General features: G+C 36.2%; 37 protein-coding genes (1 of these 37 running past the window's edge). 31 read left to right on the forward strand and 6 right to left on the reverse strand.

The window, feature by feature from the left end; genetic code table 11:
• The first annotated feature begins 506 nt into the window (after positions 1-506).
• The 4 genes from ACIQXJ_RS22760 to ACIQXJ_RS22775 all read left to right on the forward strand — a co-directional run bounded on the left by ACIQXJ_RS22760 (position 507) and on the right by ACIQXJ_RS22775 (position 10,557).
• Entirely contained in the window at positions 507-5,264 is a 4,758-nt protein-coding gene (locus ACIQXJ_RS22760) for an endonuclease (RefSeq protein WP_403058044.1), read from the forward strand.
• 280 nt (positions 5,265-5,544) lie between these two features.
• Positions 5,545-8,313 carry an AAA family ATPase gene (locus ACIQXJ_RS22765; protein ID WP_403058047.1) on the forward strand — a complete coding sequence of 923 codons (2,769 nt, stop codon included), beginning with the start codon at positions 5,545-5,547 and terminating at the stop codon, positions 8,311-8,313.
• A complete protein-coding gene (locus tag ACIQXJ_RS22770) occupies positions 8,313-9,428 on the forward strand; it encodes an HNH endonuclease (protein WP_403058050.1) in 1,116 nt (371 codons plus the stop codon). Before ACIQXJ_RS22765 ends, ACIQXJ_RS22770 begins: the two co-directional genes overlap by 1 nt.
• A gap of 130 nt (positions 9,429-9,558) precedes the next feature.
• Entirely contained in the window at positions 9,559-10,557 is a 999-nt protein-coding gene (locus tag ACIQXJ_RS22775; RefSeq protein WP_403058053.1) for an acyltransferase family protein, read from the forward strand.
• Positions 10,558-10,882: 325 nt separating this feature from the next.
• Here ACIQXJ_RS22775 and ACIQXJ_RS22780 read toward each other — a convergent pair whose 3' ends face one another.
• Together ACIQXJ_RS22780 and ACIQXJ_RS22785 are read right to left on the reverse strand one after the other, a co-directional pair.
• Positions 10,883-12,064 carry an alginate O-acetyltransferase AlgX-related protein gene (locus ACIQXJ_RS22780; RefSeq protein ID WP_403058056.1) on the reverse strand — a complete coding sequence of 394 codons (1,182 nt, stop codon included), beginning with the start codon at positions 12,062-12,064 and terminating at the stop codon, positions 10,883-10,885.
• Between the two features lie 10 nt (positions 12,065-12,074).
• A complete protein-coding gene (locus tag ACIQXJ_RS22785) occupies positions 12,075-13,499 on the reverse strand; it encodes an MBOAT family O-acyltransferase (protein ID WP_403058256.1) in 1,425 nt (474 codons plus the stop codon).
• Between the two features lie 578 nt (positions 13,500-14,077).
• Between ACIQXJ_RS22785 and ACIQXJ_RS22790 the strand changes: the two genes are divergently transcribed.
• The 3 genes from ACIQXJ_RS22790 to ACIQXJ_RS22800 all read left to right on the forward strand — a co-directional run bounded on the left by ACIQXJ_RS22790 (position 14,078) and on the right by ACIQXJ_RS22800 (position 20,998).
• On the forward strand, positions 14,078-17,134 hold the full coding sequence (locus ACIQXJ_RS22790) for an S-layer homology domain-containing protein (RefSeq protein ID WP_403058059.1): 3,057 nt from the start codon (positions 14,078-14,080) through the stop codon (positions 17,132-17,134).
• Between the two features lie 258 nt (positions 17,135-17,392).
• Positions 17,393-18,886 carry an S-layer homology domain-containing protein gene (locus ACIQXJ_RS22795; protein WP_403058062.1) on the forward strand — a complete coding sequence of 498 codons (1,494 nt, stop codon included), beginning with the start codon at positions 17,393-17,395 and terminating at the stop codon, positions 18,884-18,886.
• 264 nt (positions 18,887-19,150) lie between these two features.
• Entirely contained in the window at positions 19,151-20,998 is a 1,848-nt protein-coding gene (locus ACIQXJ_RS22800; RefSeq protein WP_403058065.1) for a glycosyltransferase, read from the forward strand.
• 272 nt (positions 20,999-21,270) lie between these two features.
• Here the strand turns inward: ACIQXJ_RS22800 and ACIQXJ_RS22805 are convergent, their stop codons facing one another.
• A complete protein-coding gene (locus tag ACIQXJ_RS22805; protein WP_403058068.1) occupies positions 21,271-22,527 on the reverse strand; it encodes an efflux RND transporter periplasmic adaptor subunit in 1,257 nt (418 codons plus the stop codon).
• Positions 22,524-23,048, reverse strand: a complete 525-nt coding sequence (locus tag ACIQXJ_RS22810; RefSeq protein WP_403058071.1) for a hypothetical protein — start codon at positions 23,046-23,048, stop codon at positions 22,524-22,526. Before ACIQXJ_RS22810 ends, ACIQXJ_RS22805 begins: the two co-directional genes overlap by 4 nt.
• Before the next feature lie 527 nt (positions 23,049-23,575).
• On the opposite strand from ACIQXJ_RS22810, the gene ACIQXJ_RS22815 reads away from it, so the two are divergent.
• The 19 genes from ACIQXJ_RS22815 to ACIQXJ_RS22905 all read left to right on the forward strand — a co-directional run bounded on the left by ACIQXJ_RS22815 (position 23,576) and on the right by ACIQXJ_RS22905 (position 45,823).
• A complete protein-coding gene (locus ACIQXJ_RS22815; RefSeq protein WP_403058074.1) occupies positions 23,576-27,049 on the forward strand; it encodes a hypothetical protein in 3,474 nt (1,157 codons plus the stop codon).
• A gap of 77 nt (positions 27,050-27,126) precedes the next feature.
• On the forward strand, positions 27,127-27,783 hold the full coding sequence (locus ACIQXJ_RS22820) for an S-layer homology domain-containing protein (RefSeq protein ID WP_403058077.1): 657 nt from the start codon (positions 27,127-27,129) through the stop codon (positions 27,781-27,783).
• Between the two features lie 190 nt (positions 27,784-27,973).
• Positions 27,974-29,056 (forward strand): CAP and S-layer homology domain-containing protein, encoded by a 1,083-nt coding sequence (locus ACIQXJ_RS22825; RefSeq protein WP_403058080.1) that lies wholly within the window; start codon positions 27,974-27,976, stop codon positions 29,054-29,056.
• Between the two features lie 124 nt (positions 29,057-29,180).
• Positions 29,181-29,591: a hypothetical protein gene (locus ACIQXJ_RS22830; protein WP_403058083.1), complete on the forward strand. Its 411-nt coding sequence runs from the start codon at positions 29,181-29,183 to the stop codon at positions 29,589-29,591.
• 383 nt (positions 29,592-29,974) lie between these two features.
• The gene (locus tag ACIQXJ_RS22835; RefSeq protein ID WP_403058086.1) at positions 29,975-31,360 is read left to right on the forward strand and encodes a sigma-54 interaction domain-containing protein; all 1,386 of its coding nucleotides are present in this window, start codon (positions 29,975-29,977) and stop codon (positions 31,358-31,360) included.
• 151 nt (positions 31,361-31,511) lie between these two features.
• Positions 31,512-31,850: a type II toxin-antitoxin system PemK/MazF family toxin gene (locus ACIQXJ_RS22840; RefSeq protein ID WP_403058089.1), complete on the forward strand. Its 339-nt coding sequence runs from the start codon at positions 31,512-31,514 to the stop codon at positions 31,848-31,850.
• 443 nt (positions 31,851-32,293) lie between these two features.
• Positions 32,294-33,067: an SDR family NAD(P)-dependent oxidoreductase gene (locus tag ACIQXJ_RS22845; protein ID WP_403058092.1), complete on the forward strand. Its 774-nt coding sequence runs from the start codon at positions 32,294-32,296 to the stop codon at positions 33,065-33,067.
• A gap of 22 nt (positions 33,068-33,089) precedes the next feature.
• Positions 33,090-34,478 carry an aminomethyl-transferring glycine dehydrogenase subunit GcvPA gene (gene gcvPA / locus ACIQXJ_RS22850; protein WP_403058095.1) on the forward strand — a complete coding sequence of 463 codons (1,389 nt, stop codon included), beginning with the start codon at positions 33,090-33,092 and terminating at the stop codon, positions 34,476-34,478.
• Positions 34,479-34,500: 22 nt separating this feature from the next.
• Positions 34,501-36,087, forward strand: a complete 1,587-nt coding sequence (gcvPB, locus tag ACIQXJ_RS22855; RefSeq protein ID WP_403058098.1) for an aminomethyl-transferring glycine dehydrogenase subunit GcvPB — start codon at positions 34,501-34,503, stop codon at positions 36,085-36,087.
• Positions 36,088-36,098: 11 nt separating this feature from the next.
• A complete protein-coding gene (locus tag ACIQXJ_RS22860) occupies positions 36,099-36,845 on the forward strand; it encodes an SDR family NAD(P)-dependent oxidoreductase (protein WP_403058101.1) in 747 nt (248 codons plus the stop codon).
• A 26-nt stretch (positions 36,846-36,871) separates the two neighbouring features.
• Complete coding sequence (locus ACIQXJ_RS22865) at positions 36,872-37,708, forward strand: transporter substrate-binding domain-containing protein (protein ID WP_403058104.1); 837 nt, start codon at positions 36,872-36,874, stop codon at positions 37,706-37,708.
• Positions 37,709-37,822: 114 nt separating this feature from the next.
• Complete coding sequence (locus tag ACIQXJ_RS22870; RefSeq protein WP_340820922.1) at positions 37,823-38,518, forward strand: amino acid ABC transporter permease; 696 nt, start codon at positions 37,823-37,825, stop codon at positions 38,516-38,518.
• Entirely contained in the window at positions 38,493-39,215 is a 723-nt protein-coding gene (locus tag ACIQXJ_RS22875; protein WP_403058106.1) for an amino acid ABC transporter ATP-binding protein, read from the forward strand. The genes ACIQXJ_RS22870 and ACIQXJ_RS22875 overlap by 26 nt, the downstream gene beginning before the upstream one ends.
• A gap of 29 nt (positions 39,216-39,244) precedes the next feature.
• On the forward strand, positions 39,245-40,894 hold the full coding sequence (locus ACIQXJ_RS22880; RefSeq protein WP_403058108.1) for a M20/M25/M40 family metallo-hydrolase: 1,650 nt from the start codon (positions 39,245-39,247) through the stop codon (positions 40,892-40,894).
• 396 nt (positions 40,895-41,290) lie between these two features.
• Positions 41,291-41,938: a sigma-70 family RNA polymerase sigma factor gene (locus ACIQXJ_RS22885; protein ID WP_403058111.1), complete on the forward strand. Its 648-nt coding sequence runs from the start codon at positions 41,291-41,293 to the stop codon at positions 41,936-41,938.
• Positions 41,919-42,080 carry a YvrJ family protein gene (locus ACIQXJ_RS22890; RefSeq protein WP_403058113.1) on the forward strand — a complete coding sequence of 54 codons (162 nt, stop codon included), beginning with the start codon at positions 41,919-41,921 and terminating at the stop codon, positions 42,078-42,080. Before ACIQXJ_RS22885 ends, ACIQXJ_RS22890 begins: the two co-directional genes overlap by 20 nt.
• 6 nt (positions 42,081-42,086) lie before the next feature.
• Complete coding sequence (locus ACIQXJ_RS22895; protein ID WP_401014211.1) at positions 42,087-42,323, forward strand: helix-turn-helix domain-containing protein; 237 nt, start codon at positions 42,087-42,089, stop codon at positions 42,321-42,323.
• A 416-nt stretch (positions 42,324-42,739) separates the two neighbouring features.
• The gene (locus ACIQXJ_RS22900) at positions 42,740-43,684 is read left to right on the forward strand and encodes a C40 family peptidase (RefSeq protein WP_403058115.1); all 945 of its coding nucleotides are present in this window, start codon (positions 42,740-42,742) and stop codon (positions 43,682-43,684) included.
• Between the two features lie 243 nt (positions 43,685-43,927).
• Entirely contained in the window at positions 43,928-45,823 is a 1,896-nt protein-coding gene (locus tag ACIQXJ_RS22905) for an N-acetylmuramoyl-L-alanine amidase (protein WP_403058117.1), read from the forward strand.
• Between the two features lie 96 nt (positions 45,824-45,919).
• On the opposite strand, the gene ACIQXJ_RS22910 is transcribed toward ACIQXJ_RS22905, so the two are convergent.
• Positions 45,920-47,845, reverse strand: coding sequence for an S-layer homology domain-containing protein (locus ACIQXJ_RS22910; protein ID WP_403058119.1), 1,926 nt, complete (start codon positions 47,843-47,845; stop codon positions 45,920-45,922).
• A 274-nt stretch (positions 47,846-48,119) separates the two neighbouring features.
• Here ACIQXJ_RS22910 and ACIQXJ_RS22915 point away from each other — a divergent pair, with 274 nt between their 5' ends.
• Positions 48,120-49,400, forward strand: coding sequence for an oligosaccharide repeat unit polymerase (locus ACIQXJ_RS22915; protein WP_403058122.1), 1,281 nt, complete (start codon positions 48,120-48,122; stop codon positions 49,398-49,400).
• A gap of 160 nt (positions 49,401-49,560) precedes the next feature.
• Here the strand turns inward: ACIQXJ_RS22915 and ACIQXJ_RS22920 are convergent, their stop codons facing one another.
• On the reverse strand, positions 49,561-51,456 hold the full coding sequence (locus ACIQXJ_RS22920; protein ID WP_403058125.1) for an S-layer homology domain-containing protein: 1,896 nt from the start codon (positions 51,454-51,456) through the stop codon (positions 49,561-49,563).
• A gap of 234 nt (positions 51,457-51,690) precedes the next feature.
• Between ACIQXJ_RS22920 and ACIQXJ_RS22925 the strand changes: the two genes are divergently transcribed.
• The 4 genes from ACIQXJ_RS22925 to murJ form a co-directional block, all read left to right on the forward strand.
• On the forward strand, positions 51,691-53,955 hold the full coding sequence (locus ACIQXJ_RS22925; RefSeq protein ID WP_403058128.1) for an S-layer homology domain-containing protein: 2,265 nt from the start codon (positions 51,691-51,693) through the stop codon (positions 53,953-53,955).
• A gap of 326 nt (positions 53,956-54,281) precedes the next feature.
• Positions 54,282-55,427 carry a polysaccharide pyruvyl transferase family protein gene (locus ACIQXJ_RS22930; RefSeq protein ID WP_401014190.1) on the forward strand — a complete coding sequence of 382 codons (1,146 nt, stop codon included), beginning with the start codon at positions 54,282-54,284 and terminating at the stop codon, positions 55,425-55,427.
• Positions 55,424-56,524 (forward strand): glycosyltransferase, encoded by a 1,101-nt coding sequence (locus tag ACIQXJ_RS22935; RefSeq protein ID WP_403058131.1) that lies wholly within the window; start codon positions 55,424-55,426, stop codon positions 56,522-56,524. Before ACIQXJ_RS22930 ends, ACIQXJ_RS22935 begins: the two co-directional genes overlap by 4 nt.
• Positions 56,521-57,671: the 5' portion of a murein biosynthesis integral membrane protein MurJ gene (gene murJ / locus ACIQXJ_RS22940; RefSeq protein WP_401014184.1), read on the forward strand. Its footprint extends 382 nt past the window's final position; the window shows 1,151 of its 1,533 coding nt (coding positions 1-1,151); it begins with the start codon at positions 56,521-56,523; the stop codon falls past the right edge of the window. The genes ACIQXJ_RS22935 and murJ overlap by 4 nt, the downstream gene beginning before the upstream one ends.

Here is a 57,671-nt window from a genome sequence, read left to right on the forward strand (position 1 = left end):
GGTCGTTACCTGCTACATCTGTGAATCCTGCTGCAGAAGCCACTGGTACGATCGCAGATGCTACTAATGTAGCCGTTGCTGCCGTCGCTACGAATGAGGATGGGGTGACTCCTGCTCCCAATGCAAAAATTGTAAGCCACGAGCCTCGCGACAGCGAGGCTTGTGGCTTACTGTGCTGAGCAGAAAGCCCTGCCGCAGCGGAGAATGTTTTCGTTCTTTTCGCTCAAATTGCTTTCCATAGCCTTGCAACAACTATATTAATTTGGTAGTAGATTTCTATAAATAGTATAATTTACATTACGTAAATAGTGTATTAACACTATTATGGTTTCATATACATGTACTGTGGAAAAATAGTTTTACTATTATTTATGGAACGCAGTATGTGATGAAAGCCGCTTGCGGTGTAGGTTCAAACCGAAAGACGAGATAGGAAGATAGTAGACTTTCTTCGATAAGAGGTTGGTCTTGATTTAAGCAAATACTTAAAGAGGAGCTAAATGACAATGTCAAAAAAGAAATGGAACAAGTCTTTTAATGCTTTACTAGCATCAACTTTAGTTGCTAGTGTATCGATTCCAGTAATGCCTGCTCAAGCTGTCGCTGCCGGACCAGCAGCTGATTTGATTATCTCTGAATATATTGAAGGGTCGAGTAATAATAAGGCGATTGAACTTTATAATGGAACGGGTTCAACGATTGATTTAAGCCAATATAAACTTGAACTTTATACAAACGGTGGGACTACTCCTACGAACAAACAGACGTTAAGCGGAACTTTAGCACATAATGAGACGATCATTATCTATAATTCTAGTGCCGTGGCAGCAATAAAAGATAAAGGTGGACTGCCATCAGCGGTTACTTCGTTCAACGGCAATGATGCAATTGTGTTAAAAAAGGGTGAAGAGGTGATTGATTCCTTTGGTCAAGTAGGCTTTGATCCAGGGAAAGCATGGGATGTAAACGGTGTGTCCACTGTTGATAAAACATTGGTTAGAAAAGGTGCAGTTACGTTAGGTGACAAAAATCCAAGTGATGCATTTGATCCTTCATTAGAATGGCAGCAATATCCAATCGATACATTTGATCATTTAGGTAGTCATTCAATGGATGGCGGAGAAGTTGGGCCGATTACAAAGGCAGAAGCAGTAACAGCTTCTACACCTTCTGGCACCGTAGCGGCAGGTACTGCGGTTGCATTATCTTCTGCAACGGAAGGCGCAACGATTTATTACACAACTGATGGTACAGAGCCGACTACTGGAAGTAATATTTATTCGCAACCAATTGTTATTGATAAAACAACGACGCTAAAAGCGATGGCAGTAGCGGATGGACTAGAAAATAGTGATGTCCAAACATATAGTTACACAGTTAGTGGACAAGCAGATGTGCTGTCTATCGCTAATGCAAGAGCAGAAGCGAATGGTACGACTGTTACAATTAAAGGGATTGTAGCAGGGAAGCTGAAAAATACGATTTCGGTGCAGGATGGAACAGGTGGTATTGCGGTACGTCCATCTAGCCTCAATGTGGAAATTGGTGACGAAGTAACGCTTAAAGGTAAATTAGCGGATTATCGAGGATTATTGCAATTAGACGCAGCCCAAATTATCGATAAAGTGGCAGGTGTGGGTACACCAACTGCGAAAGTCGTAACAGGTGCAGAGGTCGGAGAAGCTAATGAATCGCAACTCGTTACTGTAAAAAATGTGACGCTGACGAACGCTCAAACAGGAAGCGGCTGGGCAAACTTCACAGCTAGTGATGGTAGCAATTTCTTAGTACGAGATGAAACAGCTACGCTTGGCTTAACTGTAGGCACAACATATGAGTCGATTACGGGTATTGTGCAACAGTTCGATAATGATTACCAAGTGATTCCTCGTTCTGCATCGGATATTGTAGTGGATAGCACAGCGTTAAAGCCTGCCATCGCATCTCCTGGAAGTGGGACATTTGTGGATAAAACAACCGTTACCTTATCTACATCGACAGCAAATGCAGAAATCTACTACACAGTAGATGGCTCAAATCCTACTGTAGGCGGTACGAAATATACAACGCCAATCGAGATTACTCAAAATACAACATTAAAAACAGTGGTAAAAGCTAGTGATGGTAAATTTAGTGAAATGATGACCTATGACTATACTATTACAGATGCCTTGCAGATTCATAATATTCAAGGGGAGGGGCATACTTCTCCATTTGCGGGTAAAACAGTTGAAGGTATTCAAGGGATTGTGACGTATTCATTTGCTTTAAACGGTAGTACGTATTATACGATTCAAACACCTGATGAATTGGCGGATAATAATCCAAATACATCTGAAGCTATCTTACTTTATAGTGGGAAAAATGCTTGGCCGATCCAAGTAGGTGATTTAGTTTCTGTAACAGGTAAAGTAGATGAATTTGCGTACGATGGCTATAGTGATGCCAACCAAACAGATTTAAAAACAACGCAAATCAATGTTCGTAATGATCAAGGTGGCAAAGTAGAAAAAATAAAAAGTAGCGTAGCATTACCAAAAGCAATTCAAATTGATGAATTAAAAATGTCATTTAGCAAAATTGATAGTGACAACCTGCAAGTATTCAATCCGACAATTGATGCCATTGATTTTTGGGAAAGTATTGAAGGTATGCGTGTAGAAGTAGGCAATGTCAAAGCGGTCTCTCCACAGGAACATGGGGATTTAGTGACGGTTTTAGAAAGTGAACCAACGAATACACTTCATGGTGGCGTCTTGTATGAGGAAGGAGAGACAAATCCAAATCGTATTCAATTCAGATTAGAACCAAACGGAGCAGCTCGTGATTTCGAAGTCGCAACAGGTGATAAGTTTAAGGGACCTATTACGGGTATCGTTGGCTACTCTTATCAAAACTTTAAAATCTATGTGCCATTAGATGAGATGAAACAAGCGCATGTAAAAGGTGCGGCAACACCTGAGACAACAAAAATTGTTAAAGCTGACGATAAGCTAACAATTGCATCCTATAACTTAGAAAACTTCTCGAATAATAAAACGTCGACATCGGATGAGAAGGCGCGTAAATTAGCGCGAGCGATTGCTATTGATATGCAAACACCAGACATCGTTGGGGTAACAGAAGTACAAGATAATAATGGCGAATCGACTGGTGATTCAAAGGCAGATCAAAGTTACCAACGATTAATTGATGCGATTAAAGCAGCAAGCGGCGTTGAGTATAAGTATGTCAATATTGACCCAGTGAATAATGCAGACGGTGGTGCACCAAACGCAAATATTCGTGTTGGTTTCCTTTACAATCCAGCAAGAGTGAATTTGAAGGAAGGTATACCAGCAGGCGATGCTATAACTGCTGTTGGTTATCAAGACGGTCATTTAACGCTAAACCCAGGTCGAATTGACCCGACAAATGAAGCATTTAATAATAGTAGAAAGCCGTTAGCTGCACAATTTGAATTCCAAGGTGAAGATGTGGTCGTTATCGCTAACCACTGGAATTCTAAATCTGGTGACACGCCATTATTTGGTTCAAAACAGCCACCGGTTTATGGAAGTGAAGTGCAACGTAAAAAAATTGCAACGATTGTGAATAACTTTGTTAAAGACATTAAATCCAAAAATGCAGATGCAAACATTGTATCTTTAGGAGATTTTAATGACTACCAATTTGCTGAAGCACTTAAGATTCATGAAGGTGCTGAGATGACAAATATGATTAATAAAGCGGAAGACGCTGATCGTTACACATATTTATATCAAGGGAATTCGCAAGTATTAGATCATATTTTAGTGTCCAATAATCTAAAAGACAAAACAGTGATTGATATTCTTCATATTAATGCTGACTTTACGGATATGGCAGGACGTGCAAGTGACCACGACCCTGTAATGGTTCAAATTGACTTGAATAAAGGCTCTACTGTGGAACCGATTGTGCCTGAAATCACATATTACTATGAGAACTTTAAGAAAAATATATTAAACATTACTAAGCCTAGTGTGGCATTGCATTTAGATGCTGCGTCGTATATTACGAAGGGCGTACACCTGAAAGGGAAGTATGTAGAGCTTCACGGAGAAGGCTTTAAAAACACAGATGTTATCATCACGCCAAATCACCCAGGATCTATTGTGGACTTAAAAGGTAATTTCTTTAAAAAGATCACAATTGAAGGCAAAAATGTGAGTGAAATTAGAGGCGCAGAAAATATCGACTTAAAATTGATTGAACTGAAGAAAGGCGCAACATTAGAGAAAATTAAATTTACGAATTCAAAAGGAGAAGTCATTTTACCTTTTGAAAACAAACAACCAATCATTAAAAATCCTTTTACAAACAAGACAGTAGCTGTAGGAACGGCAATTACAATCGATTTAACGGAACATTTCGCTGATCCTGATAATGACACACTGACATTTACAGCTACAAAAGGTACGATAAATGGCAACATATTAACGCTAAATTTAGAAGCGGGTAGCCATATTGTTGGCGTTACGGCATTCGATGGCAAGAAAAGTGTCACTACCAACTTTAGTGTTACCGTAACAGCTAATAACGACTACTATGCAACTGCATATGACAAAGAGGGGCAAGCACTAAAAAATGCGCTTCACGATATCATTTCCAATCAAAAGGTACTGTCGTATGATGATGCTTGGGATGCATTAAGATATACGGATGAAGATCCGAATAATTTAAATAATGTAATCTTATTTTACTCTGGCAAATCAAGCCCTAAGTCAAATAACGGCGGTAATGTAGGCAACTGGAACCGTGAGCATACGTGGGCAAAATCACATGGGAATTTTGGAACGAGCAAAGGGCCAGGAACAGATATTCATCATTTACGCCCTACAGATGTCTCAGTGAATAGCTCAAGAGGGAATTTAGATTTTGACAATGGTGGTAGTCCAGTGTCTGGCTGTAATGGTTGTTTGAAAGATTCGGATTCATTCGAGCCGCCTAATAATGTAAAAGGTGATGTAGCACGCATCTTATTTTATATGGCAACTCGTTATGAGCCAGGCGATAAAGTTGACCTTGAATTAAATGAAAAAGTTAATAATGGGACAGCTCCTAATCATGGTAAACTTTCTGTCCTTTTACAATGGCATCAACAAGATCCAGTAGATGAATTTGAAAAACGAAGAAACGACAGAATCTACGAAGTTCAAGGTAATCGCAATCCATTTATCGATCACCCGGAATGGGTAGAAACGATTTATGGGAAAAAAACAGCGTTGGATATGGCGAATTAGCCAGAATACTATATTGGTAAGCCCACTTCAATTAGATATGGAGTGGGCTTTTAATATATTGCTCAAATACAAATTGCTCCATTTTTAAAGTATATATGAACTGTCTATATTCAAAAAAATCGGATGTGGTGTATCTATTTATCTATTTTATTTATAATATTCGAAACAAATTTCCTAATATTTAATTTATAATACAATTAACACATTTTTCTAAATAGAATGTTACAAAATAATATTTTGAAAAACTGAAGATTTTATTTAATTGGGGGAAGAGAACTAAGTGAGTCAAAATGAAGATTTACAAAAAGAAATTAGCGATTTAATAAAAATGCTTAAGACATATCAAGTTGATGAGGGTACACCTAATCTAGAGGATGAAATTATTGGAAGATACAAATTAATAATGGATGGATTAGATGTACCAGGGGTTGTGAATTTTAAATATGATTACATCGCTTTAACAGATAAATTTATAGAAACATTAAGTAAAAAGAAAAAGCTATTATACCGTTATCGTAATTATATGGATGGTTATATTGAGAAAATAACAAAGAATAAAAGTGAAAATATTAACTATTTTCTAAACTTTAAAACCTATGACTTAACACCTTTCTATTGGATGATTGATGAAAATAAGTTTGCAGGCAATGAAATGTTAAATCATCAGTTAGATATTTTTAAAAGATGCTTTTCTTCTGAAACTAAAAAACTATTATTTAAAATGTTCCAAAATTATTATAAATATCAGGAATTTAAAAACTTCAGTGACTATTCGGACTGTATTAAAGACACTGTCATTATAGGCTATATAACAGAACAACAATATAGTGAATCGGAAATAAATAAGTTAACATTGTCAATTGGATATGCTGGAGAACCTGGGAGTATAGGCTATGATTTTATTGGCATTAGAACAATTAAAAATGTGTTTGGATTAGTGAATAAGCCAGAGGTTGTAGAAGCAATTGTAACCCGCCTATCAGATAATATTGTTTATCGAAAAGAAATAACTGCTAAACAAATCAATGCAGTAATTCATACTTCAAATATTAAACCTATGTTAAAGAAGCGCTTTAAATTTACTTACACGACAGTTCGTATAATAGATAACGTTTTAAAAAGGGCAGTCTTTAAATCGATACCCAAAGAAATAGATATTGATGGTGACGATTTTGAGGTGATGGAAAATGTCAGTCTTCCAACATTGCTTACTCTTAATAAAGGTGAGTATTCTTTTACAATAAAAGATATAGAGTCAGAAAAGAAAAGTGTATATCTAATTCGCAAAGGCTTTCCAAAAGATAAATTATTGTTTTCAATAAAGGATATTGATGACAAGCAATTTGAGATTAGCTCTGAAGAAGAAGAGAAGATATTTAGCTATGATAAGGCACATGAATTAAGCAATTTTTTTGTAGAAATATTAAAAAAAGAATTTGGTCATGTTGGGACAGGGGAAGTAGGTGACATTAAGCTTATTTACTTCTGGATTAAAGAGCACAAAATATTAAAAGATAAGTCTATGACATTTAGTGATAAATACAAAGTTGAATACAAAAACAATGAATGGGTTGTAGAGGATAACACGAATGAACTAGACTCGGTTCTTTATAACAATCATGATAAGGTGAAAATGATTAATGCGATAGTTGGGAAAAATGGTGCTGGGAAAACAACATTGCTTGATATGTTCAAATACTACTTTAACAATCAAAATGATGAAAATGCTTTTAAAAAATTTTTAATCATATATGAGGATGGAGACAATTTAATTCTTAGACATAATTTTGAACAAGGCGATGGATATAAAATTGATGTTAGGTCTGCTAAAAGGTATCAGAAAATGCGATTCGATATGAATTCGGGAATTTTATCTAACACAAGTTTATTAAGTTATACAAGTTTTTCAGAGCTATCAAATTATGCTGGAAGTGAGCACGATAGAGAAGTAGAAGGCAATCATAAAGACTTGTCAATAAATAACGAATTACGAATGCTAGAAAGAATCAAAGATGCTAGAGAGAGGGAAGGGGTCAAAAGGCAACTAGTTAATGAAGATAACTATAAAAAGTTGATCCTTCTTAGTGAAAGTGAAAAGTTAAACGAGGAATTTGCTGAAGGTATTCCGCTACCTCATGAAATTTTGTTAAAGATTAAATTTTATCAGAATATTAACAAAGATATTGAAGGAGCTTTGACTAAACTTTTTGAGGAAAAAATAGAAAGCTCGAAAGTTTTAGAAGAATACTATGATATAAGCTTTAAATTAAAGAACGTGGATTATAAAGATTTATCGTCGTTGTATCGATTTGTGGCAAGTAATTTACAATGGATTTGTACACTGGACTTTCTAGGATTATCTTCAGGACAATATGCAAAGCTTACGTTGTTTGCAAAGTTGTTCTTTGAGAGCAATCATAAAAAAGTAACGGAAATGTTAGGGGCCCTAGCAAGAGCTAATTCATATGTCAAAAACTATAATACCAAAGATATTTCTTCTGATTATTTAAAAAACGACCAAAATGAGAATCTGATGATTCTACTAGATGAGGGAGATATGTTCTTCCATCCAGCATGGCAAAAGAGCTTTATTAGTGATATCAAAAGTTTACTGAATTATGCCTTTAAGGATCATGAAATAGTCAATACCGTTCACTTACTATTAACTTCAAACTCACCATTTATCATGTCAGATATTCCTTTAGAGCATACGATCGTGTTAGGTGGAAAATATAAAATGGAGCAGACCTATGCTCAAAATATCCATGATATTTTGAAATCATCGTTCTTTATGGACAATGGGACGTTAGGAGAAGTCGCTCATAAGCATATAAAGGATCTAATTAATCTATTCCAAAAGGAAGATGTTACTGAAGCAGAAAGACAATATATTAAGAAATCTATTGATATGATTGGGGAGCCTTTAATTCGTTATAAGCTGGAGTCAATGTATAAAAAGAAGTTTTCCGAAAGTATAAAAACGGAACAAAGAATAAAGCAGCTTGAGGAAGAACTGGAATTACTCAAAAAAGGAAGAGGATTACAATAGTGATAGAAATAAAAAATCTTCACATTATAGATGCTAAGGCAATTCATATTGATGAATTGCAAATAGAATTAACGGAAAAACTAAAAAAATACAAAGTAATATTTACTTTTCTAAAAGATTATCAAGCTAATAATGCACTTACATTTGATGCGGTCAGGAAGAGCTTAGTCAACCCAGTAATAAGTATTAGTGGTTCGTCAACAAAATTCGGGAAAGATATTGATAAGCAACTTCACTGTGTTAAATTAGACTATCGGAATAACGCTAATAAATATTTAGATATTATAAAGATGCTTGAAAGTGATGTTGTAAGGATATTAGAAGCTGATCGAGATACCTTTCTTACTCTTATCAAAAAATATGATTATTCAACATTAGGTGTTAGAGAAAATGATTTAAAAATACTATTTGAAAAAATATTCAATTACCAGGCCTTTTCTGATAAAAAAAGAAAAAAGTACAATGCTTATGCACTTACTGAAAAGTTAGGAATTAATTCATGCCCGTATTGTAACAGGTTGTATACGCTAACTATTATTTGCAAAAAAGTTAAAGGAATAGTTAATTATGTGACAAGGCCAGAACTTGATCACTATTTACCAAAGTCGAAATATCCTCTTTTTGGACTTTCCTTTAATAATCTTATACCTAGCTGTAGTATTTGCAATAAAATAAAAAATGATGATACGGATCATACAAGAATGCATCACCATCCATATTTTGATGAAACAAAGCTCGATTTTAATCTTGATGGCATTATATATGATAGTGGTAATAATAGTTTTAATAGTAAAGGCGCATGGGATATTGTACTAGAAGAAAACGGTTGTGACTATACAAAGGAGTCCATTAAGACCTTTAGACTTAGTGAAATTTACAAAGAGCACAATTTCATCATAGAAGATATGATAACTAAGGCACAGGAATACAATCAAACCTTTATTAATGATATAGAAGACCTTTTTTCAGGCGAACAGTTAGAAACAGATACGCTTTTGGAAAGGATTTTTGGAGTGCTACCTTCTGATCAAGATTACTGCAATCCAATAAATAAGTTTAAAAGAGAAATCTATCAATCTATAAGAAAAGCTCAGCACATAAATGTTACTTTATAAAGGCCAGATACAAAAGGATAAGTGTTAAAGAAGTTAACCATAAAGTAGGTTTTGCCAAGTAGCGCCATTGCATTAATCGACAATCTATGACATCCTTTATAGAGAGAGTAAGTACTAGGAGATTGTTGTAGTGATTAAAGAATGGGATTTACTACGTGTGGTGGCATGCCTATCCATTTTACTATTGCATACATCATCGTGGGTAATTATGGAGGTTGGGGCAGAGCCAGAGCAACAGTTATATTTGTTTTTACGAATTGCGCTTTGCTATGCAACGCCGACGTTTATTGTGTTATCCATTTTAATATTGTCAAATCGTTATCGTGAAAAGCTACCGGCTAATTTTTGGTCGAGTCGTATTCAATATATTTTTGTGCCTTTTTTAGTGTGGGCTTTTTTAGATGCGTTAGTAGTAGAGTCGATTTATCGAAAAGGTTTGCTATGGGACAAGTACTATCATAACGTAGTGTCTGGTGAGTTTGTCGGCTGGTTTGTCGTTGTCATTATGCAACTATATGTGATAATAGCGCTGATGAAGCGGTTTAAATGGTCGATCGCTTGGTTTTTACCGCTTAGTGTGTTAATTACACTTGTGCATCATGCGGTCATTCAATTGCCATATCCTATTTTTGAGGATAATGTGATGGTAATTCGTTTGCTATTTACAGGTTGGCTCGGGTATTTTGCTGTGGCCTATGCGATTGGTGTTTATTATGAACAGATTGCGGGGGTGGCGAAGAAGTATCGAAGTGCTACTGTAGTTTTGGTGGTATTGTCTATGGTGTTCTTATATATCCGTGTACAACTGGACTACACAGAAGTGCATTCGAGACGACTCGATTTAGTGCCTCTTGTCATTAGTGTTGTACTTTGTGTAATCGCCTGGGGACAGTCACTACCATCGACGAAGGTCGTTCGTCTAATTAGTCAATATGCGTTTATGATTTACCTTATCCATTGGGAAGTGCTGCGCCTATCAACAAGCTGGTTCGTGGCGCATTTTGACAGCACAATAACTCGTGTTCCAATGCTTCTGCTGTGGACGCTTGTTGTGTGTATCGGACTGACAAAGCTCTTGTCATACCTACCATTTAGCCAATGGATTGTTGGCAAGCTGAAGAAACGTTAAAAGCAGTGATTTCTATAGTAGAAATCACTGCTTTTTTGTTTGTGTGTGGGCGAATCGAGGATAGAAACTCTAGAATCGCCGATAGACTCGTGTGAACCGCTGATAGAACCGCTGGAATCGCCACGAACCCAGTGCGAAACGCCACTAACTCAGTGTGAATCGCCACAAAAATTGGGAGAATCGCCATCAAACCCGAGCGAAATGCCACCAACCTCGGCCGAGAACGCCGATAGAACCAGGGGGAATCGCTGGTGAAACCCTGGAATCGCGGGTAGACCAGTGCGAATCGCTGATACCCCTGTGCAAACTAAAATTGAACTAATTTTTATTCCGGCATTAGTTTTAGATTGCGATCGTTATAGGCAAGAACGACATAATCTGGTTGCATGCTTTGTAAGTAAGGAATGATGTCCTTATCCAAATAACGTAAGTCTAAAATTGTTACGGTTTTAAAGTGACTTGCTACGTGAAATTGGATGGTGTTAAAGTATGAATCTTTAATGACGACGAGATGTTTGTCGCTGTCATAGTTTTGGTTGACGAGAGTGAGCTCTGCAAAGTCGCGACTGTAAGCTTCAGCGTAGTTCACGACTGCATCGGGACTCATTTGTTTTGCGCGACCGTACACTGCTTCATATGGTGCAGTGACCCCACCTTCAATCGTACCGTCGTAAATAGTAAACTGTGTTGCGAAAGAGTCTGGCTCGTTATAGCAAATTTGTTCGTCATTATCGACGGTCATATACAGTATTTTATTCCATGAGCCAGCAAATTTATTTGGTAAACAAAATGTCTTGGCTTCATCGTATGGAATTGGAGCAATCGTTTCGCCAAGTCGTTCGCTTAGTGTATTGATTAGTGCCTCGTAGCCAGAGTATGCACCACGTATTGTCCAGTGATGGTCTGTTTTATAGAAGTTCCGCTCTGCAGAAAAGTCGTCCTGCATGGCATCATATAGACGGATATTGTCTACACCAGCAGCTGTGACAAGTTCGTGCAGTTTGGTGTTGTTGGCAATACCAGCATCTTCAGGCATATAGCTTGGACTTGGCTCACGTGAGTAGGTTGCCTTTGCTGGTAGAGAGTAAAATGTAAACGGAATATTTTTTTCGGCTAGCCCTTCGCTTAAACGTTTTAAATCGGAGGCAAAGGAAGCTAGCTCTTCTTCAGTTTTTGCTGCGGCTGGTTTGGAAATGATCCAGCCGCTTTTATCATCTACTGCGTACTTATCGTTTAAATAAGTTTTGCCCACGACACGTTGAAAGTTAACATAATTGCGCATCCATGTATCTCGAGCAGGAAATTGATCGGAAATATAAGATTCTACCTGTTTGGACCATTGCCCTGAGAAGATTTCCTGTGGACTTGGTGTGATGTTGGCAGATTCTAATGGTCGGTTTTCCATCTCTGATTGTGGACGATCCACTGTTAATACATGCACGACGAAGCCACCGAAAATGATGCAAAAAAATGTAATTGGTAAAAGAAACGTTTGTATTTTTCGCATGATGTCCCACCTAAAATCTAAAGTAAATGAATGGATTATGTGTTGCGTTCACTAAAAACATCGTGATAAATAACAAAAGAGCGCCATAGTAAATTGTTTGCGTAATGCGTAGCCCCCAGTCAAATGATAAGGAAGCGGTAGCTTTTTGTTCGCTCCAATTTTGATAAAGTTTATAGATTGGCATCGCAAATATAATAGCGATAACAAAGTAAATAGCATAATCCTTAGTCAGTAAAATCGTTTCATAGTTGTACAGTGCAGCGTCTGATAACCCAAATAACGTTTTGATAAATGCAAATGCATATGTAAAGTCATTCGCTCTAAAGAAAACCCAACCAATCATGACAATAATAAGAATATACATATGTCGGACGACACGTGGAATACGCTCCAGCCATTTCAACAGTACCCATTTTTCCAAGCAAATTAATATCCCATAGTAAAAGCCCCATGCCATAAAGGTCCAGCTTGCCCCATGCCAAAAACCGGTTAGTGTCCAGACAACAAGTAAATTACGATATAACTTCCATTCGTGGCTTACGCGACTTCCACCAAGTGGGAAGTAGACATAATCTCTAAACCAGCTGCTGAGTGAGATGTGCCAGCGACGCCAGAAGTCTGTAACAGATTGAGCTATATACGGATAGTTAAAGTTCTCTTCAAATTTAAAGCCAAAAATACGTGCTAACCCAATCGCCATATCACTATAACCTGAGAAGTCGAAGTAGATTTGTAGGGAGTACGCTAAAATTCCAATCCAAGCAGTACCAGTTGTTAAGTCCCCACCAGATAAGCTAAATACGTGATCGGCTACTTCGCCCATTGGATTTGCAATAAGTACCTTTTTCGCTAAGCCTTGTACAAAGCGACGCGTCCCAATCATCCAATCGTCTGCTGTAGAGATACGTTTTTTTATTTGCTCAGCTACCGTTTGATAGCGAACGATAGGACCTGCAACGAGCTGCGGAAATAATGTAATGAAAAGTGATAAATCCAAAAAGTTGCGCTGTGCCTTTACGTCCCTGCGATAAACATCAATAACATAGCTAAGTGCTTGGAACGTGTAAAACGAAATGCCGATTGGCAGTGGAACAGCCTGCCATTCAATTGGCTGTGCCAAATAATTGTTAATAATGTCCACGAAAAAGCCAGCGTATTTGTAATAGCCTAAGATGGCTAAATTACTAACAATGACTAACCAAAGGAGTGTTTTTCTCTTAGACTGTGAAACTGTATTTTCAATGACAATGCCTAGCACATAATTGAGCACAATCGACAGCATCATTAAAAGCACATATTTCGGTTCACCCCAAGCGTAAAAGAACAAACTAGCCAACAGTAAAATTGTATTGCGTAGCATCTTCGGAGAGATGAAGTACACAACAATCACTAATGGCAAAAAGACATATAAAAAAATAAGACTACTAAATACCATTTCTGTCAAATCCCCATCTCTGTAAATGATAGAACTTAGCGAATTGCCGTGGTCGCGATAGCGCAACGTGAATCGCCACTAATCCAAACATATCGCCCCAAAACCTTTTTAAATTGCCAATAACTCAGAGTAAATCGCCACAAAACCCAGTCATACCGCTGATTGAAGCCCATTAATTCCTAATAGACTCGCTAGATTTTGGTTTCCATAAAATCTTAATCCAGTTTTCCAAGGGAATTAATGAATAAATTACCTATATTATTGTAACGTAAATTCATCATTTGTTCACTATTCCTTTAAGTGAGAAATTTGTCTTAGCTAAAAATATATGGAAGGGAAAAAGTCTCAATAACCATGGGTAAAATGGTATATTTTCCGTATAAAAGCAACGCTTGTCTACTAATTATTGGATGGTAAAACTATATACAAAAAACTAAAAAATGTATGTATAACCAATGAAGTATTACTGTTACCACATCTTTCATTCCAGATATTTCACATAGATATGTATGTTCTACTTCTCTTATAATAGAATCGTAGTCATAAAAGTGGCTAATTTATCTAGGAGGTTTTTAGACATGAAACAAAAATATAGCAAATGGGTTGTCGGCGCAGCATCAGCAGCTCTAGTAGCATCAGCAATCGTACCAGTAGCAAGCGCAGCAAGCTTTTCTGATATTGAAACAAGTGATCACAAGGACGCTATCTTAGCATTAGCGGACGCTAAAATCGTAGGAGGTTACACTGACGGTACATTCAAACCAAACGCAGTGGTAACACGCGGTAACGTAGCAAAATTCTTAGGTAAATGGTTAATTTCTGAAGGATATGAAATTCCAGCTGATTACAAAACAGAAGCTCGTTTCACTGACCTTCCAACTTCAGCTCCAGACCAAGAATTACTACAATATGCAGCACTTGTTAAAGATGCTGGCGTATTCAAAGGTTCTAACAACAAATTAATGTACACAAACAACATGAACCGTGAACAAATGGCAGTAGTATTAGTACGTGCTATCAACACTGTTTATGGTGTAGATTTAGTAGCAGATTACAAAGAATCTGACTTCAAATCTGCTATCACAGATTTAGACAAAACTACAGCTACAGAAAACCGTGAAGCAATTATCGCTTTAGAATATGCTGGACTTACAAACGTTAAAGCGTTCAACCCTAAAAACTCTTTAACTCGTGGTCAATTCGCATCATTCTTACACCGTACAATCACAAACGTTGGTGAAGCTGCTTTAACTGTTAAAGAAGCTAAAGTTGTTGACGCAACTACATTAGAAGTAACTCTTTCTGATGACACTAAACACACTGTAAAATTAGAAACTCCACTTGTAGAAAACAAAGAAACTAAAGTAGAGTTCGAAATTGAAGGTAAAACTTATTCAGCTGTAGTTACATATGAAGTAACTGAAGTTAAATTAGAATCAGTAAAAGCAGTTAATGCTAAAACAATCGAAGTTCAATTCAACAAAGCAGTAGAAGATACTACTAAAGCTAAAGTTGAATTACTACGTGGTACTTTCAAACAAAACGTAACTCTAGTTTGGTCTGAAGACAAAAAATCAGTTCAACTAGTAGGTGCTACAAACTTCCAAGCAGCTGATTACACTGTAAACATTGCTGGTTTAACTGAAAATGTATTAACTAGCACAGTTAAAATCGAAGCTCAAAAAGTAACTTCAATTGAAGTTTTAGACGAAGTAGCTGTAGTTGACAAAGCAGTTAAAGCTGACGGTACTTTCGATGCTGGTACAACTGCAACTGTTGGTTATGTAGTTAAAGACCAATATGGTACAGATATTACAAAAACTACTTCTTTAAAAACAAATGATAATGCTAATACAACTGTTGTTGCTGATTCAGCTAAAGGTGTAATTAAATTATCAGGTGCTGTTGTAGAAGGTAAAAAAATCGGTGATATCGTACCAGTAGTATTATTTGATGCTGCTACAGGTACATCAGTTTCTAAAACTGTAAAATTATCTGCTGAATCTACAGTTTCTTCTATTGAAGTAGCTGGTGTTTATAACGCTAAAGGTGAAGAACTAGCTTTAAATGATTCTTCTAAAGCTTCTGATGCTTATATCGTATTAAACCTTAAAGATCAATATGGTAAAGAAATTACTGATGCTGCTAAAGCAACAGGTTTAGTTATCACAAACACAAACACTACAAACTTAACAATTGCTAACACTGTTACTAAAGTGAAAATTGGCGATAAAGATAAATTAGTAGTTGCATTATCTTCAATCTTAAAAGCTGGCGACACTGATGTGTTATTAATTTCAACAACTAACGGTCAAACAGCTAAATACACTGTTAAAGTTGCAGAAACTTCTACAACTAATGCAATCTCTGTTTCTCAACCAGAAATCGCTGTTGCTGAAGAATCTACATTAATCCCATTAACAGTTACTGATAAAGAAGGCAATGTAATCACTAACAAAAAAGTATTAGCTGATGCTAACAAAGGTATTAAAGTTGGCGGTACTACAGTTGCTGAATCAGCTCTTGAAGTGAAAGATGGTCAAGTTTACTACAAAACTACATTCAACACTGCTGGAACACAAGCATTAGTATTCCAAACTTCAACTTACAAAGTTGCTACTATTACTGTAGATGTTAAAGCTAAAGCAGTTCCAACTGTAGTTCGTGGACTTAAAACTCCTTTAGTACTTTCAACTGCTCAAGCTCCAGTAACAATTACAGCTAAAGATCACTTAATCATCGAAGACCAATATGGTCGTGAAATGAAAAACTCTGCTGAACCTGTAACAGTTACATTAGTTGGAACTTCTGACGTAGTTTCTGTAAGTGGTAATCAAGTAACAGCTCTTAAAAACGGAACAGCAACATTAAATGTGGCACTTACAACTCCAAATGGCACAATTGATTCTGCTGTTGAAGTAAAAGTACAAGTTACTGATGGTACTGAATACAACGGTTATGAAATTGCTGAAATCGGTAAAACTAAAGTAGCAACAGACAAAAACATCACTATTAATGGTTTACTAAACGGTGGTAAAGTTGCTCTTGAAGCGAACGAATATACTGCAACAGTAACTGGCGGTAAATTAGCTGCACCTCAAGATGTAACTACTGGTAAAGTAAACATTGCTGATACAGCTTTAAACACTGATTCAGCAACACCAGCTAACAAAATTGACACAGAATTCACATTAAAAGTAACAATTAATGCAACTGGTCAAGTGTTAGAACAAAAATTCGTTGTTTCTGCTGACGCTGAAAAAACACAAGATTTCTTCTTCACAGCATCTGCTGCATCAGTTAATTTAGCTGATTACAACGCTGCTAAAGCTATTACAGAAGCTACATTAGTATCTGGTTCAACTGTAGCAAACTTAAAATCTACTGGTGATGCACCAGCAGTAGTAAACGTTGCAACTGTTGACCAATATGGTAACAAAGCAATTTCTGCACTTGTAGCAGAAACAGTTACAATCGTACCTGAAAAAGTAACAGATGTTAAAATTTCTGGTAACGGTACTGCAGCTGCAACAGCTACATTAAATGCAGATGTTAAAGAAGCTAAAGTAACTTTAAAAATTAAAGTTGGTAACGCAACAAAAGAATTAAAAGTAACAATCGTTGCTGCACCTTAATAAATAGCGTAAAGCTCTAAACTAGTTTACTAGTAACTAGCCTTGTGATTAGATGAAACTTTTTGTTTCATCATGGTCACAAGGCTTTTTTAATGGGAGAATTCCCCGTAAATTTAAGCAATACCTCTATCATAGAGGTATTGCTATTTGTATTAAGAACAGCGTCAAAATACATAACTATAGAAGAATATGAAACTTTTACTATTACCTCCACGTATTATCAAGTATGATAGATAAAATGTGTAGGGGGATGAGCGGATGAAGCGTAACAATTTATTTCAAGGAGCAATCGTTGCGGCATTAGCAACAAGTGCTATTGTCGTGGTGCCGACAGCGCAGGCAGCAGAAGGATTTAGCGATGTTGATATGTCGAAAGAATATGGAGTAGCGATAAAAGATTTAGCAGCAAGAGGTATTATCAATGGATATTCAGATGGTACATTCAAGCCATTTGCTGATGTTACGCGTGGACAAGTTGCAAAAATTTTAGCTAACTTATTGGCGCTAGATACACAAAATGTGATAGATCCAAATTTTACGGATGTTCAGCAAAGTGATGAATACTATGGTGCAATTGCTGCTTTAGCAAATGAAGGAATTGCGTCTGGCTTTGCCAACGGTAGCTTCGGTGTGAATCAAGCTATTACACGCGAACAGTTAGCGAGTATGTTAACGTCCGCCTACCAATTAGTCAATAATACAGAAGATTGGACGCTGCCATTTACAGATATTGTGAAATACTCCGATGCGTATTATGCAATTGGACCTTTGTTTGAACACAACATTACAAAGGGGATTACAGCGACTAAATTTGGTTTAAAAGAAACAGTGAAGCGTTCGCAGCTTGCATTATTTATTCAACGTATCGAGGCGATGCAAGCAAATCGTGTTTTACAGAAATTTTCTGCAAGCGAACTTGGTGCAAGTCAACTTGATGCCTACTCTTATGACAATATTGCGACTGATGGTGAGCATGAATTTTTCAAAATTCACCAAACAACGAATGGTGTAACAGTGGAGGCATTGCGAGAAGGCTCAGGCTACTTCGTATTAATTGGCTACAATATGGATAAGGAAGAAAACTATGAGGTCGTCGAGACACAAAAATATAAGGTTGTTGTGACAGAAGTAGACGGCAAACTCCAGCTTAATTGCCAGCAAACGGATGAAATAACACCAGGTGTAGCACTGCTTTTTGAGGAGGAGTTAGGCTTTAATCCGACTAACATTCAGCTGACAACTGCAAACGGCTATGAGGTAAGTGATAAAGTTTATGTGTATCAACCTTATAATTTTGAAGGCTGGGAGGAAGAGAGTATTCCGAAAGGCGGCAATTACGAGTTAAAGCTATTGCAGGCAGGGGATTATATTGCGACATTATCTGATGGTAAAGGCAAATCCGTACGTGTGGGCATTCGTGCTGAAACGGATGGTTTTGATATGTATACTTCTGCAGCTGTTGAAATAAGTAGCGAATTCATTCCAACAAGTGAAATAGGCTTTACCGTTAAGGATGTAAACATTGAGCAATACACAGGAGCAACGATTGATCACAAAATTGTTGATGTTGAAAATTCAGCAGATGGTGTAACAATTAAACGAGTTGGCAAAGGAGATGGCCTTTTTGCCATTCGCCTAAACGGTACAAATGGTGAAAAACTTTACGTACATGGCATGATGTACGAAATAAGTGGTATAACATCTATGTACTACGAGCTAGCAACGCAACAAGATATGGAAAATTCATGGTGAACCGCCGATAGAACCCCAGGAATCGCCGATACCCCCTAGGTAAATGGAGCTCTCTTATGTGATGATGAGTCAATTGTCGTTGACTTTTGCATCATACAAGAGGGCTTTTCTGATTTCAAGCCCCCGCAAAACCTTCATCACTGTAACAAATCAAGTGAAATATGAATATTGATATAACTATGACCAATTGTTCCTAATTCACTTTAATACAAAATAAATTGTTAGCATTATGTTTTCCAAAAGCATCTAATGAAGGAGGATTACATGAAACCTCATATTTTAATTGCCAGTCCTGTGCGACAAAAACCTTATATTTTGGCGTATTTCTTAACTTCACTGCAATCGTTAAATCAAGATGAACTTGTAGTGGATTTTTTATTTATAGATGATAATGACGATAAACAATCGACAGAACTTTTAGCGTCATTTCAATCAAAAAACGAGCGTGTAAAAATTATTAAAAATGATCAACAACATGATATTTATTTGAAAGATGATAAAACACATTATTGGACAGATTCACTAATAGAAAAAGTAGCAAAAATGAAAGATTCTATCATAGAACATGCTATCCAATTCCACTATGATGGATTATTCCTTATCGACTCAGATTTAATGCTGTATCCGAATACACTACAAAATTTATGGGATGAACAAAAAGACATCATTTCAAATGTTTTCTGGACCGAATGGCAAAAGGATGTAGAAGCGTTACCTCAAGTTTGGATGATGGATGAATACACATTGTATCAAATAAATAATGGAGAAAAATTGGAACCAATAGAGATAGCAAATAGAACGGCAGCTTTCATAAAGCAATTAAAAGTACCAGGCGTATATGAAGTAGGTGGATTGGGTGCGTGCACATTAATAAGTAGAAAAGCACTTTTAAAAGGTGCTCGTTTTAAACAGATGAAAAATTTATCTTTTTGGGGTGAAGATCGACATTTTTGTATAAGAGCAGCTGCATTGGATTTACAGTTATTTGTAGATACTCGTTTTCCTGCATTTCATATTTATCGAGATTCCGACTTACTCGGTGCTCAAAAATTTAATAATGAAATCCTCTCTGAAAAAAAGGAAAAAGCAACAGTTAGCTTATGTATGATAGTCAAAAATGAAGAAGAAGTGTTAGCACGTTGTTTATCTTCTGTTCAAGGTCTGGTGGATGAAATTATCATTGTAGATACTGGTTCATCAGATAGAACGAAAGAAATCGCAAGGCAATATACAAATTATATTTATGATTTTGAATGGGTAGACGACTTTTCAAAAGCACGTAATTTTTCGTTTAGCAAAGCAACTAAAGATTATATTTTATGGTTAGATGCAGATGATATTTTACAGGAAAGCGAAAGACAGCATTTTTTAAGCTTAACAAAAGAACTAAGCTCTAAAGAAGTGGACAGTGTCATGATGGATTATCATTTAGCGTTCGATCATAATGGGGAGCCAACATACAGCCTTAAAAGAAACAGATTAGTAAAACGTTCCTGCAATTTTACTTGGATAGGTGCAGTCCATGAATACTTATCTGTTCATGGCAATATAATACAGCGCAATATAGCGATTACCCATCGTAAAGAGAGAGCATATACAGACCGAAATATAAAAATCTATAAACAAAGAGAAGAGCAGGGAATGGAATTTTCGGCACGTGATTTATTTTACTATGGAAATGAATTAAAAGATCACGCCATGTACGAAGAAGCGGTAGAAAAATATAATCAATTTTTATTAACAAAACAAGGTTGGATAGAAGATGAAATAGCAGCATGCTTGAAGGTAGCGGACTGTTATGAAATGCTATATGCTCCTGATCAACAATTGCAATATTTATTTAAAACATTATCTTATAGCATGCCTCGCCCAGAATGTTGTTGTCGCTTAGGGGCAAGGTTTTTAGCAGATGAGCAATATGATCAAGCTATCTATTGGTATGAGCAAGCAACAATACTGAAAAACCAACCTAAACAAGGAAATTTAATAGACCATGCAGCTTGGACTTGGCTACCGTATGTTCAATTAGCTATTTGTTATGAGCGATTAGGGCAATATCAAAAAGCTGAAGAATATAAAGAACTAGCACTACAATACAATGCTACAAAGTAGGAGTCGCATAATTGTTTGAGTGCCTGGCACTTCGGAATTGCGGCTTCTCACTCGTGAAAATCCACTACGCTTTCCACGGGCACAGTGTAAGCCGCAATCTTCGCTGTCGAGCGTTTATCAGCAGGAGTCTACGTGGATTTAATATAGGAAATTATTTGAGTGCCTGGCACCTCACGTGGGCATAACGTCAAAAAAGGTATCAAGAGTGAACAACACTTCTTGATACCTTTTTTCGGTTGAAGCTAGTTCTGTCTAGCTTCCTTAATTTTGTATTAGAAAATAATGTATTTGACGTAGTCTTTCCAGCCAATTTCTTTAAAGTTTTGCCATTCTATTTTTTTAACAGGCATTGAGCAGAAGGAACGTGCTAAAATGTTGCGTTGTTCATTAGCTAGCATCGGTGTGCCTTCATCGAAGTAGCTTGTAAAAATCGTTGAATTTGCAGTTGAAAAGTCAACGTCAATATCTTCAAGGCGGATTTTTCCGTTTTCATCGATAATATATACGCTCTTAGCACCTTTTGCTTTTTTAACCCAAGAAGACTTTATTTTATAAGCATCGAGCGCTTCGTTGACAACAATTGAAGCTTGGCCGACTGTTGAAAATGGAATATTCTCTAACACATCGTCCTGCTGTAACGTTACTTCATAATTAGTTGGTTTCGGCAGTTTCGCCGATTTTGCTAATTCATTTGCCCATGTAGAGTCATGATTTGTTGCAATCATCTGTTTTTTAAGTACTACACCAGATAAATCATCTTTAAAATGTTGTAAATCAAAATCAACCGTTTGTCCCGCTAACACCTTTTGCCATTCATCCTCCGATAAGTAAGCAAGCATTGCTTTTTCAGTTGAATAAATTTCAAATGTCACTGTACCAGCTTCTTCTGTAATGTTGGAGATAACGCCATCAATAGGGCTAATCACTCCTTGACGTGCTTGGATTTGAGCAATTTGAGCATCCATTACGGCAATTTGACGCGTCGCCTCCGCAATATGACGGTTTAAAATAGCGACAGCTGTTGATGGTGAATTTTGTTGGCCTAATTCTAATTTAACTGTGACATTTAATTTATCACTAATTTGGTCTGTATTGATGGAACTTTTCGGATTCGTTTTGTCTCCGAATTCAGATTCTACTTGTGATAAAGCAGATTCTAAATCACTTAATTCGGTTTCATATGCATCCCGTTCAGCCTCTAGCTTCGTTAATTCATCGTCAACTTCCTCTGTTTTATAGGTAGCTAGAAGATCGGCTGCTTTGATGTCCTGCCCACGTTTTACGTTTACTGCTGATAAAGTTTTTGCATCTGCAGAAATTGTATACGTTTCTGCTGGCGCAACAATCGCATCCTTTTTCACCGTTTCTACACGGTCACCAGCGGTAGCTCGTTGAAATTCATCAACAAAATATGAACGCGCTACTTTACTATTATCCTTGAAAACGAAGAAGGCATTCACGCCAACTAATAGCGCTATAACGAGGATACTAAGGCTTGTCCAAGGTCTGGATTTAATAATACGCATCATCCTAACCCCCTTGTAATCCATTCTTGTAGTGGTAACACGCTAATCATTCCTACAATAACAGCCATTATTACCTGAAGTACGATAATTTTTGCTAATAGTACTTTACGATCTGACGCTTCCTCCCATTTTGAAAGGAAAGTAAAGTGCACCATAATCGTCAGCACAGTAGTTACCGTTAACTGATTAATAATGAATAACACAACATCCTTATCCAATACTTGCTGTACAACAGGGGCAAGTGAAAAGAAGGAGAACGATGTAGAATAGCCAACTGCATAGAACACTGCAAATAAAATGGCCTTTTCGATAAGCAAAAATGCCACCACATATAACTGCACTTTTTGAATCCATTTGTAAGGAATGTCCGTTAATAGATGTAATATATATGTAACGCCATAATAGTGGAAGCAAAAATAAATGATTCCCCAAACAATGGCTCCGACCATTGATAGCAAACGGGCTGTATAGTATTCATCCTGGTGATTCATTGCAAATAATGATGTTAAGCTTTCAGTGCCCATTCCCCAAAACTCGCGTATCACAAAAAGGAGCAAAAAGAGTATGAAAACCGTGAATGACCGTTTTTTATAGCCCCTTATTTCTCCTGACTCAATAGCCTGTGTAAAGTACGTGGGGTGCGTTAAGCTATGCCAAAACTTGTAGTGATAAAACATATCTAGCTCCCTTTCTAGTAAATTAAATATTAAAGATGTAGTATACACCTAGTTACTGGTAAATGACATAGTATAAATGCTAGTTTTTTAAGGAATTTTCTCGATATGGTGGGACTTTCATTAGGCTCAATTCCATATGATTGATGCGGGATAAATGCGTCTAACACAATTATATAGTATCCTAACAATAACTTCCTTTAAAAAGTCTATTCTATCTAAAAATAGCAATTATCTGTAAGTTAGTAAAGGAAGTACGTGAGTTTACTAGATTAGCTTGAAATCATGTTACGAATACCGATACTTAAGATAGTAGATTCGCAATAAATGATACATATCTATGTTCCTATATAACGTAATAAGAAAGGATGAGCAAGTTGAAGAAACCTTTAAAAGTGGGTGTCCTAACAAGCCTTTTATTAACACCGACTGCACTTGCAAATGCGCAAGAAGCACAACCACAAACAGTATCACAAGCTGAGCAAATAGCTTATGTGAATACCGTAGCTGCAACGGATACGAGAAGTAAAACAATTGAACAATTCGGTAAGCTTTCAGAAACATCAACAGCAAATGAAATGGTCATTGCAGACGGAGATGTAAAAGTATTAAGCACTACTGATTTCAATGAAAATGAACGAGCATTTATTGAAGCAAAGTATGATTATGTAGTAGCACAACGAGAGTTCGTTAAGAAATTAACTGATATTGGTAAAAGTATCAATGCATTATCTTATACAAGTAAAACATTTGTAGCGGATGTTGCAAAAGTTCAAGAAGTCTATGACAAATTTTTAATACCCTATGTTACAGTTCAAGAAACTTTCAATGACGCTGTTAATACAGCATTAGCAACTGAGGATGCAAAGGGCATTGTATCGGCTGTTCGTGGTACCTCTCTGCAATACGGCTACGACGATGTTGAACGTAACAATTATTTTAAAAAGAACGGTGCAGATATCGCAAAGCTCGAAAAATTGAACACCGATGCAACTGCGGCGAAAGTAACAACTGCTAAATTAGATGCTTTTGTTAGCGTACTAGAAAACACGTCATCAACTTCTACTCAAATCGCTGAAGCAGCAACTGAAGTAACGACAAGTTACAGCACACTGACAGCTGATCAAAAGAAAATTATTACTGCCTATAATCCGAACAATACAACAGCTACGCCATATAAAAAATATACAGATGTGTTAGCGAACTTATCATCAGCAGATAAAATTGTCGCAAGTATTACGCAACTGATAGCAAAAAAACCAGAAGATTTCCCAACAGCTGCAAGCTTTATTAGTGCTGTAACAGCCATTGAAACAGCATACAATAATTTAAAGGATGCAGATACAAAGCGCTTAGTTTCGAATTATGATGATTTAAAGCCATATCAAGAGGCGGTCAATGTGTCCAAGCAAATTACTGCGTTACGTATTTCCAACACGGATGCGTATCGTACTGCAGTAACGGCGGCAAAAGCGGAATACGATCAGCTAACTAAAAAAGAATTTGTGAAAAATGTGACTGATTTACAATTGGCTGAAGCTAATATTGCAGCTGCAAAAGTAATTGAAGCACTTATTTCTGCCATTGCTACAGCGCCAGATGTAATTACTAAGATTGAAGAAGCACGTGCAGCCTATAATACGCCTGTAGCACCAGATGGTCAAAAAATCGATGCAGCTAGTGTTAAAAAAATCGTTAACAATTTAGCAGAGTTAACGAGCTGGGAAAGTTCAAATAAAGCAGTGTTAAATGTTATTACCCTAGTTGAAAAACTAGATCCAGCAACGAAGGATTATACAAAAAAGGCAAAGGCAGCTAACACAGCTTACTTAAAATTGGATACATCAAAGCGTGAGTTCGTAAAAAGCTATAAAGTAAATAAATTAAAAGACCAAGTAGATGCGATGAGCCTCATCGATCCTATATTGGCTTTAAATACTTCACGTAAAGATTTCAAAGAAACCGTTGCCGCCTTGAAAGCAGAATATAATAAACTATCACCGGAAGCACAAAAATTAGTAACAAACTATCCAGCTCTATTAACAGCGGAAAGCTACATCACAACAGCTCAGCAGTTTGATGATAAAGTATTAGCGTTAGCTAATGAATCGGATGCTACATTTGTCGCAAAAGTGGTGGAGTTGTCTGCAGAATATAAAGCAATGGACAAAAATGCGAAAAAGTTAGTGACGCAATATAAAACATTAACGACGTACGAGAAAAACAATGCCAATGTTGTGAAAGTTATTAATTTAATTGCTGCTTTAAACCCAACGAACAAAGACTATACGAAAAAGGTAGTAGCAGCTCGTAAAGCTTTTAATGCATTGGATACAGCGTCCCAAAAGCGTGTGACAAACTATGAACAGTTAACAGCTGTCGAAGATGTGGCATCTTTAATTGGCTTAATTGAAACGTTGAAGCCAACGAGCAAGACATTTTTAAACGATTTAAAAACCGCTCGTGCAAATTATGATGCACTGCCTCAAGAAAAACAGCAAGCAATCATTAACTATGAAAAGCTTGTGACAGCAGAAACAGAGCTAACTTCTGCGAGTACAGTTATTGCTTTAATCGATGCGACAGTTCCTGGAGAAGAAAATTATTTAACGAAATTAATGAATGCCCGTGTTGCTTATGACAAATTAACAACGGGACAAAAAAAGCTTGTTTCAAACGTAAAGTTATTAACGGAGCGTGAAAAACAAGTAAAACCAATATTAAATGTCATGGTGCAAATAGATAACTTAGACCCAAGCTCAACTAGCTTTGTTAGTAAAGTCAATGCAGCACAAAAAGCGTATGAAAAATTAACAAAAGACCAAAAAGCGTATGTAAGCAATATGGCAACGTTACAAAGCTACGAACCGTTAGCAAAGGTTATTGAATTAATTGGCAAGCTAAAACCTTCAAGTAAAACGTTCCATACGGATACTGTACAAGCACGCGCATTATATGATGCACTAAGTAAGGAAATGCAGCAGTATGTGACAAACTATAAGCAGTTACAAGCTGCTGAAACAAGTATTTTAGGTGCAGGGAATGTTCAACGAATGATTGAAGAATTACCATATATTGAGCCACATCAATATGTAAAACGCATTGAGGAAATTCGTGCAGCCTATAATGCATTACCTAAAGAGCAGCAAATGGCAGTCGAAAATTACAAAGCATTACAAGACCAAGAAAAAATTATTAAGCCAGTTATTAGTGTTATCAATGAGATTGATAAGCTGATGACATCGAAAAATATAGACAGTCAATATCAAAAGATTTTAAAGGCGTATGATAACTTAAACGCTACACAACGCAAATACGTTTATAACGAGCAGTTGCTTTTGTCATTAGATAATGTCATTAAAGTGTATAAGAGTATTGCGGCTTTAAAACCAAGCGATAAAATGTACTTTGGTATGATCGAGTCAGTACGGAAAGATTACGATAGTTTAAATACAACAGATAAGCAAAGAGTATCAAATTATTCGATTTTACTAGAAGCAGAGAAAAACATGAGTGAAGTGAAAAAAGTTGTGGAGCTCATCGCTAGTCTTTCTCCAACATCTAGTACCTATATCCAAGATGTAGCGAACGCAGTAGCAGCGTATAAGGCACTGGACTCCAAAGTAAGAGGACAGGTTATCAACTACGATAAGTTGAAAAATGCAGAAAAAGATATAGCTGCAGTTCTAAAAGTAGTGGATGCTATCGCAGAACTAGATCCTGATGCAAAGACATTTGAAAAGAAAGTCATTGCTGCGCAAAAACTATATAGTTCACTATCACTGGAACAACAAGATTTAGTTTATAACTATCGAATTTTACAAGATCATATAAAGGAATTAGGACTGTAATAAAGAATGAAGAGAGGGGATGACCCTCTTTTCGTTATTTTTTTAGAGGTCAATCAATTTAAAAGGGGCGAAGGACAATGGAAATAAAGCAAAAATACGCATGGGCGTTTGCTACGGCTTTAGTTGTGGCACCTTGTGTTGCAGTCGTTCCTACTCAAGCAGCTGCAATGCCATTTGTAGATATTATAAAAAGCGATAGTGAGATGGAGCTATATACTGCAGTTAGCGAACTGTATAGCAAAGGAATCGTATTTGGTACAACGTCTACAACATTTAGCCCTTATCAACAATTAACACGTGGAGAAGCAGCTTATTTTTTAGCGCAGGCACTTCAGCTACAAACGAGTAATGTTGATAATCCTGGCTTTAGTGATGTCCCAACTTCACATCAATATTATGGACCTATCGCAGCGCTTGCAGCTAATGGTATTATCCAAAAAGGGACGCATTATAATCCAAATGCTTCTATTAAACGTAGTCAAATGGCCAAAATGTTGACATTGGGCTTTCATTTAAAACAAGCGACATCATCAACTGCGCCCTTTACAGATTTTACAAAGGATGCTGAAACCAATCGTTATATTCAAACGTTATTAGATTATGGGATTACACAAGGTACTAGCTCTACGGCATTTTCACCATATACGGATGTTCGACGTGGTCAAATGGCTTTATTCCTTTATCGCATGCTACAAAAAAATGACGATGACTTATACATTATTGGAGTTGAATAGGAAGACAAACATCACTCTTAGGAAAGTAAGATCTTTAGAGTGATTTTTTTAAAATCGTTGTAGGAAAAAACAGGTAATAATGGTATGTTTATATATAAGTATTATGGGTAAAGAAAATCAATTATCCGATTCTCGATGAGAAGCCGGAACTTAAAAAAACGGACGCCATACATATAAATAGGAGGTAGCTATGTTAAAAAAAGTATCTAGTATTGTCGGAATGTCGCTTATTTTGCTGGCTACTCCTTTTGCCTTACCTCTACCAAATAGCTCAGATGTTGCGTTAGCGGCAGAGACGGCAAAGGATGTTTCGCCATCACATTGGGCGAGAAGCTCGATTCAGCATATGTTAGATAAGCAATATATGACAACGTATCAGGATGGTACGTTTAAGCCAGAGCAAGCGATTACTAGAGCAGAGGCAGCAGCTGCCATTGCCCGTTCTATGCAACTGAAAATGAATGTGACTACTGAGCCTAAATTTGTAGATTTACCAGCAGATCATCCTTATTATAAGGAGATTTGTGCACTAGTAGAATTAGGGATATTGCAAAATGGTGATTGTTTTAACCCAGATGCACCATTGAAGCGCATGCAAATTGCTAAAATGTTAACGCTTGCATATAAAATTGAGGTGGATTCTCAAAATAATAGTAAGTTTAGTGATATTAATGAAGGGCATTGGGCGAAAGATTATATTGAATCACTTGCAGATGTCGGTATTATTAAAGGGGTCAACGCGAAACAATTTGCACCTAATTTATTAATAACACGTGCGCAATTTGCCTCCTTGGTGGAACGAAGCTTGGACTTTACAACGACGCTAACAAATTATGAAATAGCCTATGACTATTTATCAAAGACTTATATTCCGACAAAAAACTACTCAGCGACAATGTCTAACGATGTGTTAAATTTAGTTAACGTTGAAAGACAAAAAAGAAAGCTCCCGTTGCTTACCTATGATGGACCTTTAACACAAGTCGCTGTTATTAAGGCACAGGATATGGTGAATCGACATTATTTTGAACACGAATCACCTTACTACGGCATGCCGTGGGATTTAGCTACTTTATTCGACTATCCATATACTAGTTTAGGAGAAAATATAGGGAGAAATATTCCAAGCCCTGAGGCGGCTGTTAAAGCATGGATGGCATCGCCATCTCATCGTGAAAATATTTTGCGAGAACATTATACAAATACCGGCGTAGCGATTGCAGTAGATAGCAAAGGAATTTACTATTGGGTCCAGCTGTTTTCTAGCCAATGACTTGGGAATGGCTAATCGTCTGAGGCAAAACAAAAGGCCACGCTATGTGGCTACTAAACGAAGCTCTACCAAAAATGGTAGAGCTTTTCTATTGTACTATGGAGTGGTTAGGGGGAATATATCTATGAAATTTAATAAAACATATATTGATAACTTCTTTAACAACATCAATGATTATAATTCGATGGCTGAATTGTTTATTATTGCATATGGTGAATTAAAAGAACAAAGCCACCTGCCTGATTGGTATGTTGAGTTAAGAGAAATTATAAATTGGCAATCACAGTCCAATAGGTCGGGAGTTTGGACATATTATGAAATATTAAATGATTCTTCAGCTGCCACACTTATAGGTAGACTGAAAGCAAAGGAAGAAAATGAGATCCTTACTATGTATATGAGGGGGATAAATAAATATAGTGATGAAACTCTAATGGTACATATTGATAAATGGATTTGGGAAAATGAAGAGAGGATTTACCATTATTTAGCTGACGTCTTTATAAGTAATAAAGACTGGTTTTATCATATCTAACTTAAAACTATGAGGGACTACTTGTCATACAGAATATGTTATGTCCTTTAATTTACATGAACTCAAACTTCCACAGAAAGTAAAAATCGCAAAGTACTTCACAAATGTGGGAGTTATGTTGCTCCCATATCATTACTTCCCCAATTCACTTCAAATTATAAATAACTATTTCTGATAATATTCGACTTCGAATGTCTGTATTTGTTGAACGATTTTTAAAGGAACGAACCTTTTTTTGCTGAATTTAAGTATATATTAGAGATGGATGTCATGTCTAAAATAGCCGTATTAAGCGTTCCCACCAGCGAATGTAGAATTATAAAGTTAAGGATATTTTCGTGTGAAATTCCAATGACTCAATTTACTTCTGAGAGGGTGATGTTATGTTAAATGGTGAAAAGTTAGTACAATCTATAATTATTTTATATGGAGACTTGTTACAAGTGGAAGTAGCTTATTTTACTTCGAAAGGTAAAATTTTAGCAACTGATGAATATAGAAAAAGAAAAGGAGAGCAAGTACATTTACCCTTTTTCCAAAAGTACTATTCTGAGCCATTTCAATACGTGCAGAGACCTGGAAAAATGAAAACATGTTCTGGGTGTAGATTCCAAAACAATTGTCCTTCCAAAGTAGAAATACTGATGAACTTAGTTAAAGATGATCGGCATTTTGGGTATTTAACATTTGTAAGTTTTACAGATGAAGGGGAAAAGAAATTATCTACTGAACAAAAGAAATATCAATACTGGTTAGCTCGTTTAGGTGAAATTGTTATTAATGTTCTAAATAATGAGGGATCTTATTTATTATTTGAAACAAAAAAGGGATTTGATACAAAATATGTACTCGGGGATGCGCCTTATTTTCAATTTATTAAAACTAAGTTAAATAGTATTGCGAATAGTTCATCGTCAATTGTCATTACGGGAGAAACAGGGACTGGAAAAAGTTTGTTAGCTAATCATATCCATTCAAACAGTATTACACATAAAGGGAAATTTGTAGAGTTAAACTGCGCTAGTATTCCAGAAACTTTATTTGAAAGTGAATTATTTGGCTATGAGGAAGGGGCATTTACTGGCGCTAGAAGAAAAGGAAAACAAGGATATTTTGAGATTGCAGATAAAGGTACCTTATTCCTTGATGAAATTACGGAATTACCATTGCACCTTCAAGCTAAACTATTATCTGTTTTACAGAATGGTCTTATTTATAGAGTGGGGGCAATTGAACCTAGAAAGGTAAACGTAAGAATTATTGCTGCAACAAATAGACCTTTAGAAGAAATGGTGAAAAAAGGAGAGTTTCGAGCGGATTTATACTATCGATTAAATGTTATTCCTTTAACTTTGCCACCATTAAAACAAAGAAAAGGTGAAATGGAGTACTTAATTTATACGTTACTAGAAAAGATTCAACATAAAACAGGTAAATATATTAAAGATTTTACAAACGAATTTTTAGATGAATTGAATGCTTATTATTGGCCAGGCAACATACGAGAATTAGAAAATGTTTTAGAATACAGTATGGTAATGGAAGATTCTTTGCAATTAACGAAAGATAGTTTACCAAGCTATATTATTGAAAATAATAGAATACAAAATACTCACATCACGCCTCCTAAACTGTTAAGAAATATGGAAATGGAATTAATCAACCAAAAACTATCTGAATACGGAAATGATGCTGCAGGTAAAGAACGTCTTGCAGAAGAGTTAGGTATCAGTACAAGGACTCTTTATAGAAAATTAAAAAGTAATTAAGAGGGCAGTTGATTTCCGCTACGGGCGGGCGCTTTCCGCTGGCACAACGCAAGCCACAATTCTCGCTAGGGCGCGGATTGTTGCGTCTAACGTATTGCGCTATTCCCGCAGGAGTCGCCGTGAGTTTTCCTTGGCAAGTGAAATTGTTTGAGTGCCTGGCACTCAAACAACTTATCTAGGAGATTTAGTTTTTCTAGATTTTAATCCCCAAACAGGGCACGAACAGGCAGGCAGCCGTCCAGGTATCGTACTATCACCAAAAGCATTTAATGAAATAACTGGATTCGCTACTATTTGTCCAATTACGCATACAAAAAAGGGTTGGGGTTTTGAAGTAGAGATTCCTGAAAACCAAGTTTTTACGGGCGTAATTTTAACTGACAAATTGAAAAATCTCGATTGGAAAGCTCGTAAATTATCTGTTCGTTGTCAAGCGCCTATTGAAGTAGTAGAGGAATGTATGGCGAAAATTAAAGCATTCCTTTACTAGTAGCCTGTCACGGACAGGCTTTTTTTATGTTTAAAAATGTTGGGCAATGAAACAAGCTTATTATTTTTGTTAGGCTTATTATTTCCTGACAGTAGTAGAAGCGCAATTTTATAAGTAGTCATTTTTAATAGATCAAACCCTTCAACCGCTAATACATAGCCTTTGATTCCACTAACAAGCTTTTCATTTAGAAACGTAAGCCGCAACACTGCTGAAACGCAGAATGTTGCGGCTTACGTTTTTTTGTACCCTTAGCTGAGAAAATTCAGAATTGTTTGCGTGCCTGTCACGTTTAAATATTATGACAAAAACGGTATTTGAAATGACAGATGTGTCAAAAAAATAATGACTTATTATTTATGAATCTAGTGAAATCAGCTTTTTAAACTTGGCATGATTTTTGCATTATATAAATTGAGAAACAAAAAAGGAGGTACATTTATTTGCTAGATTACTTTGAATTAGGTGGGAAGATTGCCGTAGTAACAGGAGGAGCTTCAGGAATAGGTCTTGCAACCGCTAAATTACTAAGTGAGGTGGGGACTAAAACGATCATTCTTGATATCGATCAGCAGAAGGGCAAGGAAACAGAAGAAACACTGCGGGCTGCGGGATTAGATATTGAGTTTGTAAAGTGTGATGTAACGAACTCACAAGATTGCCAGAGTGTGGCGGAGTTAATAGAAGAAAAGCATGGAAAAGTCGATGTGCTCTTTAATAATGCAGGCATTATTCGTAGAAAAACAGTAGTGGACTTAGAAGAATCTGATTGGGATGCTGTAATTAATGTCTCTTTAAAAGGAGTGTATCTTCTTTCTAAATATTTAATTCCCCTTATGCGAAACCATGGCGGTGGCAGTATTATCAATACCGGTTCTGGCTGGGGATTAAAAGGTGGAGACAAAGCTGCATCTTACTGTGCTGCGAAAGCAGGGGTTGTAAATTTAACAAAAGCTATGGCTATCGACCATGGATCAGAGAACATTCGCGTAAATTGTATTTGCCCTGGAGATACAGATACTCCATTACTTCGAGGTGAGGCAAAACAATTAGATATAGAGGAATCGAGTTTTCTTCGTAGTTCAGCGGTTGATAGACCATTGGCAAGGTTGGGAACACCTGAAGATATTGCGAAGGGGGTATTATTCCTTGCAAGTGGTTTATCTGCTTGGGTTACAGGAACTACATTAACCGTTGATGGTGGAGGCTTAGCATAAAAAATTATAGGAGGTATTTTAAATGAGTAAAAAAGTTCATCCATACATTCCAAATATGGTACCTGAAGTAAAACAAGAAATGTTAGACGAAATTGGCGTACATTCAATTGAAGAACTCTATTCTTGCATTCCAGACGACTTACAGTATAAAGGAACAATGAATATTCCGAAAGCATTGAATGAATTGGAGCTACGACGACATATTGAAGGGCTATTAAATAAAAATATAAGCACTAATGAATATCTTAACTTTTTAGGAGCTGGTTGTTGGCAACATTTTATTCCGGCAGTCTGTGATGAGGTGAATCAAAGAGCTGAATTTTTAACTGCTTATGCGGGTGAACCATACGAAGATCATGGACGTTTCCAAGCTTTATTTGAATACCAAAGTCTTATGGCAGAACTTGTCGATATGGAAGTAGTGAATGTGCCAACATTTGATTGGGCACAGGCTGCAGCTACATCGATTCGTATGGCTAGTCGTATTACTAATCGCACTAAGGTCTTACTTGCTAGTACAGTTTCACCTGAGAGAAAAAAGATTATTACAAACTATGGTACACCTCAATTAGCATTCGAAGATGTGAATTTTAATCTTAATACAGGATTAATGGATTTAGCAGATTTAGAAAGGAAATTATCTACTGATGTTGCGGCAATCTATTTCGAAAATCCATCATATTTAGGATTTATTGAATCACAAGGCCAAGAGATTTCAAATCTTGCAAAAAAATACGGTGTAATAATCGTAGTTGGAGTTGACCCAATTTCACTTGGAATACTGGCACCACCAAGTCAGTATGGAGCTGATATTGTATGTGGAGACCTTCAACCACTTGGTATGCATATGAATTTTAGTGGAGGGCAAGCAGGTTTTATTGCGACACATAATGATCCAAAATTCGTTAATGAATACCCATCACGATTATTTGGCATTATTCCGACTGTAAAACAAGGAGAGTATGGTTTTGGTGACATTGCATATGACCGTACATCTTTTGCAGATAGAGAAAACGGTAAAGAATCTGTCGGTACGCAAACAGCCCTATGGGGTATAACAGCAGGTGTTTATTTATCGTTAATGGGACCAAATGGTATGTACGATTTAGGTCAAGCAATCATGCAAAATAGTCAGTATGCAGTAATGCAACTTAATAAAATTCAGAACATTAGAGGTTCGAGAATTACGTCTCCATTTTTCAAAGAATTTATTATCGACTTTAATGATACAGGGTTAACTGTAGAAGAAATCAATGCACAATTATTGGAACACAAGATTTTTGGAGGGAAAGATCTATCGAAAGAGTTTCCTCAATATGGTCAGTCGGTACTATGTTGTGTAACTGAAGTGCATACGAAAGAAGATATCGACAAACTAGTAAGTGTTTTATCAAAAATTGTGACGAAATAATGAGATAGAAAGGAGTATTAGCATGTTAAAAATTCAAAGACAGTCTGTCAATATAGATTTTCATCAAGCCAAGTGGAATGAGCCAATTATTTTCGAGCTACATCAACCAGGGGAAGTTGGAGTCGAAGTACCGCAAGCTTCACAAGAAGTTGTAGATGTAGTGGGTGATGGCGTTTCAGTTCTACCGCAAAATATAAAGCGAGCAAGTAAGCCGAACTTACCAGAAATCGGCCAAGCCCGTGTATTACGCCATTATGTTCGGCTTTCACAAGAAACATTAGGGTCGGATTTTAATGTAGAAATTGGTCAAGGTACTTGTACGATGAAGTACATTCCGAAAATTAACGAGTTACTAATTCGTAATACTAAAATAATGGAACTACATCCATTGCAAGATGTTAGTACTGTACAAGGAATGTTAGAAATCATTCATAACATGGATTTAGCAATGCGTGACATTTCAGGTATGGATGCATTCTCGTTCCAACCGAGTGGTGGCACACAAGCATTATTTGCGATGGCATCGATTGTATGTAAGTATTTTGAAGTTAAAGGTGAGGCAGATCAACGTAATGAAATCATTACAACAATCTTCTCTCATCCATCTCAAGCGGCTACGGCAGTTGTGAAGGGATATAAAATTATTACCTTACACCCAGATGAAAATGGATTCCCTAATATTGAAAAGTTAAAAGAAGTTGTATCCGAACGAACAGCTGGCTTTGTTGTAGCTAACCCGGAAGATACGGGAATTTACAATTCAAAAATTAAAGAATTTACAAAGATTGTACACGATGCCGGTGGTATTTGTTACTACGATCAAGCGAATGCAAATGGTTTATTAGGAATTACACGTGCTAAAGAGGCAGGTTTCGATATGTGTTTCTTTAATTTACACAAAACATTCGCAGCGCCACATATGTGTGGGGGCCCAGCAACAGGTGCATTAGGTGTAACAGAGGCATTAAAGCCGTATTTACCAGGACCTATTGTCGAAAAAAAAGGTAATCAATATGTGTTAAATGATCAATTAGAGCATTCAATTGGGAAAGTACGCGCTTTCCACGGCGTAGCACAAACTATCTTACGTTCGTATGCATGGATCCGAGCATTAGGACAAGAAGGACTTAAAGCAGTGGCAGAAACTGCTGTGCTAAATAATAACTATTTATACAGTAAAGTTTCGAAAATTCGGGGCGCAAGTGTACCTTATGTACAAGGGCAGCGACTTGAACAGGTTCGTTATAGTTGGGAGCAGTTGGAGAAGGAAACTGGTGTCACAACAGAGGATGTACAGCGTCGTATGACAGACTTTGGTTTGCATTACTGGACAAGTCATCATCCATACATTGTGCCACAACCATTCACACTAGAACCAACAGAATCCTACTCTAAAGCAGATTTAGATGAATATATCCAGGCACTTGAACAAATTTCGAGGGAAGCATATGAAAATCCAGAGGTAGTGAAAAATGCACCGCAAAATAGTACAATTCATCAATTAATCGAAGCAGATTATTTAGATAATCCTGCTAAATGGTGTACTTCATGGCGGGTATATCAAGAAAAGATGAAAAATGAAGCGGAATTAACAAGTTATAACCGTTAGGGGGTAATTTGATGACATCAAGGCATAGTAGTTTAGAAAAGAAGAGAATAGTGATTACAGGAGGAGCGAGTGGTATAGGATTAGCCACAGCACAACGCTTTGTAGAAGAAGGTTCTGTCGTAGCTATTTTAGATATTAATGAAGAAAGTATTGAAAAGTCTATAAAAGAAAACAAAGGAATTGCCAAAGGGTATGTAGTGGATGTTAGTAACCCTACAAATGTAAACGCTGTCTTTAAAAAAATTAAAGAGGATTTAGGGGGAGTGGACGTTTTTATAGCGAATGCAGGTATTAGCGTTCGCTCTAAATTCCTTGATATTAATACAGAACAATGGAATAAGGTTTTAAACATTAATTTAAATGGTGTGTTTTATACGTCTCAAGCCGCTGCAAAAATCATGGTTGACCAGGGGCAAGGCGTTATACTCATGACAGCTTCTACAAATGGTGTTACTGGACATCCGTTCTATGCAGACTATAATGCTTCAAAAGCAGGCGTTAATCTTTTAGCAAAAACGATGGCATTAGAACTGGCTCCAATCATTCGAGTGAACACCATATGTCCGGGGTATGTATTAACACCGATGCAAATGGCTGAGTATACTCCTGAAATGTTAGCAGTTGTAAATGAAGGTATTCCTTTAAAACGGCATGCAGATCCAAAAGAAATAGGGGCGTTGTATGCCTTCCTTGCTTCAGATGAATCGGCTTATATTACAGGGCAAACAATTGCCATTGATGGTGGAGAATTAGCTTAATCATAAAACGAGGGGATGGGTATTTTATGAAGAAAAGTCTATTCTATTTTTTATTGGTGTTAGTTGCTTCATTGATGGTTGCGTGTTCAGAAAAAGATTCGAATGTACAAATTGAAACATCTGCAAGTAGTGAGGGAGAAACGAAAGCAGGAGAAGAAAATAGCACAACATCAGATATGAAATTAGTGAATGATGGGAAGTTAACATTTGCAATGAGTGGTTTACTAAAACCATTAAATTATAAAGAAAATGAAAAATTAGTTGGTTTCGATGTAGAAATTGGAAATGAAATTGCAAAGAGAATTGGCCTTGAACCAAACCCAGTTACAAATCCATGGGAAACGATCCTCCAAGGGTTACGAGGAGAGAAATATGATGCAATTATTGGGAGTATGACAGCTACAGAGGAGAGAGCAAAACAGGTTGATTTCTCAGATCCATATTATATTTCGGGCGCCACAGTATTTATTTCAAGTAAAAATAAAGACATCAAATCTTTAGATGACTTAAAGGGAAAGACAATCGGTGTTATGCAAGCTAGTACTTATGTTGAAGATGCAAAAAAATATACAGATAAAATTAAAGAATTTCCTAGTGAGATATATGCATTACAAGACCTTCCTCCAGGACGTTTAGATGCAGTAATTACAGATAAAATTGTAGGAATTTCCGCGATGAAAGAATCAGGTTTAGAAATTCAAACAGTAGGAGAAGAAATTAAAAGAGAAGAAATTGCAGTAGCTATTAAAAAGGATAATCAAGTGTTATTAGAAGCAATTAATAAAGCAATTGCAGATATGGTTGCAGACGGAACGTATAAAGAAATAAGTACAAAATGGTTTGGCAAAGATTTATTAGAGTAAACCAATCCTAAATTATTTTACCTAGAATAATAGATTAATTCTAGGTAAAATAATTCGAATATTCAAAAAAATAATCTTCTATACCAATACACTTAAAGAGGTTAGGTGATTTATATGGAGTTTTTAACGAATATAGCATCGATATTCCAAAAACATGGGATTGAATTTTTAAAAGCAACTATTTTGACAGTTGAGTTAACCGTAGTTTCTTTATTAATTGCTTGTGTTATTGGTCTGATTTTTGCCTTTTTCAAGGTTTCTAATATAAAAATATTAGAGAAGATAGCAAACGCTTATATTTTTATTATTCGTGGTATGCCACTGATAGTACAACTTATGTTCCTATACTACGGTATTTCTAGTATTTTTGTTCTTTCCGATTTTGCAGCAGGAGCTATTGCACTTGGAATTCATTCTGGAGCCTATATTGCAGAAATCTTCCGAGGATCGATTCAATCAATCGATAAAGGACAAATGGAAGCTGGCCGCTCATTAGGAATGACGTATTTTAAAACAATGAGACGAATTATTTTACCACAGAGCTTTAAGCGGGCTATACCTTCATTGGCTAATCAATTCATTATTGGATTAAAAGACTCTTCATTAGTAGCCTATATCGCCGTTTCAGAATTATTTAACCACGCCCTATCGGCTCAAGCGTATAACTACATGCCTTTAGAAACCTACTTTGTAGTAGGCGTATATTACTTGATTTTAGTTCTAATATTCACACTGTTGTTCAATAAACTGGAAAGCAGAATGGATGTTGGAAAGGAGAAAAAGCATGATAAAGTTGAAGTCGCTTTCTAAATCATTCGGGAAATTGAAAGTTTTAAAAGACATTAACCTTGAGATAAATAAATCAGAAGTAGTTGTTTTAATTGGAGCAAGTGGTTCGGGAAAAAGTACGTTGTTACGCTGTATGAATTTTTTAGAATTATTAGATGAGGGTACTATAAGTATTAACGATGAGATTATTGATATCGAAAAAACAAACTTAAATAAAGTTAGAGAAAATATGGGTATGGTATTTCAACACTTCAATTTATTTCCGCATTTAAGTGTTTTACAAAACATAACTGAAGCACCCATACAGGTGAAAAAGCAAAGTAAGGATGAAGCGAATAAAAAAGCAATGGAGTTATTAACGAGGGTTGGGCTTGCTGATAAAGCTAACTATTATCCTGAACAGTTATCTGGGGGACAAAAGCAACGGGTTGCTATTGCAAGAGCACTTGCGATGAATCCAAACGTTATGCTGTTTGATGAACCAACATCGGCACTAGATCCTGAATTAGTTGGCGAAGTATTAGAAACAATGAAAAGTTTAGCAAGGGATGGTATGACAATGGTCATTGTAACGCATGAGATGGGCTTTGCAAGAGAGGTTGCGGATAGAGTAATTATGTTAGCTGATGGAAAAATAATAGAAGAAGGTCCTCCTTCAGAATTTTTTAAAACGCCAAAGGAAGAGAGAACAGCGAAGTTTTTACAACAGGTTTTATAATTATTATCTTAAGTTAGGGGTTGTTACTAATGTTAAAAACGTATGATGAAGTATTAAAAGTGACGAATGATCTTGTTAATATTGAAAGTATCGTAAATACCGAAGGCGAAATCGATATTTCAAAATCACTTGCTAAAACAATTGCTAACCTACCTTACTTTCAAAAAAATCCAGACTATGTGTTTACTTCACAAACGGTAGATGATGAGATTGAGCGATATAATGTATTTGCTTTTGTAAGAGGGACAAAAGAAAGTAGCGCTAAAACAGTTGTATTAATGGGCCATACCGATACAGTAGGAATAGATGATTATAATAGCTTGAAAGAGCAAGCCTGCTTTCCTAATAATCTTCAAGAAGCATTAAAAAACGAAAAGGTTCCTCCATTAGTTAAGGAGCATTTAGAATCCAATGAATGGTTATTTGGCAGAGGAACATTAGATATGAAAAGCGGTGTGGCAAGTAATTACTATCTATTAAAGTATTATTCAGAGCATCCCGAAGAATTAAAAGGAAATATTGTGTTTTTTGCAGAGTGTGATGAGGAAGATAGCTCGCACGGGGTATTGTCAGGTTTAAATGATTTAAAAAAACTTAGGGATGAGTATGGATTTGAATATGAAGCATTAATAAATTCTGATTTTGTAGCTCCTCGGTATGAAGGAGATGAAAATAGATATATTTATAAAGGTAGTGTCGGGAAGCTACTTCCTTCATTTTATATAACTGGAGCTGAAAGTCATGTGGGGTCTAGCTTTGAAGGACTTGATCCTAACTATATCGCAGCAGAGTTAACTAGACAAATTGCATATAATCCTGTGCTATGCGATAAATCATTAGGCGAAACGCCTATGCCACCAGTAACGTTGAAGCAAACAGATTTTAAAGATACGTATACTGTTCAAACAGCACTTGCTTCATATGTATATTATAATTTCTTTGTGCAATCATGGTCCCCTAAAGATGTTCTTGAAAAGCTAAAAAATCAAGCAGAAATTGCCTTTAATAATGTAGTAAATAATTTAAATGGTCATTATAAGAGGTATTGCGAAATTAGTGAACAGGAATATACAAAATTACCTTGGGAAACTAGGGTGTTATTTTATGAAGAACTAGAGCAATCGATTATTTCACAATCTGGTGATAGTTATAAAGAGCATATGAAGAAATTTAAAGAAGACTTATTAGAAAATAAAGCATTAGATGTACGTATGTTTTCTGCGAGAGTCGTAGAAGAAACATGGAAATGGGCAAAGGATAAGAGCCCAGCTATTATTATTTTTTATTCCTCACTTTATTCACCACGCGTAGAGGTGACTGGAAAAAATCAAAAAGAAAAAAATCTATTAATAGCTTTAGATCATGCTATCGAAAAAGTTCAACCACATTATAATAAGCCAATAGTACAAAGAAATTATTTTCCTTATATTTGTGACATGAGCTGTGTAGCGATAAATGACGATGAAGATAGCATTCAATCCGTTATTAACAATAACCCAAGTTGGGGAACAAAACATTTTGTCGATTATGATGCTATTAGGGATTTAAATATTCCAGCAATTAACATTGGACCATATGGTTATGATGCACATAACAGATACGAAAGAACTGAATTAAAATATACAATGGAAATCATGCCTAATTTAACGAAACTAGTAATAGATAAGCTACTTGATTAATGGCTACAGTTATAACCGTTGATATTGCATTTAGAAGAGCTTTCAAACTATAGACAAACTCGAACAATTTCAAGTTTGTCTATAGTTTTTTAGCTTATGTGCGATTCCGTAAAGTAAATTGTTTGAGAATTGTTTGAGTGCCTGGCACCTAAAGGTTGTGATTATGAAGATTAATTATTCTATATATCATAAGAATAGGGGGTGTTGTGTAAATAATATATGTTAATGATAAGAGTAAAACGTTAAAATAATTATTAGATGGGGAAGCTAGGTTAAGTACAAATAGTTTATTTTTGAAAAAAGAACGTTCACTCTTTTTTTTTACACAAAATAAGAACATATGCTCTATTTTTTATTAGAAAGTGAATGTATGCTTCTTACAAAGGAGTGCTTTGGATGTTGGAAAATAAATGGGATAAAGAAAGAATAAAAAAATTTGAAGAGGCAAATCGACAGCTATTAAAAAATGATTTGGTAATTTCCTTTTTGAAAATACCAACTAACAAAGAAAAGTACATGGAAACAATATCAAACCCTACTCCTGAAAATAGGAAAGAATTAGATAAATTATTTAAACATTTCTATTTCAAAATCCGTTTTATTTCTCATATTTCATCAACTCTAAAGTTTAATTCAATTAATTTCGACAAAAGATTGAGACTTATACAATCCAGATTTTCTCTTACCTTAGATGCCATCATTAATTCTAGTGAAGGACAAGAAACATTTCTCGATTTAGTAGCTGACGAACAAGCAGAAGATTATTTTAGTGACATTATTTTAAATGATGATTTAGATGAATATGTAATAAGCCCGTTATTGTATGATGCATTAAATTCGTTGACTAAAAAGCAAAAGGAGATAATTAGTCTAGCTTATGCAGAAGGATTAAGCGATACGGAAATAGGACGAAGGTTAAATAAAACGCAGCAAACTGTCTCTAAAACCCATAAGAAAGCTTTGGAAAAAATGCTGATTTACATTGAAAGGCAAAAGAACAATGGGGAAAAAAGGGGGATTTCTGATGATAACAGAACCATCTGATTGGATTATGATAATCGGAAATTTTGGATTTCCGATTGCATTGACAGTTTATCTATTTATTAGATTTGAAAAGAAATTAGAAAATCTTGAACTAAGTATTAATAAGTTATCGGAACTTATTAAAAATTCAAGGAGGGACTGAAGGTTGATGTCACAAGAATTAATTACCTTAGTAAAAAAATCGAAACATGACGATAAAGCATTATTAACTGTAATAAATTATTTTGAGCCTTTATTGAAACAGTGCCTTTATCAAACTCATCCACATTTTAGAGAGGATTTACGTCAGGATTTGCTTATTAAACTCATCAATACTATAAGAAAATATGATGTGAATTCCGTCCCAGGGTTCTGGGATTTGAAGAAACGATATAATGGCCAATAAAATTAGGCGTATTACCATTAGTACTAAAGCGGTCAAATAGTTAAAAATTTTTGATCGTTTTAGTTCTAAATGGTTGTTTTCATCTTTATAAATAAAATTGTGGTGGCATAGCCAAGTCGTAAGGCAAAGTTTTGCAAAATCTTAATCTAAAATTATGTAAAAATTGTTTGAGTGCCTGGCACTTTAAAGCACGCTCTATTGTAACAAAGCATGGCTAATATTACAGGAATGTTACAAAAAGCCGGAATACCCATTAATTAATACCCATATTTTAGCGTTGGTAAACCACAAAACGTTGGTATATCAGCTTTTTTTTTACTTTCAAAACCGTTACACAATTGAAAAATTAAAATACCATCATTTGTGATAGTCTATGTATAGGCAAAAAAGTTCCTTGAGAGGGGTATAACAAACTTATGAAGAAAAAATGGTTATTACCGATTTTTGCATCTTTTATGTTATTTTCAACAATTCAAATAGATAACGCTGAAGCGGCAACTGCAAACGAAGTTACTGAAACAGCGACGAAATATTTAGGTATTCCTTATGCTTATGGTGGTACAACTACTAGCGGATTAGATTGCTCAGGTTTTACTTCTAAAGTCTTCAATGATTTAGGTATTAAATTAAACCGTACATCAAGCTCACAATATCAGCAAGGTACAGCGGTTGCGAAGAGTGATCTAAAAATTGGCGATTTACTTTTCTTTAACACGAGTGGTAGTGGTATCTCACATGTAGCGATATACATAGGTGACGGTAAAATGATTCACTCTCAAACTGGTAAAGGTGTTAGCTATTCTAATGTAAACGATCCATATTATTGGAGCTCTCGTTACGTTGGTGCAAAACGCGTAGCGGATTTTGATGCTGAACAACAAGCTGAAGTGACAAAAGTAGCGACTGCTGAAGTTAAGGACGCTGCAATTGACTTTTCAGTATATGCTTCACGTGCTGAAGTTGCTGTTCAAATTGCAAAAGCTTTAAACTTAGATACATCTGATAAAAATACATCATTTGCAGACGTAAAACCTACTTATGCACATGCTGGTGCAATTTCTGCTGTAGCGAAGTTAGGTATTTTTACAGGTGATGATCACGGCAAATTTAATCCTTCTTCTCCAATGACTCGTGCACAAATTGCAAAAGTTTTAGTAGTTGCTTTTGGTCTTGAGCATAAAGGTGATGTGGTGACATTTGCAGATGTTCCTGAAAATTATTGGGCAACAGAATATATTTCAATTCTAGCATCAAACGGTATTACAGCAGGTAAAGATAACGGTAATTTCGGTTATGATGAAATGTTAAAAATTTCTCAACTTGAAACATTTATCGAGCGTGCTAAGCAAGTGAATAAGTAATCAATTTCTACTTCGCTTCGGACAAGGGCTACGTTTGAAGTGGAGCATTGCATGGAAGTTCTTTTAAATAACGTATAAATGGAGGAGAGTTTGCACTTGCAGGCTCTCTTCTTTTTATGAATCCATATGAAATGGGGTGATATAAAAAAATGTCGAATAGTTACAATCTATGATAGTTTTATATGTGAATTTTTGTTAAAATGGACACAATAACACGAGAACATGAAGGGAGGAAATAAGACATTGTACTTTAAAAAAATCAGTCTTATATTATGCGTCTTATTCATTTCAGCTTCTATGTTTACGATACATAGTGCAAATGCAAGTGGTGGTTTTGAAGATGTTACCCCAAAGCATGAAGCTTATGAAGAGATCAATTATTTAATTAGTTTAGGTGTTATAAAAGGGTATACGGAAAATGGTAAAACGTATTATAAGCCTTATAATAGCGTAACGCGCGGGCAAGTTGCGAAAATGGCTGTTGTTGCTTCTGGTAACAAACCATTAGTTGTCAATAAATCAAACTTTTCAGATGTAACGGTTGGTACCGAGCTTTCAGGTTACGTTGAACGTGCCATACAGTTGGGGTACTTTAAAACAAATACTACTGGGCAGTTTTTACCGAACAAGCCTTTAACTCGTGATGAAATGAGTTATGTATTAACAAAGGCATTTAAGCTTGATGCAAGTGAATACGAAAATATGGATTCTCCTTTTGTTGATGTGGGTATTACACATCCTTACGTTCAATACGTAAATACGATTTACTATAATGGTATTACAAAGGGAAGCGGTCAAAATTATAATCCAAATAGCCAAGTGACACGTGCACAGTTTGCATTATTTGTTGCTCGTGCAAAAAGTGAAAAATATCGTTTAGAGCTACCTGTAAAAGGTGTTACTGTTCCAGATACAACACAGGTTATTGGTTTAATTCAAGTGACAACAGATGGCTTGAATATTCGTAAATCAAAAGACTCGGCATCTAGTTCGAACATTGTAGGTACAGTCGATAAAGGTGGAAAACTATCAGTCTATGCAGTTGAAGGTGACTGGTTAAAAGTAACATATAAAGGTGCATTTGCTTATATTTATAAAACGTACGCACAGTTTTTAGATGCGGACGGTAATGCATTAGGAAAAATTCAAAAAGAAGTTAAAACGACACAAGGTATCAACCTCTATGTGAAGGCTACTTCATCTTCAAAAACAATTTCAACAATCAATAGTAATGTCAAACTGCCTGTCTACAAAACGGTTAATGGCTACTATTTAACAGTAGTAAATGGCTTGCCAGGATATATTGTGGCAAACAGCACAGAGGATGTGGAAGTAGAACAACCTTCAAAACCAGATCCAACTCCACCGCCAGTTGCAGGAGACTTATTAGGTCGTGCTACTGTAGGTAGTCTAAATGTACGCAAAGAAGCGAATTCAACTTCTACGGTATTAGGTAAATTAAGTAAAGGCGACTATGTGCATGTTAACAGCATTAGTGGCTATTGGGCGCAAATTACTTTTGATGGACAAACAGGCTATGTGCATAAATCTTACTTAAAACTATTAAACCAAAATGGTAATGCACTGAAAAATCGTATTATCATTCTTGACCCTGGTCATGGTGGTAAAGACCCTGGAGCTGTTGTAGGTTCCAATTCAGAAAAGGCTATTACTTTAAAAGTTAGCACACTTGTAAAACAGAAACTTGAAGCAGCTGGTGCGAAAGTGTTAATGACACGTACAGGTGACACATATCCTTCGTTGCAAGACCGTGTTGACTTTACCGATGCAAACTATGGCGAAATCTTTGTTAGTATACATGTCAACTCAGCATCTAGCACCTCTGCACAAGGTACTGAAACATATTATGCTGTGACAACTGGAGATATGTATCAAGAAGATATAGATTTAGCTACTTTTGTAAATAACCAAATTGTTAATAACTTAAACATGAAAAATCGCGGTGTTAAAGAGCAACAATATTATGTTATTCGCAACACATTAATTCCAGCGATTCTAGTAGAGCTAGGTTTCCTAACAAATAGTGAAGACCGTGGCAAAATGACAGATGATCAATATATCGAATTATTTGCTGAAGCTATTTATAAAGGGATTTCTCAATACTACGCTAAACAATAAAAAAAGAGCTACATCGTTCATATTTAGAACGACGTAGCTCTTTTTTATTGGATGAAAGGTGAGATGACAGACAATCTATTAGCGCTATCCAAAATGTTATTTAGCGTTCGCATGAAGTGTGCGATTAACAAATTGGGCAAAGTTTTGGCGAGTTACAGTGTTGTTTGGTTTAAATGTATGATCTGCATAGCCTGTAGTAATATCTAGTGCATAGAGAGCTTGTATATCTTTAAAATAGATATGAGATGTAGGGACATCTATGAATGTATTTTTAGTATAGCCTTGTAGCTTAAAGCCCTTTACAAGTGCATGTGCCATTGCAGCACGCGTCATCGGTTGATGGGCGTTAATTTTGCCATCTTCTAAAGAAATTATTCCATAGCGAACGCCTGTAGCTAGGACCGCATAGCCATAATCGCCAGCTTTCATATCACTAGCGTTCAAGGTAGCTGAGCTGGAAGTGGTAATACCAAGTGCACGTAATACCATTTCAGTAGCTTGTATTCGAGTAAGTGTACCTTGAGGGATGAATTTACCATTACTTCCTTTCACAATACCTAATGCATATAAGTTTTTAATATCATCATAAGCACCGTTTGATGCTAATACATCTTGAAAAAATGGGGCAACCTCAATAGAAGCCTTGTTGGAACCTTTTGTACGTGTGAGCGTTTTAATTTCTGCAATGGTTGCAAATTTTTCGTCAACATTTTTACGATCATCGCGACCTTCTATGAAGGAAGTACGTATCGTATATGTTCCAGCAGCTAAATTTCCAGGCATGAAAATTTGATATTTTTCCGAGTGGGTACTAATATCTTTGCGGTCAGAATTAGTTGTTGTCGTATCGGCAGCAAGACCTGGTAGATAACGATCATGCCCTTTACCGACGACGTGATCGTTCGCATCAAGAATCTCTACTTTTAACGTACCACGAGCAGGCACATTGCCATTGTTCTTTACCGTTACTGTAGAGTAGAAGACGAATTTACCAGACGGCGCTACATAACTTTGCACACTATCAGAGTATAGCGAAAGATTATAGCGACGTGGCACATCATCATTACGATTTTCGGCAACCCAATGTAGAGCGTGCTTCATAAATACTTGAGCGTCTAAGTCGCCTTGTGTTGTAGAGTATGCAACACCGTTTTCGTTATCTTGCCAATCTGCTTTGGCATTAATAGTAATGTAATCATAAATTTTGAATCCGATTTGTACGACTCTACCTTTGCTGAATTGAATGGCATGTGCTGCTCCAAATTCATTTTTCTTCATTGTTTGTGGCTTGTCAGTATAATTGTAATTCGAGAAAGATAATAGCGGTGAGGCAGAGCCACCTTGCCATGGTTTAATAATTTCAACCCACTCTTGATCAGATTTTGTTAGACTTAATTTGCTTTTGCCGAGCTCCTTAGTAGCGTTTTGGATAATTGGGTGTACTGAATTACTATTGCTAATTGTTGCGTTACCCAATACTATATCGTCGATAAAGCGTGAGTTGAAAACTTCTGATAGGTTATCCCATTCCATGACCCAAGAGTCGACATCATAGATTAATGGGGAGAGATCCATTTGACCAGCCTTCGGAAATTTTGCGGATTCGTTACGAGCTGTTTGGAACGCAAAAATAGCACCGCCACCGTTGCGTACGTACATTTTGACATTTTCGCGTTGTAGATGATTCATCATGACCGTATAAGGAAAGACGATTGCATCATATTGGCTTAAACTTTCTAAGCTATTTAAGTCCTTTTCGTAAATTTTCTCTACATTGAAGCCCTGTTGCTGATATAAAAGGAAAGCTTTTAGCTCCTTGTTGTATGTAGAGCTATAATCGACCTTTGGAGATACTGTTTGTCCCTCATGTGTACCACCAGGGTGTGTGGAGTTGGCATATTTCTCACTACTTTCAGAGAAAACGATGCCGATTCTTTGAGTTGTAGCTTGGGCTTGTGTCGGTAATAGGAATACAACAAGCGTACAAGCACAGACAGTAATTAGTGAAATGAATATCTTCAATAAATCCACATCCTTGTTTTGTATTTTTTCAAAAATAGTATTACTAAATTTCATCATACACCCAAATAATGACTGAATCGTAGAGATTTAGGTGAAAATGAAATTTTTGAGCTTTTTTATGTAAAATCCATAGAATACTTTCTATAAGTCTATCCGTATTTATGATATAATAACCTTTGTTTTTGTAGGGAAAACTAAAGAATGTAATAGTGAGCAACAACTATTGATTCATGATAGAGGAGGGCAATAACATCTATTTAGATGTATTACATGTATGAATAAACTGAAGCAAGTTTTCGCAAAGGTCAATAAGATTGATACGTTTTCACCGTATTTCTTTTTACCTTTTATATTAGTACTATATTTCTTTACAAGTCTATTCGATTTCCATCGATTTGAATTATTTAACGTTCGTGTATCAATTTTGCCAGCGGTATTAGTAGCACTTATTTGCTATTATATCGGTGTTTATATTATTGATAAATTACAATGGACAATCCCATCATTCGGATTATCGTTCTTAGGAAAATATGTTATTCACATTGTTGTGTTATTAACAATAATCGGTTTAGCTTCTTATTTAATGATGATTTTTGGTGGAGGTTTAGGAATTTCTGATGAATCCAATCGTCGTAATCTCGATCCAAAACTAAACTTCTTCAGCCAATTATTATGGTACGGAATTCTACTGTTATTATCTTACAAAATGATTTTAGAAAAGCATATGACATGGAAGAAAGCATTAGTATACGGCACGATTTTTGCTGTTGTTATGTTCTTGTTCTTATTAATGGGCTATCGTACACCCTTAATTATTATGCTATTTACTGGAATTATTATTTTCCATTATGTTGTGAAACGTGTGAAATTAACTTGGTTCCTGACGGCATTATTTGTAATCGGTGTTGCATTCTCGATGTTTGGTTTCTTACGAGTAGTGACAGAAGATACAACTAAAGAATTCAATAATCGCGATCAACCAGATGTTGAATTGACAGAAACAGAAAAAGAAAAACTGTTAACAGTTGAACAAAAAGTAAATTTAACTCCTAAATGGATGCGTTCAATAAATGGTGAAAGTGTTACAGGTCATATTGTTTTAAGTAAAATTATTGAATACACGCAAGAAGAGGGCTACTTAAAAGGCGAAATTCATAAAGGTATCTTTAATACGGTTCTTCCTGGTGAGCAAATTTCACCTCGTATGAAGGTGACGGAAGTTGTGAACTCATTGAGCGTGGAAGAAGGTAAATATATTACACGTCCAACAAGAACAACAACGCCTACCTTTATCGGACAATTATTCCTAGATGGTGGCTATGCACTTGTAGCGATTGGTTTCTTACTATATGGTGTATTAATTTCATTAATCTATAATAAAGTAAAACAAGGCGGCATTCGTAGCTTCCACTCAGTAGCATACGCATTTGTCATTACATTGTTTACAGTGTCAATGCACACAGGCTTACTTGATTTAATCTTTATTTTAATGTTAGGTTTTGTAGTAATTGCATCAGCAATTATAAAAACAGAGCAAAGAAAACTTCGATACTAACAGTAAAGGGCTGCCCTCAATAGGGCAGCCCTTTTATATCGTGGAAAAAAGATCTTGAACCGCGGAATTCCTAAGACATTCCGCGCGAAAACCCGGCTGCACATGATGTGTTGTAGGAAACAAAAAAGGACCCTCCAATAAAGTGGAGGGTCCTTTTTCTTTATTTCACTGTATCGATAAACTGAATATAGTCTTTACTAATGTAAGCTGAACCTGGGTGGAGCTTATCAGATAGTACTTCATACCAGCCATTAATGTTTGTATTGATAACAATGACAGGCATACCACTTCTAGCATATGTGAAGAGAGGGCTATTGCTAGTAGAAGTGTCTGTACGCACATTTAAACCAGTAGTTGTTGTTAAGCCGATTGTATAAGGATTTTTTGCATCCTTAAAACCTAACGCTTTTTCGGCACGATAATAGTGTCCAGCGATTTTAGCTCCCCAGTACGGGTCAGATGCATATTTTACGTTAAAGCCAAGTGCTTTCGAACCAACTACTGCACCGTTTGCATAGTTTTTCCCAGGGGCACCACCTGGTGTAATATAGTTTGGTTGTAGGAACTTATCAACAAGTTCGTTAATATTAGCAGCTACACTGTCGAATTTTTTATTAAGTGGATTAGTGTCATAGACATATAAACCAAATAGGTTGTTTAAGTTTTGAGCATGATCACTCATACCATAAGCACTTTCATGCTGAGCAAGTGACAAAATTAACATTGCGTTAATATGTGAGTTTGCCTCAACTGCTTTTAACGTTTGTCCTAAGCCGATAAGCTTACTTTTCGTTGTGGCATCTTTATAAATTGTAATACCTGTACTTTCCATCTCCGCAAGCTTATTCATAATGTAAGCATCGATTTCTTCTGCTGTATATTGTGTTGTTGCACGAGCAGGTAAAAATTGATAATAGTTATAAGCATCCCCCTTAGAAGAGCCATTACCATTTGTGAAGTAAATACCATTCCAGCTATAGTATTTCTCACCCTGCTTCATGAAGGCAGGTGCTTTTCCGTAAACATAGCTTGAAGAATATTTATTTGTTGTGTAATCGTACAGTGTATGTTTAATTTCGCCATTTTCGTTTGAATAGTAAGAACGTCCCTTGCTTAGTGAAAAGGGAATTAACGTTACATCTGCTTGTTTTAAATAGCCAACTTGACCAGCTAATCGAACTTTCACTTGAGCTGCATCACTGCTGATGTATTCCATTTCTGTATTACCAGCAACAGCAATTTGATCTTTAATCGTTTCAGAATAAAGTGCAACATATTTATTCGTAACAACATAGCCAGAAGCCATTTTTACAATTTTATCTTTTTGGACGATAACTTGCGTATTTTTTGTTAATGCTTTATCAGCAGCTTCAAAGCTTGTGAAGCCCTGATTGCCGACTAGTGTACCATTTGAAATTTCTTTAATCGCATAAGTAGAGAAGTCAGCACCTGCATCACCTGCAAGCAGCATTAAACGTTGAATAAACGTTGCAGCTTGTCCAATTGTTGCATTTTTTTCAGGCATAAAGTAACCATCAGAACCGATAATGATTCCTAAATGTGCACCGATTGCTACGGCAGAGCGGTATTCTTTAATAATGGATGCATTATCCTTAAATGTAATGGATGAAGTACCCTTAGGAATCTTTAAATAATCAATAGCTCTCTCCAGCATAATAGCCATATGCTGTCTTGAAATGGCGGCGTCAGGTTTAAATGAACCGTCTGTGTATCCTGTTATAATTCCAGCTGTAGCAGCTAATTGAATTTCCTTTGCATACACATATGTATCTGGAACATCTGTAAATGCCATACCGTTATTTGCTTCAAGATTCATAACCTTTGCTAAATAAGAAGCAAATTCTCCACGTGTGACATTGTCATTTGGTCGATAACTGCCATTAGCATCCGTTACTAAAGCGTTTTTCGAAATTAAGTAACGCAGACCATTTTCATGGGCATGCCCTGAAAGTGCATCAGCAGATGCCATTTGGGGTTGCCAAAAGAGCAAGCTAACTACTGCCATAAGCAATGCAATGATTGATAGTTTTTTCATTTTTTTCCCTCCTAAACTTTAACATCATTTTACCAAAGTTAGAGAGTCGCGATAAGGTCAAATATATGTATTCTCTTAAAATGCGTCAATATAAATAGTTTTTTTACCATTTATATGTAACTGGAAAATAGCTTAAATGTTCCATAGCTATTTTGGCATATTTTTGATAATCTTATAGAAGTAAAACAAAGAAGGGAAGGTGAGGGCTCTACATTACTTGAGGAGCGCGAAAAAATGAAAAAAATAGCAAAAATTTTACTGATTTTAGTTGTAATGATGTCGATAGTTGTTAGTCCGCTAAATGCCTATGCATTTCAAACAGTAAAGAAGGATTACCCACTTTCAAAAGGTGTACAGTATAAACAATATACATACAGTAATACCTATACAAACTCTATTAATCATTTATCGATTAATGTTGGAGATCCGACGACAGAAGTACAATTAGGGATGCCCGCAACAGTCAATGGAAAAGAATCGACAGTAGCAAATGCGAATCGTCTTTCTCGTGAGGGAAATCGAGTAGTTGGTGCTATTAATGCAAGTTTTTTTAATATGTCAGAAGGTTATCCATTATTTTTACTAGCTAAAAATAATGTTATTTTGAACGGTGGAACTGTTTCCAGTGGTTCCGACCAATATATGAATGTTCCGACGGCATTTGGGATGACTTCTGATGGTCGCGGTGTTATTGATTATTTTGATTTTGACGTGACACTATCCCATAACGGAACGAATTATGAAATGTCAGGCTTAAATCGTGTACGTAATATATATGAAGCTATTATTTACACACCACAGTTTTATAGTAAAACAACAGATACAAATGAATACGGCTTTGAAATAGTAGTAGACACTGGTTCACCGATTACAGAAAACACATTTGGGCAAACATTAACTGGTAAAGTAACACAAATCAAGCCTTATGGATCGAAAGAAAAATTAACGATACCATCTACTGGCTTTGTTGTATCTTTACAGGGCGGTGAATGGCACAATAAGTTAAGCCAAGTAGCTGTTGGCGATGAAATGAGTGTTAATTTTTCAATTGATCAACTTTGGCAAAATGCACAATTTATATTAGCGAGCGGTCCTTATTTAGTAAAGGATGGTAAACCTTATATTATGATGAGCACATCAAGCTCACGTGCAAAAGAAGTTGCACCACGTACAGTAGTCGCTACAAGTAATAATGGACAAACAGTGCATTTAATTACTGTAGACGGGCGTCAAAGCCATAGTAAGGGCATGAATATGGTGCAGCTTGCTAATTATTTAGTGGCACTTGGTGTCGACAGAGCCATTAACTTAGATGGTGGTGGCTCAACGACAATGGCTATTCGAAACTATGGCAGTAATAATGTTGTATTAGCGAATTTACCATCCAACTCAGGTAATACGCAGCGTCTTGTATCTGCCACACTACAAGCAGTAAGTACGGCACCAACTGGCAAGGCAACACATATTAAATTTACGAATAGTACAAACTACGCAACATTATTAGTAGGCGCTTCATCGAATGTATCTGTTCAATACGTTTTAGATGAAAACTATACGACACTACCACTTGATGGTCATTTATCGTTAGCATCTCAAAACCAAACTTTACAGATTAATGGCTTGAACTATACAGCAACGCAAGCTGGGGACGACCGAATCTACATCGGCTATGACGGCGCTGCTGTGCAATCATATCAAGTTAAGGTAGTAGATGCCCCTACAACAATGGCTGTTGCACCAAGCTCTAAAACGGTAGGTGCAGGTGAATCTGTTAGCTTTACAATTGATGCAAAAGACGACGCAGGTAAGCCTATTGTTTATAATCCTTCTCAAGTGAAATGGTCTGTAGAAGGTAATATAGGTACAATTACGAGTGCTGGTAAGTTTACAGCGCAAAATCCAGGAACGACTGGTAAGGTAATCGCTACTTTAGGAACGAAGAGTGTAGATGCTACAGTTACTGTAGCGAAACCATCGCTGTTTAAGGACATTCCAAATAATTATGTCTACTATAAAGAGATTGAGTATTTAACAACTCACAATATTATTACAGGTCAGGCTGATGGTACGTTTAGACCAAATGACAAGCTAACACGTGCACATGCAGCAGTCATTATTAGCCGAGCATTAGAATTAAATACAAAAAATGTGAAAAATCCAAGCTTCAAAGATATTCAGGCAAATCACATATACTATAAGGAAATTGCAGCTGTTGTAGAAGCTGGTATTATGAGTGGCCGTGAAAATAATACTTTTGACCCGAATGCAACATTGACACGGGCACAGATGGCGAAAATTGTGGCAATTGCATATGAATTAAAAGGGACAAGTGGTATTGCATTTAAAGATGTTCCAAAAGATCATTGGGCTTACACTTATGTACAACAACTAGCAGCTAACAACATCACGACTGGCTACGACGGTAACATTTATAAACCGAACGAAGCAATCAGTCGAGCACACTTTGGTCTGTTCCTTTACAGAGCGATTAATAAGTAAAAGATTAATCAAGCTTCGGCATGTCCACATTTTTTCGAGCCTGCTCGAAAAGCACCTCTTAAAACTGTGACATCTGCCGGGGCTTTTAACTTGATTCTGCTAGTGTTCGAACCTCTACTTATAGAGTAGACTTGTGCTGAAGAAAGCAAAAAATGAAGTAGTACTTTTCTGCTGTTTTATGCTATGAATAATGGCCATAAGGCGGTAGAAACAGGGAGAATCTCGTAGATATTCGAGGCTCCCTTTTTTTTTACTATTTTTAAAAAGAACGAATAAGTGCAATTGTGGTATAATCTCTGTATTAAAAAGTAAAAGGATGTTTTTTAATGAAAATAGGCATTGTGGGGAATTACGGCAATGATAATAATGGTGATGAATCAATATTATACGGCATTCTTCAACAAGTAAAACAAACATTTTCGGTAACGAGTGACGACATTACCGTTTTTAGCAATAACACAAAACAAACATCCGAGCGTTATGGGGTACATAGCTATCCATTGTATTATAAAAAGGGCAATCTATATAAAACGTTTATCCATACGTATAAAAATAACAAACAATATGTATCGAAATTTGACCTCCTCATCATTGGTGGTGGTGGTATTTTAATGGATTTTTATAAACGTGAGGCTCATCTTTATGGAACATACGCAATGATGGCAAAACAAAGTAATATTCCCTACATTATTTACGGATGTGGCGCAGGTCCACTAGATACGATTTCTGGTAAAATAAGTATCCGTGTTATGTGTCGTTATGCAGCAAATATCTCTGTTCGTGATCCTCAGTCTAAAAAACTATTACAAAGTATCGGGGTTAAGAAACCGATTGAAGTGATTGGTGATCCTGCATTTACATTAAAAGGTGATCGCAAAGATTATGCTGAAAAACCAAGAAAAATTGGTGTTTCGGCCGTTCCGTATTATAATGCAAACTATTGGCCAGAAGGTAATGTAGCAAAATACGACGCATATGTAACAGGTATGGCGAAAAATCTAGATCAAGTAATTTCTGAGCAAAATGCTCACATTACATTTTTTGCAACGAAATTTCCTCAAGATGTAACAGTGACACAAGATATTCAGAAGAAAATGCAGCATCGTGCACATACAGAAATAATTGAGGGAAATCTTGTGCCTGAGCGCTTACTAGAAGTTACGGGCGAGCAAGATATAATAATTGGTACGCGTTTACATTCACTTATTTTGGCGACCAATTCAGAGACTCCCATTATTGCTGTATCCTATCATACAAAAGTGCAAGATTTTATGTCCTTTGTTGGTGCATCAGATCGTTGCTTACAGATGCAGGATATAGAAGATGATGAGAATGCTCTTTCTAAATTAGTTGGTAAACTAAGTAGCAATTGGGAACAGTCAATTGCAGAGACGAAACAAATTGCTACACACATTCATAAAGAGGCCATGTATGGTCAGGAATTAATGAAAAAGGCAGTGACACGTCTATGAAAAAAATACTCGTCATTAGTAATATGTATCCAACATCTGATCATTTATCATTCGGTATTTTTGTAAAAAACCAAGTTACAGCTCTTGAAAAAGCTGGACTAGACGTTGAAATAGCAGTGAATACAAACCCAGCTACAGGCAAGAAAAACACCATTGTCAAATATGCTAAATGGGGATTTTCTACTTTAATGAAGGGTTTAAAAAATCGAAAATCAATCGATATCACACATGCGCACTATGTGTTTCCTTCAGGGATGTTATCGCTACTTTTAAAGAAAATGTTTGGTATACCGTACATTGTTACTGCTCATGGTGGAGACATTGAACGTATGGCAAAGAAAAGTGCGAGAATTCGCAACTGGACAGCGAGTATTTTACGTGAAAGTGAGCATGTCATTGCAGTAGGTCCTGTGTTAGCACAACAAATTGAGCAAGACTTTGATATAGCACCCGAAAAAATCTCAGTAGTGAGCATGGGCGTGAATCGTGAAGTATTTTCAAAAGGTAGACAAGCAGAAGTACGTCAACAATTGCAATTAGCCAATGAGCCTTTTGTTTTTCTATTTGTAGGAAATGTCATTAAGCAAAAGGGTGTTGAAGAGCTACTGCAGGCATTCCAAATGTTAAAAACGAAAGTGGAGCGTCCTATAGAGCTAATTATTGTAGGCTCTAGAAGAGATGAGGGGTTTTTCCAATCTTTGCAACCATTCTTCAGTGAAGACGTCAAATTTATAGATCCACTAAAACAACAGGAACTTGTAAAGTGGTTCCAGGCAAGTGATGTCTTCGTATTACCATCACATTTAGAAGGATTCGGGCTTGTAGCATTAGAGGCATTAGCGACAGACACACCTGTCATTGCTTCTAAAGTAGGAGGCCTCGTATCACTACTGGGTGAAGGTGCAGGGCATTTAGTGGAGCCTGAAGACGCAATCGCTTTATCTGAGGAGATGCTGCGTGCAGTGAACACGCCGAAAGAACAATATATGAATCGTGAGGCAGTCGAAAGAGTATTAGACATTCACGATGAAAAAAATATAACAGCAAGATGTATTGCCATTTATAAGTCGGCCATTAAAGGTAGGGATGACTTATGAATAAATTTATAAAAGTTGTAGGGGCCGTTGCGATCATTAATATCGTGGCCCGTGTATTCGGCTTTTTACGTGAAATGATTATCGGTTACCAATATGGTAGTACACATATTGCGGATAGCATCTTCACAGCTTATACCATTCCGAATTTTTTATATTTAGTAGTAGGTGGGGCTTTTACGACGGCCGTTATCTCGATTTATAATCGTGAAACGACAGACCGAGCATTATTTGTAAAACAGTCCTTTACGATTGTATTGTTAACAGTTTCCATTATGACCATCGTTTTGTTAGCTTTAACTAACCCAATTATGGACATATTTAACCAAGATAAAAATACAAAAGATTATACCCAGAATGATTTAGACTTATTGAAAAATCTTTACTTTTGGATGATGCCGTCATCTATATTACTTGTTTTATCTTCTTGGTATAGTGGCTTGCTAAATGTGAATGAAAAATTTCACTTATCGAGCTTTGCCATTTTAATTTACAACGCGATTTTCTTAGTAATTGCAGTTGGATTATCTCTTTGGATCGGACCAATTGGATACGGTATTAGTGCTTTAGCTAGTGCGGCTATTATGGTGTATTTCTTAATAGTCGGCTATCGTAAATTAGATTCCCATAAAGTTGGTTTTTCATTTGAACAGAATGTGTCCTCAAAGCAACTTTGGATTATGGTTTTACCAATTATGCTCGGAGGAGCGACGATTCAACTTTATGCCTTATTACAGCGTGTATTTGCTGGTATGCTTTCTGAAGGGGCAGTTGCTGCTGTGAACTATTCATCTAAGCTGATGCAATTTCCGCAAGCTATTTTAATTACAGCTGTTACAACGGTAATTTATCCAATTCTAAGCCAAAAAGAAGCCAACAATGACCTTGCTTCTATTAAGAGCCTGTATTCAAAAGGTTTACATTATCTATTGTTGCTACTTATACCAGTAACAATATATTCTTACTTCTACTCAGAAAACCTTATACAAGTTATATTCCAATATGGTAAATTCGATGCTGACTCGACTGCCATTACAGCACCTGTCTTAGCAATATTCGTGTTATCCATGTATTTCTTAGCTGCGAATACGTACATTACGCGTTTTTACTATGCAAAAGGCGACTCGATGGCACCAGTTATTTTCAGCTT

The organism is Lysinibacillus sp. NPDC097868, assembly GCF_044761135.1.
Classification (GTDB): Bacteria; Bacillota; Bacilli; order Bacillales_A; family Planococcaceae; genus Lysinibacillus.

What these genes read in the sequence shown, in the direction of transcription:
- ACIQXJ_RS22900 (WP_403058115.1), top strand. Translation starts at nt 42,740, where the DNA reads ATGAAGAAAAAATGGTTATTACCGATTTTTGCATCTTTTATGTTATTT.
- ACIQXJ_RS22835 (WP_403058086.1), top strand. Translation starts at nt 29,975, where the DNA reads ATGTTAAATGGTGAAAAGTTAGTACAATCTATAATTATTTTATATGGA.
- ACIQXJ_RS22935 (WP_403058131.1), top strand. Translation starts at nt 55,424, where the DNA reads ATGAAAAAAATACTCGTCATTAGTAATATGTATCCAACATCTGATCAT.
- ACIQXJ_RS22785 (WP_403058256.1), bottom strand. Translation starts at nt 13,499, where the DNA reads ATGGTATTTAGTAGTCTTATTTTTTTATATGTCTTTTTGCCATTAGTG.
- ACIQXJ_RS22800 (WP_403058065.1), top strand. Translation starts at nt 19,151, where the DNA reads ATGAAACCTCATATTTTAATTGCCAGTCCTGTGCGACAAAAACCTTAT.
- ACIQXJ_RS22795 (WP_403058062.1), top strand. Translation starts at nt 17,393, where the DNA reads ATGAAGCGTAACAATTTATTTCAAGGAGCAATCGTTGCGGCATTAGCA.
- ACIQXJ_RS22925 (WP_403058128.1), top strand. Translation starts at nt 51,691, where the DNA reads ATGAAAAAAATAGCAAAAATTTTACTGATTTTAGTTGTAATGATGTCG.
- ACIQXJ_RS22890 (WP_403058113.1), top strand. Translation starts at nt 41,919, where the DNA reads ATGATAACAGAACCATCTGATTGGATTATGATAATCGGAAATTTTGGA.
- ACIQXJ_RS22895 (WP_401014211.1), top strand. Translation starts at nt 42,087, where the DNA reads ATGTCACAAGAATTAATTACCTTAGTAAAAAAATCGAAACATGACGAT.
- gcvPB (WP_403058098.1), top strand. Translation starts at nt 34,501, where the DNA reads ATGTTAAAAATTCAAAGACAGTCTGTCAATATAGATTTTCATCAAGCC.
- ACIQXJ_RS22820 (WP_403058077.1), top strand. Translation starts at nt 27,127, where the DNA reads ATGGAAATAAAGCAAAAATACGCATGGGCGTTTGCTACGGCTTTAGTT.
- gcvPA (WP_403058095.1), top strand. Translation starts at nt 33,090, where the DNA reads ATGAGTAAAAAAGTTCATCCATACATTCCAAATATGGTACCTGAAGTA.
- ACIQXJ_RS22885 (WP_403058111.1), top strand. Translation starts at nt 41,291, where the DNA reads ATGTTGGAAAATAAATGGGATAAAGAAAGAATAAAAAAATTTGAAGAG.
- ACIQXJ_RS22760 (WP_403058044.1), top strand. Translation starts at nt 507, where the DNA reads ATGTCAAAAAAGAAATGGAACAAGTCTTTTAATGCTTTACTAGCATCA.
- ACIQXJ_RS22860 (WP_403058101.1), top strand. Translation starts at nt 36,099, where the DNA reads ATGACATCAAGGCATAGTAGTTTAGAAAAGAAGAGAATAGTGATTACA.
- ACIQXJ_RS22780 (WP_403058056.1), bottom strand. Translation starts at nt 12,064, where the DNA reads ATGCGAAAAATACAAACGTTTCTTTTACCAATTACATTTTTTTGCATC.
- ACIQXJ_RS22825 (WP_403058080.1), top strand. Translation starts at nt 27,974, where the DNA reads ATGTTAAAAAAAGTATCTAGTATTGTCGGAATGTCGCTTATTTTGCTG.
- ACIQXJ_RS22880 (WP_403058108.1), top strand. Translation starts at nt 39,245, where the DNA reads ATGTTAAAAACGTATGATGAAGTATTAAAAGTGACGAATGATCTTGTT.
- ACIQXJ_RS22810 (WP_403058071.1), bottom strand. Translation starts at nt 23,048, where the DNA reads ATGGGCACTGAAAGCTTAACATCATTATTTGCAATGAATCACCAGGAT.
- ACIQXJ_RS22865 (WP_403058104.1), top strand. Translation starts at nt 36,872, where the DNA reads ATGAAGAAAAGTCTATTCTATTTTTTATTGGTGTTAGTTGCTTCATTG.
- ACIQXJ_RS22790 (WP_403058059.1), top strand. Translation starts at nt 14,078, where the DNA reads ATGAAACAAAAATATAGCAAATGGGTTGTCGGCGCAGCATCAGCAGCT.
- ACIQXJ_RS22805 (WP_403058068.1), bottom strand. Translation starts at nt 22,527, where the DNA reads ATGATGCGTATTATTAAATCCAGACCTTGGACAAGCCTTAGTATCCTC.
- ACIQXJ_RS22830 (WP_403058083.1), top strand. Translation starts at nt 29,181, where the DNA reads ATGAAATTTAATAAAACATATATTGATAACTTCTTTAACAACATCAAT.
- ACIQXJ_RS22915 (WP_403058122.1), top strand. Translation starts at nt 48,120, where the DNA reads ATGAATAAACTGAAGCAAGTTTTCGCAAAGGTCAATAAGATTGATACG.
- ACIQXJ_RS22870 (WP_340820922.1), top strand. Translation starts at nt 37,823, where the DNA reads ATGGAGTTTTTAACGAATATAGCATCGATATTCCAAAAACATGGGATT.
- ACIQXJ_RS22875 (WP_403058106.1), top strand. Translation starts at nt 38,493, where the DNA reads ATGATAAAGTTGAAGTCGCTTTCTAAATCATTCGGGAAATTGAAAGTT.
- ACIQXJ_RS22920 (WP_403058125.1), bottom strand. Translation starts at nt 51,456, where the DNA reads ATGAAAAAACTATCAATCATTGCATTGCTTATGGCAGTAGTTAGCTTG.
- ACIQXJ_RS22930 (WP_401014190.1), top strand. Translation starts at nt 54,282, where the DNA reads ATGAAAATAGGCATTGTGGGGAATTACGGCAATGATAATAATGGTGAT.